Annotated in this window: 47 protein-coding genes and 1 tRNA gene (1 of these 48 running past the window's edge); 21 read left to right on the top strand and 27 right to left on the bottom strand. The window is 40.0% G+C overall.

Going from position 1 to position 57671, the window contains the following annotated elements; genetic code table 11:
- Positions 1-471: 471 nt before the first annotated feature.
- From BM107_RS08815 to BM107_RS08825, 3 genes are read right to left on the bottom strand one after another with little or no spacing between them, the layout of a single operon-like run.
- Complete coding sequence (locus tag BM107_RS08815) at positions 472-1761, bottom strand: gluconate:H+ symporter (protein WP_090982388.1); 1290 nt, start codon at positions 1759-1761, stop codon at positions 472-474.
- 51 nt (positions 1762-1812) lie between these two features.
- The gene (locus tag BM107_RS08820) at positions 1813-1995 is read right to left on the bottom strand and encodes a hypothetical protein (protein ID WP_090982390.1); all 183 of its coding nucleotides are present in this window, start codon (positions 1993-1995) and stop codon (positions 1813-1815) included.
- Positions 1996-2037: 42 nt separating this feature from the next.
- Entirely contained in the window at positions 2038-2901 is an 864-nt protein-coding gene (locus tag BM107_RS08825) for a helix-turn-helix domain-containing protein (protein ID WP_090982392.1), read from the bottom strand.
- 202 nt (positions 2902-3103) lie between these two features.
- Between BM107_RS08825 and hxlB the strand changes: the two genes are divergently transcribed.
- Both hxlB and hxlA read left to right on the top strand, forming a co-directional pair.
- Positions 3104-3733: a 6-phospho-3-hexuloisomerase gene (gene hxlB / locus BM107_RS08830; protein ID WP_208864364.1), complete on the top strand. Its 630-nt coding sequence runs from the start codon at positions 3104-3106 to the stop codon at positions 3731-3733.
- Between the two features lie 33 nt (positions 3734-3766).
- Complete coding sequence (gene hxlA / locus BM107_RS08835) at positions 3767-4399, top strand: 3-hexulose-6-phosphate synthase (protein ID WP_090499369.1); 633 nt, start codon at positions 3767-3769, stop codon at positions 4397-4399.
- Positions 4400-4629: 230 nt separating this feature from the next.
- Here hxlA and BM107_RS08840 read toward each other — a convergent pair whose 3' ends face one another.
- Positions 4630-7149, bottom strand: coding sequence for an ABC transporter permease (locus BM107_RS08840; RefSeq protein WP_090982394.1), 2520 nt, complete (start codon positions 7147-7149; stop codon positions 4630-4632).
- Positions 7139-7873, bottom strand: coding sequence for an ABC transporter ATP-binding protein (locus tag BM107_RS08845; protein WP_244278773.1), 735 nt, complete (start codon positions 7871-7873; stop codon positions 7139-7141). Before BM107_RS08845 ends, BM107_RS08840 begins: the two co-directional genes overlap by 11 nt.
- Before the next feature lie 46 nt (positions 7874-7919).
- Here BM107_RS08845 and BM107_RS08850 point away from each other — a divergent pair, with 46 nt between their 5' ends.
- Both BM107_RS08850 and BM107_RS08855 read left to right on the top strand, forming a co-directional pair.
- Positions 7920-8603, top strand: a complete 684-nt coding sequence (locus BM107_RS08850; protein WP_090982396.1) for an arylesterase — start codon at positions 7920-7922, stop codon at positions 8601-8603.
- Positions 8604-8956: 353 nt separating this feature from the next.
- Positions 8957-10390, top strand: a complete 1434-nt coding sequence (locus BM107_RS08855) for an AAA family ATPase (protein WP_090982398.1) — start codon at positions 8957-8959, stop codon at positions 10388-10390.
- Between the two features lie 10 nt (positions 10391-10400).
- Here BM107_RS08855 and BM107_RS08860 read toward each other — a convergent pair whose 3' ends face one another.
- From BM107_RS08860 to BM107_RS08880, 5 genes are all read right to left on the bottom strand, one after another.
- The gene (locus BM107_RS08860; protein WP_090982400.1) at positions 10401-11288 is read right to left on the bottom strand and encodes a hypothetical protein; all 888 of its coding nucleotides are present in this window, start codon (positions 11286-11288) and stop codon (positions 10401-10403) included.
- Complete coding sequence (locus BM107_RS08865) at positions 11288-12277, bottom strand: hypothetical protein (protein ID WP_090982402.1); 990 nt, start codon at positions 12275-12277, stop codon at positions 11288-11290. The genes BM107_RS08860 and BM107_RS08865 overlap by 1 nt, the downstream gene beginning before the upstream one ends.
- Before the next feature lie 66 nt (positions 12278-12343).
- The gene (locus BM107_RS08870) at positions 12344-12835 is read right to left on the bottom strand and encodes a hypothetical protein (RefSeq protein WP_090982404.1); all 492 of its coding nucleotides are present in this window, start codon (positions 12833-12835) and stop codon (positions 12344-12346) included.
- A gap of 17 nt (positions 12836-12852) precedes the next feature.
- Positions 12853-13320, bottom strand: coding sequence for a hypothetical protein (locus tag BM107_RS08875; RefSeq protein ID WP_090982406.1), 468 nt, complete (start codon positions 13318-13320; stop codon positions 12853-12855).
- Positions 13321-13482: 162 nt separating this feature from the next.
- On the bottom strand, positions 13483-13812 hold the full coding sequence (locus tag BM107_RS08880; RefSeq protein ID WP_090499355.1) for a magnetosome magnetite crystal formation protein family: 330 nt from the start codon (positions 13810-13812) through the stop codon (positions 13483-13485).
- Between the two features lie 227 nt (positions 13813-14039).
- On the opposite strand from BM107_RS08880, the gene BM107_RS08885 reads away from it, so the two are divergent.
- The gene (locus BM107_RS08885) at positions 14040-15884 is read left to right on the top strand and encodes a helix-turn-helix transcriptional regulator (protein WP_090982408.1); all 1845 of its coding nucleotides are present in this window, start codon (positions 14040-14042) and stop codon (positions 15882-15884) included.
- Between the two features lie 13 nt (positions 15885-15897).
- Here BM107_RS08885 and BM107_RS08890 read toward each other — a convergent pair whose 3' ends face one another.
- The 3 genes from BM107_RS08890 to BM107_RS08900 all read right to left on the bottom strand — a co-directional run bounded on the left by BM107_RS08890 (position 15898) and on the right by BM107_RS08900 (position 17504).
- A complete protein-coding gene (locus tag BM107_RS08890) occupies positions 15898-16419 on the bottom strand; it encodes a hypothetical protein (protein ID WP_090982410.1) in 522 nt (173 codons plus the stop codon).
- A 7-nt stretch (positions 16420-16426) separates the two neighbouring features.
- Positions 16427-17083 (bottom strand): suppressor of fused domain protein, encoded by a 657-nt coding sequence (locus BM107_RS08895; protein WP_090982412.1) that lies wholly within the window; start codon positions 17081-17083, stop codon positions 16427-16429.
- A 94-nt stretch (positions 17084-17177) separates the two neighbouring features.
- Complete coding sequence (locus tag BM107_RS08900) at positions 17178-17504, bottom strand: magnetosome magnetite crystal formation protein family (protein ID WP_090982414.1); 327 nt, start codon at positions 17502-17504, stop codon at positions 17178-17180.
- A 196-nt stretch (positions 17505-17700) separates the two neighbouring features.
- Here BM107_RS08900 and BM107_RS08905 point away from each other — a divergent pair, with 196 nt between their 5' ends.
- The 3 genes from BM107_RS08905 to BM107_RS08915 all read left to right on the top strand — a co-directional run bounded on the left by BM107_RS08905 (position 17701) and on the right by BM107_RS08915 (position 25312).
- Positions 17701-19560, top strand: a complete 1860-nt coding sequence (locus BM107_RS08905) for a LuxR C-terminal-related transcriptional regulator (RefSeq protein ID WP_090982416.1) — start codon at positions 17701-17703, stop codon at positions 19558-19560.
- 413 nt (positions 19561-19973) lie between these two features.
- On the top strand, positions 19974-23915 hold the full coding sequence (locus tag BM107_RS08910) for a Dyp-type peroxidase (RefSeq protein ID WP_090982418.1): 3942 nt from the start codon (positions 19974-19976) through the stop codon (positions 23913-23915).
- Between the two features lie 173 nt (positions 23916-24088).
- Positions 24089-25312 (top strand): DUF4272 domain-containing protein, encoded by a 1224-nt coding sequence (locus BM107_RS08915; protein WP_090982420.1) that lies wholly within the window; start codon positions 24089-24091, stop codon positions 25310-25312.
- A 50-nt stretch (positions 25313-25362) separates the two neighbouring features.
- Here BM107_RS08915 and BM107_RS08920 read toward each other — a convergent pair whose 3' ends face one another.
- Positions 25363-25902, bottom strand: coding sequence for a P-loop NTPase family protein (locus BM107_RS08920; protein WP_090982422.1), 540 nt, complete (start codon positions 25900-25902; stop codon positions 25363-25365).
- Positions 25903-26273: 371 nt separating this feature from the next.
- Between BM107_RS08920 and BM107_RS08925 the strand changes: the two genes are divergently transcribed.
- The 3 genes from BM107_RS08925 to BM107_RS08935 are packed head-to-tail and all read left to right on the top strand — an operon-like array spanning position 26274 to position 28725.
- Positions 26274-27149: a universal stress protein gene (locus BM107_RS08925; RefSeq protein ID WP_090982424.1), complete on the top strand. Its 876-nt coding sequence runs from the start codon at positions 26274-26276 to the stop codon at positions 27147-27149.
- Between the two features lie 52 nt (positions 27150-27201).
- On the top strand, positions 27202-28239 hold the full coding sequence (gene adhP / locus BM107_RS08930; RefSeq protein ID WP_090982426.1) for an alcohol dehydrogenase AdhP: 1038 nt from the start codon (positions 27202-27204) through the stop codon (positions 28237-28239).
- A 30-nt stretch (positions 28240-28269) separates the two neighbouring features.
- Positions 28270-28725 (top strand): pyridoxamine 5'-phosphate oxidase family protein, encoded by a 456-nt coding sequence (locus BM107_RS08935; RefSeq protein WP_090982428.1) that lies wholly within the window; start codon positions 28270-28272, stop codon positions 28723-28725.
- Positions 28726-28767: 42 nt separating this feature from the next.
- Here the strand turns inward: BM107_RS08935 and BM107_RS08940 are convergent, their stop codons facing one another.
- From BM107_RS08940 to BM107_RS08960, 5 genes are all read right to left on the bottom strand, one after another.
- Complete coding sequence (locus tag BM107_RS08940) at positions 28768-29976, bottom strand: ATP-binding protein (protein WP_090982430.1); 1209 nt, start codon at positions 29974-29976, stop codon at positions 28768-28770.
- A gap of 227 nt (positions 29977-30203) precedes the next feature.
- Positions 30204-30288, bottom strand: a tRNA-Ser gene (locus BM107_RS08945).
- A gap of 173 nt (positions 30289-30461) precedes the next feature.
- Positions 30462-30902, bottom strand: a complete 441-nt coding sequence (locus BM107_RS08950; RefSeq protein ID WP_244278774.1) for a DoxX family protein — start codon at positions 30900-30902, stop codon at positions 30462-30464.
- 491 nt (positions 30903-31393) lie between these two features.
- The gene (locus tag BM107_RS08955) at positions 31394-32215 is read right to left on the bottom strand and encodes a response regulator transcription factor (RefSeq protein WP_090982434.1); all 822 of its coding nucleotides are present in this window, start codon (positions 32213-32215) and stop codon (positions 31394-31396) included.
- Complete coding sequence (locus tag BM107_RS08960; RefSeq protein ID WP_090982436.1) at positions 32200-35370, bottom strand: ligand-binding sensor domain-containing protein; 3171 nt, start codon at positions 35368-35370, stop codon at positions 32200-32202. The genes BM107_RS08955 and BM107_RS08960 overlap by 16 nt, the downstream gene beginning before the upstream one ends.
- 507 nt (positions 35371-35877) lie before the next feature.
- On the opposite strand from BM107_RS08960, the gene BM107_RS08965 reads away from it, so the two are divergent.
- From BM107_RS08965 to BM107_RS08995, 7 genes are all read left to right on the top strand, one after another.
- Positions 35878-39081, top strand: coding sequence for a SusC/RagA family TonB-linked outer membrane protein (locus tag BM107_RS08965; RefSeq protein WP_090982438.1), 3204 nt, complete (start codon positions 35878-35880; stop codon positions 39079-39081).
- Positions 39082-39100: 19 nt separating this feature from the next.
- Positions 39101-41005 (top strand): RagB/SusD family nutrient uptake outer membrane protein, encoded by a 1905-nt coding sequence (locus BM107_RS08970; RefSeq protein WP_090982860.1) that lies wholly within the window; start codon positions 39101-39103, stop codon positions 41003-41005.
- A gap of 12 nt (positions 41006-41017) precedes the next feature.
- On the top strand, positions 41018-41719 hold the full coding sequence (locus BM107_RS08975; protein ID WP_090982440.1) for a DUF3823 domain-containing protein: 702 nt from the start codon (positions 41018-41020) through the stop codon (positions 41717-41719).
- Between the two features lie 220 nt (positions 41720-41939).
- Positions 41940-42905 carry a glycoside hydrolase family 43 protein gene (locus tag BM107_RS08980; protein ID WP_090982442.1) on the top strand — a complete coding sequence of 322 codons (966 nt, stop codon included), beginning with the start codon at positions 41940-41942 and terminating at the stop codon, positions 42903-42905.
- Between the two features lie 85 nt (positions 42906-42990).
- Positions 42991-44016 carry a glycoside hydrolase family 43 protein gene (locus BM107_RS08985; RefSeq protein WP_090982444.1) on the top strand — a complete coding sequence of 342 codons (1026 nt, stop codon included), beginning with the start codon at positions 42991-42993 and terminating at the stop codon, positions 44014-44016.
- A gap of 27 nt (positions 44017-44043) precedes the next feature.
- A complete protein-coding gene (locus BM107_RS08990) occupies positions 44044-45123 on the top strand; it encodes a glycoside hydrolase 5 family protein (RefSeq protein WP_090982446.1) in 1080 nt (359 codons plus the stop codon).
- Positions 45124-45359: 236 nt separating this feature from the next.
- Positions 45360-47210 carry a glycoside hydrolase family 2 protein gene (locus BM107_RS08995; RefSeq protein WP_090982448.1) on the top strand — a complete coding sequence of 617 codons (1851 nt, stop codon included), beginning with the start codon at positions 45360-45362 and terminating at the stop codon, positions 47208-47210.
- Between the two features lie 227 nt (positions 47211-47437).
- Here the strand turns inward: BM107_RS08995 and BM107_RS09000 are convergent, their stop codons facing one another.
- The 3 genes from BM107_RS09000 to BM107_RS09010 form a co-directional block, all read right to left on the bottom strand.
- Positions 47438-47881, bottom strand: a complete 444-nt coding sequence (locus BM107_RS09000; protein ID WP_090982450.1) for a GNAT family N-acetyltransferase — start codon at positions 47879-47881, stop codon at positions 47438-47440.
- Positions 47882-48131: 250 nt separating this feature from the next.
- Positions 48132-48947 carry an MOSC domain-containing protein gene (locus tag BM107_RS09005; RefSeq protein ID WP_090982452.1) on the bottom strand — a complete coding sequence of 272 codons (816 nt, stop codon included), beginning with the start codon at positions 48945-48947 and terminating at the stop codon, positions 48132-48134.
- A 287-nt stretch (positions 48948-49234) separates the two neighbouring features.
- Complete coding sequence (locus BM107_RS09010) at positions 49235-49744, bottom strand: PRC-barrel domain-containing protein (RefSeq protein ID WP_090982455.1); 510 nt, start codon at positions 49742-49744, stop codon at positions 49235-49237.
- A 275-nt stretch (positions 49745-50019) separates the two neighbouring features.
- Between BM107_RS09010 and BM107_RS09015 the strand changes: the two genes are divergently transcribed.
- Complete coding sequence (locus BM107_RS09015; RefSeq protein WP_090982457.1) at positions 50020-50310, top strand: hypothetical protein; 291 nt, start codon at positions 50020-50022, stop codon at positions 50308-50310.
- A 92-nt stretch (positions 50311-50402) separates the two neighbouring features.
- Here the strand turns inward: BM107_RS09015 and BM107_RS09020 are convergent, their stop codons facing one another.
- The 4 genes from BM107_RS09020 to BM107_RS24930 all read right to left on the bottom strand — a co-directional run bounded on the left by BM107_RS09020 (position 50403) and on the right by BM107_RS24930 (position 54926).
- A complete protein-coding gene (locus BM107_RS09020; protein WP_090982459.1) occupies positions 50403-52676 on the bottom strand; it encodes a GH92 family glycosyl hydrolase in 2274 nt (757 codons plus the stop codon).
- Between the two features lie 295 nt (positions 52677-52971).
- Positions 52972-53568, bottom strand: a complete 597-nt coding sequence (locus BM107_RS09025; RefSeq protein WP_090982461.1) for a GIN domain-containing protein — start codon at positions 53566-53568, stop codon at positions 52972-52974.
- A 603-nt stretch (positions 53569-54171) separates the two neighbouring features.
- Complete coding sequence (locus BM107_RS24925) at positions 54172-54612, bottom strand: hypothetical protein (RefSeq protein ID WP_208864365.1); 441 nt, start codon at positions 54610-54612, stop codon at positions 54172-54174.
- 41 nt (positions 54613-54653) lie between these two features.
- Positions 54654-54926, bottom strand: a complete 273-nt coding sequence (locus tag BM107_RS24930; RefSeq protein ID WP_208864366.1) for a hypothetical protein — start codon at positions 54924-54926, stop codon at positions 54654-54656.
- A 452-nt stretch (positions 54927-55378) separates the two neighbouring features.
- Here BM107_RS24930 and BM107_RS09035 point away from each other — a divergent pair, with 452 nt between their 5' ends.
- Positions 55379-56650: an MFS transporter gene (locus tag BM107_RS09035; RefSeq protein WP_090982463.1), complete on the top strand. Its 1272-nt coding sequence runs from the start codon at positions 55379-55381 to the stop codon at positions 56648-56650.
- Positions 56651-56776: 126 nt separating this feature from the next.
- Here the strand turns inward: BM107_RS09035 and pepE are convergent, their stop codons facing one another.
- A complete protein-coding gene (gene pepE, locus BM107_RS09040) occupies positions 56777-57472 on the bottom strand; it encodes a dipeptidase PepE (protein WP_090982465.1) in 696 nt (231 codons plus the stop codon).
- A 179-nt stretch (positions 57473-57651) separates the two neighbouring features.
- Between pepE and gap the strand changes: the two genes are divergently transcribed.
- Positions 57652-57671: the start of a type I glyceraldehyde-3-phosphate dehydrogenase gene (gene gap / locus BM107_RS09045; protein WP_208864367.1), read on the top strand. It continues 976 nt past the right edge of the window; only the first 20 of its 996 coding nucleotides appear in the window; its start codon is at positions 57652-57654; the stop codon falls past the right edge of the window.

Raw genomic sequence — 57671 nt, forward strand, 5'->3', positions numbered from 1 at the left:
ATACGGTGCTATGGCCTAGCTATACGGAAATGCATGATGCCGCATTCTGCTCATTAATAGGTAATTACAAAATAACGTCAATGGTAGGTACGAAGAATCTTTAATTGAAAGATTTGCTTCGCAAAGCCTAAGGGTTCTTCACTGCGTTCAGAATGACAATGTAGGTTATCTAAAAATATTTGTGTTCATACGGTAGGATTTGAAATCGGGAGTAATAACGCTGTTGGTCGGGTTTATTTTACCAAGGGTAGAAGCACTATTTAGCCATTAAACCCGATCGGAGCGGGATGCCGATTTTTTCAATCGGCAGAAGCGGGAGCGGGGCTGTTTTAACCTAAAAGCTACTGTAACTGCTTTCCAAAAAAGATCAAACCCTTTGTTTGCGAACACCATATTTCGGATAAATCTATAGCTCTTGAAGAGTTGTCAACTTACTGGCGAAACGGCTATTAAAAGTTGACAACTCCGTTCCTATACAAACTGATTCAATACCAGCACGCCTAAAATCCCTAAAACAGAAACCAGACTTTCCATCATGGTCCAGGTACTGAAAGTTTCTTTAAGGCTAAGGTTAAAATATTCCTTAAACATCCAGAAACCGGTATCGTTTACATGAGAGAACATTAAACTACCGGCACCGACAGATAATACCATTAACTCTGGCGATGCGCCGGGGCCAATTAAGGGAAGTACCATACCCGATGCTGTTAAAGCAGCCACCGTTGCTGAACCCAGGGTTACCCGAAGTGATGCCGTAATTAACCAGGCGAGCAGTAATGGCGATAAATTTAAACCTCCGGTAAGCTGTTTCACCGTTTCGCCCATACCACTATCAATCAGGATCTGTTTAAAGGCACCGCCTGCGGCAATAATCAAGATGATCATGGCAATGCTTTTCACTCCTTCTGCACAAGATTCCATAGCTTTTGTAATAGAAGTTTTTTGGAGTGCCAGCGCAATAATAACCGAAATTAACAGGGCCGCGGTAGGGTCGGCCAAAAATGTAAACAGCGGCTTACCAATATAGTCTATCTTAATACTGCTCCCAATAGTTCCGGCAATGATTAAAAATACCGGCAGCAATGCGGTAATAAAACTTCTTGAGGCAGAGGGAAGATTTTCTTCTTCATTAACGCTAAAGTTGTGGACTGTTGCTGATTGATCCCGTTTAAGAATTAATCTCGGAAAGTAAATTCCGGCAATAACCGCAATGGGTACGCTTAAAGTTAATCCATAAATTAAAGTCTTACCAATATCGGCATGGAAAATTCCGGCTAAAGCGACAGGACCGGGGTGAGGAGGTAAAAAACCGTGGGTAACCGAAAGGGCCGTGGCCATCGGGATGCCAATATATAATTTTGATAGCCCCGTTGCTGCTGAAATGGCAAAAACCAAAGGGATTAACACCACGAAGCCAGCATTGTAAAATAATGGAATCCCAACCAATAAACCAGTTAACAGCACAGCCCACTGGATATTCTTTTTGCCAAACGCGCCGATTAAGATGAAAACGATCTTTTTTGCCGATCCGCTATCTTCAATCAATTTCCCCATCATCGCGCCAAGGGCCAAAACCATTACCATGCTGCCTAAGGTACTGCCAATTCCGTTGCTAATGGAGTTCATTACTTTCGTGGCGGGCATTCCTAATAAAAGACCTGTAATAATTGCCACAGCTAGTAAGGCAATCATAGGATTAATCTTTTTTAAGATCAATACAAAAAGCAATAGAATACCGAAAAGCAGGATCAATAATGACATTTGGCTAGAAGTATTTGGTAAATGTGATTAAATATAGGATTTTAACCCCAGCTATTTTTTAACCATAATGGTTCTTCCGGTAACAAGGTTAAATTCGTAAATGCGGTACAGGCCATCATCTTTTATTTCTATGCTTTCTACCAGGCCGGTTTTGCTGAAAGTATCGGTAACCATATCTCCGATTTTCACATCCTGAAGAATATCGTTGGGCGTATCGCTGTTTAATCTGATCATAAAAGTAAAAGTATCGATTATTCGCAAAACATGTCAGTTTTTTTAAACAAGTGTATTAAATTTTGATTCGATGTGGTTTCTGGCTTGTTTTTGAAACTCTTCTGGTGTTTGTTGCGTCTGTTTTTTAAAAAAACGGCTAAAGTATGGCCTGTCTGAAAATCCAAGTTCGTAGGCAATCTCTTTGATGGTTTGCTCACTGTGTATAATTTTTCGTTTAGCTTCCAGTATAATGCGGTCGTGAATGATCTGCATGCCGGTTTTGTTTAGTTTTTCTTTTAAAATCTGGTTCAGTCGTTTAGAACTGATACCGATTTTGCCCGCATAAAAATCAGTATTTCTAACCTGTTGGTAGTTGCTTTCGAGCAACATCAAAAATTCATAAACCCTTTTTTGCTGTACATCATGGCTGGTAAATTCATGTTCTTTAACTTGTATCAATTTTAATAAAAACACCTTTAACAATGCCTTCGTAATAATGAAATTGTTGCCTGCTTTCTGGTATTCATCTTCAATTAATCTGTAAATGCTGCTCAGCTCTGCTGCTGTTTCTGTATTGAGCCTCAGGCACGAAAATTCGCCCTGAACATTAAAGATTTTGAACAGATCAAGCAAAAATTCTTTTTCTTCCCCTTCCAATACAGATCTTTTAAATGAGATTAATACCCCATTTTTGCCTGCCTTATTAAGCTGATGTACACGGTAAGGCGGAATCAGATAAATCCAATCACCTTTGCTGTCAAATTCGGATTGTTGCAGGGCGTGTAAAGGATCTTCATTTTTAAGCCAAACAATTTCAAAGAATTCTTTTCTGCCCGGATCGTTGAGGTAGCTGGGCGGGCAATTGCTTAAATCGCGGATGTAAATAATAGCCCTTACCAGATGCGTGCTTTCTGTTGATAAACTCATGATGGTTAAAGTTAAAAACTTAAATTCTTAGCGATTGGATTAAATGATAATTGTGGTGGACTATTCGGAAAAGGTGCATTGATTATGGCTAATGTATGACTTTTTTTTGTTAGGATTTCCAAATTGTCCCATATAAATGGCGGAATGTATAATCCTCGTTTTAGCTGGCTACCATACCTTTGAGCCATTAATGTAAAGCAGAATGGAATCAAAAGAATCAGTAGAAATGATCAATAATGAAGTTTTGACAGATGAGCTGGATAATCAGCAATTGGCTTGGGATCTGCAAATGAACCTAGATAAGATTATAGAAGAAAATACACAATTGGCCAAAAAAGTACAGTTAGATCAGCTTATTCCTTTTATATACCATATCCAGCATGCGAAACGGATTTTTATTACAGCTGCAGGCCGTTCGGGTTTTGCAATGCAATCGGCCGCTATGCGTTTGATGCACCTTGGGCTAATCGTATATTATGTTGGCGATACCACCAGTCCGGCCATTGGCACCAGCGATTTATTGATTGCCGCATCGGGTTCCGGAACAACCGGATCGATTGTAAAGGCTGTAGAAAAATCGATTGAAGCAGGTGCAAATGTAGTGGGCATTACCACCAATGCAGAATCAGCTTTGGCAAAATTATGCAATCACCTTGTTTTGGTTCCGGCCGCAGAGAAAGAAGATCAAAGTAAAAAGGTATCTACCCAGTATGCCGGAAGCCTTTTTGAACAATTTCTGCTTCTGCTTAATGATGCCGTTTTTCAGTCGCTTTGGAAATTAAGCGATCAACCTGCAGAAGAACTCTGGAAAAGACACGCCAATCTCGAATAACAATTTAGTTAATTATTATATATCAATACCATCATGGCAAAATTACAAGTAGCAATAGATTTATTAACAACGGAAGAAGCACTGGCATTAGCAGCAAAAGTTGCGCCTTATGTAGATATTATTGAATTGGGAACTCCTTTGATCAAAAATATGGGTTCGACGGTGATTACCGCAATGAAAGCAGCACATCCTGACAAACTGGTATTTGCAGATTTAAAAACTGCTGATGCGGGTGAACTGGAAGCTGATATCGCATTTAAAGCCGGTGCTGATTTAGTAACCGTAATGGGTGCTGCAGGAAATGCAACCATTATTGGAGCCGTTAAAGCCGCAAAAGCGCATGGCAAAGGCGTGGTTGTAGATACAATTGGTTATCCTGACCGGGTTAAAAGAGCACAGGAAGTGACCGCATTAGGTGTAGAATTTGTAGAACTGCACGCTGGTTTAGATGAACAGTGGACGGCTGGTTATTCTATCCAGGTTTTAATTGATGAGGCTGCAAGAGCTGGTGTTCCGGTTTCAATCGCAGGTGGGGTAAATATCGAAAATGTTGCTGCTGTTATAAAAGCAGGAGCAATGGTAGCCGTTGCAGGTGCTGCCATTTATGGCGCTGAAGATCCGGCTGCAGCCGCCAAAGCACTTCGTGAGGCAATTGATGCTGCATAGGCCAGGTTCATGAAGTAAAGGTTTTTAACCACAGATGCGCCTAGATCAATACGGATTTTTATAACAGTATTTATCTAGGTGCATTTTTTTTATCTCGCTAAAATCTGGTAAGTTTTGGTTAATTGATATTTAAAATTTGTGTTAATCTTGTTTGGTACAAACCAATAGCAGTATCATCTCACGGAAAAAAGTTACTATGATATAGTTTAGGTTGAATTAACTTTCCGTTCTTAAAATCTTAATGGTGGCTGGTTCAAAATACTTCTTGTACTTAACACACCTGTAACCACTACGAGCAATACAATTGAACCGAACAACAATAGGGTTGGCACAAGAGGAGGTATAAAGGCCGCATCGAAAGTATAATTAGCCAATGTCCAGCTCCCGCCTATGGCCAGAATTAAACCAGCACCTGCCGCAAAAGCACCTAAAAAGAAATATTCAATTGCATTTATTGCTAAAATCTGCTTTCTACTGGCGCCCATGGTCCGTAATAAAATACTTTCCTTTATCCGCTGGTTTTTACTGGTTAATACCGAGGATATTAAAACAATCCATCCAGTTACCATGCTAAAGCCAGCCATAAACTGGATTACGAAACCAATTTTATTCAGCAATTCATCCACTAATTTTAACACGAGGTCTAAATCAATCACAGAAACATTGGGGAATTTTTGAACCACTTCTCCCTGAAAACGGGCTGAAACTTCGCCTGATGGTACCCTGGTCATCAATACATGGAACTGCGGTGCCTCTTCCAATACCCCGGCAGGAAAAACAACCCTGAAATTGGTCTGCATCCTGCTCCAGTTTACTTCCCTTAAACTTCCAACAATGGTCGGGATCATCATGCCCTGAACGTTAAAAAGGATTTTATCATTCAGCCCAACATGAATTGATTGGGCATAACGCTGATCCAGTGAAATATAAACCGTTTGATTGGGTTTTATTCTTCCGGTCCATTTGCCTGCTGTAATTTTCTCTGCTGCCGTTAAAGTATCCTGGTAAGTAGCCCTGATCTCGTTTCGGTAAGCTCTTCTGTTATTGGTATCTGCACTGGCTTTCTTACCATTAATCTCCTCAATGCGCATGGTAATTACAGGCACCTGGTTCATTAACGGTAGTTCGAAAGCTTTGGTTAAACTGTCTAATCCTTCCTTCTGCGTGTTCTGGATATCGAACATCACCATATTTGGCTGATTGTTGCCGGATGAAAGTGTAACACGACTCATTAATATGCCCTGAACAAAAAATAGGGTGCAGATAAATGCAGTTGATAAACCAATAGAAACCGTGAGCATTAAGGTTTGGTTATTCGGGCGATAGAGGTTGGCAAATCCCTGCCGCCATAAATAACCGGATGAGTTGGGCAAAAGCTTTCGCACCAGAAACATCAAAATTTTAGACAGTACAATCAACAGTAAAAAAGCAACGGCAATACTGGCGGTAAATACCAGCGTTTGCAGCCATGTTTTCATCTGCAAATGGGTAAAAGCCATAATAAAGGCTGCCATCAGCAAATACACTACCCAGGTTAGCGGATCTCTTTTCCCTCCTGCTTTTTCAAAAGATATCCGGATGGCATTTAATGGCGAAATTTTCCTAACGGATAAGAGCGAGGGGAGGGCGAAAAGGACTGAAATGATCAACCCCAACAAAATACCCTGGCCTACAGCCGGCCACGAAACCTGTATGGTAATTTCGATCGGTAGAAAATCTTTTAACACCAACGGAAGTAAAAACTGTATGCCCGTGCCCAAAGCAGACCCTAATACTGCAGCAATTAAGCCGATAAAAAATACCTGTATCAGGTAGATTAAAAAGGCATGACGGGATTTTAATCCTAAACACCTTAGCGTGGCAATGGCACTTAATTTTTCCTGGATATATACATGGATGGCACTACCCACACCAACACAACCCAGTAGCAAAGCAATAAAACCAGATAAGGCCAGAAAGCGGTTTACATCTTTAAACGATCTTCCGGTCTGCTCTTTTCTCGATTCTACGGTATCGGCATCAAAGCCTTCCTGTTCTAATTTACTGTCGTTCTTTTTTACCCACTCATCTATTCCCGACGGATCGTTGTACCTGAAATAAAATTTGTTATTGATCCGGCTTCCGGTTTTGATCAGGTTGGTTTTGTCGAGTATTTGTAGGGGAATATACACCGTAGGGGCTATACTGGCACCAATGCCCGTTTGTCCGGGTGCTTTGGTTAAAGTGCCCAAAATGTTAAAATTAAGGTCTCCTATTTTTACAGAATCGCCAACTTTTGCGTTAAACTGCAGCATCAGGGTTTGATCTACCAAGGCATTTCTTCCGGTTTGAAAGTGCCTGGCTGCAGCCAGCGGAATGGTTTCTATGGTGCCATAATAAGGGTAATTTCCCTCCAGAGCCTTCATTTGTACCAAACGGCTGCCTCCACCTTTCTGAAAATAAATCATGGAGGCAAAAGTTTTCTCCTGCGATCGCTCATCGCCAAGCGTATCGAGCATTTTTTGCATGGCTTTGCTTACACCTTTACGGCTATCTAAAACCAGATCGGCCCCGGTAAGTTCTTTTGCCTGTGCATCAATATCTTTTTGCAGGTTATCTTTAAACGAATAAACGGCAACAAGAGCGGCAATGCCCAAAATGATTGATGAGATGAAAAGCAATAAACGCGCACGGTTTTTCCGGCTATCACGCCAGGCCATTTTAAACAGCCAGGAAAACGGAACAGATTGTTTTGGAAGGCTATTGGACATAAGCAGGGTTTTCGTCTGAGATGATGATGCCACCTTTAATTTTAATGTTTCTTTCCGTTCTGGCAGCCAACTCAAGGTCGTGTGTTACGATGATCAAAGTGGTTCCGGCATCTTTGTTTAAATCAAATAGCAATTTGATTACTTTTTCACTGGTTTCGGCATCGAGGTTTCCGGTAGGTTCATCTGCAAAGAGCACGGCAGGTTGGTTCGAAAATGCCCTTGCTAACGAAATGCGCTGTTGTTCTCCACCTGATAATTGAATGGGGTAGTGATGCGAACGGTCGGCCAGTCCAACTTTATCCAGTAGTTCTAAGGCATGTGAACGGATGTTTTTTGCACCTCTTAATTCTAAAGGAACCATTACATTTTCTAAAGCGGTTAATGTAGGCAGCAACTGAAAATTCTGAAAAATAAACCCTACGTATTGATTTCTAACGGCAGCGCGCTGATCTTCGTTTAATTTTTCGAGTGCAATTCCGTTCAGTTCAACCGTTCCATTGCTGGCCCTGTCTAGTCCGGCACATAAACCTAGCAAGGTGGTTTTTCCGCTTCCCGATGGACCTGTAATGGCTACCGTTGAGCCGGCAGTTATCGAGAAATTAATATTATCCAGAACGGTGAGTTCCCGTCCGGCACTCTGGTAAATTTTGCTTACATTTCGGATGTTCAATATGCTTTCCAATAGCTGAATTTTTAGGGTTTGCGTATAGGTTTTGCCAAACATAACGGGGCACTGCCTGTTAAGATAATTAGATACAGATTAATTAGATATGTTACGAAAACGATTAATGGGGCTATTTGTTTTGAGCCTTGTGGTGATAAGCTGCGGAAACCCGCAAAGTAAAAACAATGCGGATAAAACTTTAGATTCAACTGACCAAAAGCAGGCTGCTGTGGCAACCAAACAAAAGAATATCCTTTTTTTCGGTACCAGTTTAACTGCAGGTTATGGGCTCGACCCGACAGAAGCTTATCCGGCATTGATCCAAAATCGGATTGATTCTTTAAAAATGCCTTATAACGTAATTAACGGTGGTTTAAGTGGCGAAACTTCTGCTGGCGGAAAAGCGCGGATTGACTGGTTGCTTAAACAGCGGGTAGATATTTTTGTACTTGAACTGGGCGCTAATGATGGGCTTAGGGGATTGCCCGTTGCGCAAACCACTAAAAATCTTCAGGCCATTATCGATCGGGTAAAAGCTAAATACCCGAATGTTAAGATGGTATTGGCGGGTATGCAGGTTCCACCCAATATGGGAGCAAAATACGCTGCAGACTTTAAAAACATGTTTCCTGAACTGGCAAAGAAAAATAAAATGGCCCTCATCCCTTTTTTATTAGATAAAGTTGGCGGTGTTCCTAAATTAAACCAGGCTGATGGTATTCACCCTACGGCAGAAGGCGATAAGATTTTGGCAGAAAATGTTTGGGTAGTGTTGAAGGATTTATTGTAATTTTTAACCGCAAAGGAAGCAAAGAGTAAACGCAAAGTGCGCTAAGTTGGGGGTATGTTTAAGTAATGTTCAATGTTCAATGTTCCATGATTTCAGTGTGCTCGTCGCAAAAAAAAAGCTGCAAATTTATTTAACTACAGAGAATATGAAGAGAAAGCACGGGGAAACGAGTTAAGTGTTGGCGACTGATTTTAAGCGTTTTATTTAAGCGATTTTCTTTATCTGCAGCCAAAACTATATATTTGCTATATATTTTGGCTGCGGATAATTTTTTATCTACAGCCAAAATTATATTTTTATCGTATGTTTTGGCCGCGGATAAATTAATGCATTTGCTGATTAATTAAAAGAAAATGGAATTGCTCATTGGAAGAATTGCTGAAAGAAAAATACTCGAAGAGGTACTCGAATCACCTTCATCAGAACTTTTAGCCATCTTTGGCAGGCGAAGGGTTGGAAAGACCTTTCTAATCCGTTCGTTCTTTAAAAAACAACTTATCTTCGAACTTTCGGGCGTTCATAATGCAAATGCTACGGAGCAGTTACTTAATTTTAGCAGGGCGATGGCAGAGGCTTTAGGTTCCCGATTGGCACCTGCAACACCAAAAAACTGGACGGAAGCCTTCTGGCAACTCAGAGAATTTGCAACGCCAATACTCAAAAAAAGAAAAGCGGTAATTTTCTTTGATGAATTCCCTTGGCTAAGCTCGCATAAATCAGGTTTTCTTTCTGCATTTGAATATTTCTGGAATCAATGGGCATCACAACAGCCAAATTTAATTGTGGCCATCTGTGGATCTGCTGCCACATGGATGATCAAAAAAGTTGTGAACAGTAAAGGAGGTTTACATAACCGGCTGACGCGAAAAATACGTCTTTTACCTTTTACATTGCATGAAACGGAACTGTACCTTAAAAAAAATAATATCTATCTCGACCGTTACCAGATCTTGAATGTTTTTATGGTAATGGGCGGTGTGCCCCATTATTTAAAGGAACTTAAAAAAGGTGAAAGTGCAATTCAGGCTATCGACAGGCTTTGCTTTACTAAAGATGGCTTGTTGTCAACAGAATTTGTAAACCTTTACCGCTATCTTTTCGAAGCCGCAGACAGGCATATTGCCGTAGTTAAAGCACTTGCTGATAAACCATCGGGATTGACAAGAAACGAAATTATTGCCGCTTGTAACCTAAAAAGCGGGGGAACTACGAGTATCTTACTTGAAGAATTGGTAGAGTCTGGTTTTATTACGCCATATCTGCCGCTCCATAAAAATGCCAATAAAAGCATTTATAAACTTAGTGACGAATACAGCCTTTTTTACCTCAAATTTATCGAACATTCCAGATCTACCGGCGCAGGTACATGGCTAAAAAAATCATCTACATCTTCCTGGAAAAGTTGGAGTGGCTATGCTTTTGAGGGTATCTGCATGAAACATCTAAGTAATATTAAACAAGCATTAGGTATTGCTGGTGTGTTTACGGAAACTTCAGCCTGGCGAGATGCACCAAAAACGGGAAACGGTACACAGATCGATCTATTGCTCGATCGTCAGGATAATGTGATCAGTGTATGTGAAATGAAATTCTCCAATACCGAGTTCGCAATAGACAAAACCTATGCTGCCGAGCTACAGTACAAACTTGATGCTTTCCGCCGGGAGAGTAAGACTAAAAAAACACTGTTTTTAGCAATGGTTACAACACATGGTATTAAGAGTAATATGTATGCAACTGGCTTGGTACAAAATGAGGTTACTATGGATGATTTATTCGATATTTAAGGGAAGGATATCAGAACTCCTGCCTAAAACTTTTAAGTGTGCCATCATCATTAAACTGTATATCGAAACGATCACGGGTACCGTTGATACTTCTGGGAAACCAGCGCATATCGTTATCCCAGATAGAAATGTAGACTGAATTAGTTGGCACAGCCCCCTCAATCTGAGCTGCTTTTTCATTATAGATTTTGATTACCTTCCATGCGTCTTCAAAATGCATTCTGCTTAAAGGGAAGGTTCTGCCTTCAATATCTCTGGCCAATACGGGTTTCGGTAAAGACCATTCCCCATCCCGATATTCATAAGCATCGGCATATTGGAGGTTTACAGGGTGCCGCAACATTATATTTATAGCGCCATTATCGTAAAAATGAACAGATTGATATACGATAATTTCTTTGTTACGGTATTGAGGGATTTTCTTTAACCGTTCTTGTGCTAATGCCAGTTCAGCAGGACTTAATAATCCTTTTTTAGTTTTTACTGTAGATTTTTCTGTATCAATGGTTTTAAGCCCGCCTTCTTCCAGTTTCATCTCTTTTAAAAACCGGTTTATCCTTCTCTTTATTTCTTTAGCTGTCGCCGGGCTTTGTTTTAGTTTTAACAATTCAATGTCTTTGAACATCTCTTTTGTTTTGAGCTCCATTTCAGATATATCGACGGTATCATCGTTTTTAACAGTAATTCTTTCTTGCTGGCGCTCTATAGAGGTGTTAGAAGATGATTTTGTAATGCCTTTAGCTACGCCATTTTGTTTAAAACTGTTTTCTTTATTATATCTTACTAATGAATCGTTTGGTTGAAAGGTTTCATTTATACTTTTGGTAATTTGTTTGCAACTCAAACTGAATAAGCCGAGCAGCAAAACCAGGCCATAAATTTTTCTGAAATTTTTCATTAAAATTCTCCTTTAAGTTTGTTAAGATCACTTTCAAAGGCAATTTTTTGTGGATTCTCGTTCAGGTAAAAAATAGAAAAACTCGGCTGTTTAACACTATCCAGGTCTAGCAGATCTACAATTTTTTTGATGTTTGCCCGGTGCTTCCGGTTAAACTGATCGGTAAATTCGAGTTCAAAATCAACCATCGGCTGCTCGTTGATATACGTTCCGGTCTGGCTGACTTTGAGCAGCCTGGCAGTAGTCTGCGTACCTTTAAATTTAATCAGGAACAATTGATCTGGTTTACCGATAAATTTTTTAGCTATAAAAGCACCGAAAGCACGATAAAGTAGCAGCATAAAGGCGCAGGTTAATAAAGGATGGCCGATTCCCATGAAACGCCAGCCCATACCCATGCTTTCTAAATTGTAGGAATAAATATAATACCAAACAACAAGGGAGGCAAAAGTAAGCCAGGTCAGGCTGGTCAAAAATATGGTCATTTTTTTAATGCTTACCACTGTAGAGGCAACAATAAAATAAGGAACGTTTTTTACTTCCTTATCTAGGAGGATGCCAATGGTTTTGCCCGCTTCGTATCGGCGTTCATAAGGTCTTGCATCATTTACGATGGTTTTTTGCATAATCAGGCTGCCCGACAGATTTTTAAACTGCAACGTAAGTTCATAGGTGTCATAGGCAGCGTCAGTTTTATGGATTTTTGTGGATTCTAATATCCTGGCCTCCCTCGGTTCTCCGGTGGTTTTAAGTTTTTCTATATTACGTTTAATCGAAAAATTGCGGATTACCCATTTCTTGAAATAACCAATTAACAATATTGCCCAAAATAGTACAGATATGGCCAGTATCGAAAGTGAATACCATGGATTGTCGGTTATTACGTTGGGTAAGCTATCGTCCCTGGTGCTGTAATAGATGAACATGGGGAACGGAATAGCGAAAAACAGCATGTAAATTATCCAGAATATCGAAAGTCCTTTGTTCATGTTTTTTTATGTTGGCCAGATTAAGATTTTATCATATTTAATTAGGACGTTTGAAGCGCTTGTTTATCATTTGCTTCGATGGATGATTTTTTCAATTTCCGCTAAAACTTCTGTTTCAAAAGCTGCCTGCCTGATCTGACTTTTGCGGCTGCTGCCAAAGGCTTGGCTAATGGCAAAGCTTTTGCCAAATTTATTCTGTTTATGTGATAAGGCATAGTGTAACAGCCCATCTTCCTGTACATGGAGGATATATACATCCTCGAAAGCCATAATCTTGCGGGTAAGTAAACCGGGGATTTTTTTATAGACTTGCCCAGTGTACTGGTCGAAAATATAGGTGACATTAAAATGGAAGATAAAATCGTAAAGTGCTGTTAGTGTCGTTACAAACCCAATGGCCATTACGCCCCAGAACGTATCCCGATAGAGGTTTAGCATAGGCGTTATAACAAATATTACTACCGAAAGGAACGAAAAAAATAAAATTTTGCCTTTATAATCCCGTTCAGGCTGAAAACTTAGACGTCCACTTTCAGTTTTTAGATTATATCCTGTCATAGTTAGGTATTGGGATTTTAATTTTGCGGCAAGCCCATGATCGTACTTACTTCTTCACTAAGTTTTTGCAGGGGTTTTGCGGTAAATAAGGTTTGTGCCAGTAGGATATGTCTGGTTTTATTATCTTTTCTCATAACCATAATGGCCTGAACCATGATGGTGATAAAATAGCTTTTTTGCTTTGAGATGAGGAAATGGTCAAAATCATCAAAACTATAGTTTACCGGAGCACTGAAGAAAAATCGTTTACGCTGTATTTCGCGGGTTTGATTATTGAATATAATGGCGCCCGTTGTACGCAGGATGCACATTATGCCTATAAAAGCAAATAAAGCAACATAGAAAAATGTCGCCTTGCTGGTGCTATATATCAATATGGCAACTATAGCTGCAACACAGCCCATAGCAAGGGTAAATAAAAGTCCCTTTTGTACTTTAAGGTTATAATTGTTTCCTTCTTGTTCGAAGTATTTAAATGCTTCCATTGTTATGATTATCTACAGTATAAAATATGCTTCAATTCCTATACCATCCGTTTAAGGTTTAACTTTAAGTTTAATCTTTGGCTAATGTTAAAAACATGCGGTGATGGCAAATACCATCACCAATTGCATGATCTTTTAAATTTTGAGGCGCATAACTTTATCTTAGTATTTACCAACAAATGAAGACTTGTCTTCGAACCATTTACCAATAAATGGAACAGGTTTTAACGCACCATTGGCCGCATTGATGATTCCAATGATCCAAAGGATGATAAATGCATAACCCACAAATCCTAAAAAGGATAAACTGGGTACTATGCCGGCAATGATGGTAAAGGCTATATTGAAAATAATACTTACAATGGCAAGGCCTAACGACTGTCTTAAGTGATATTTAAGCAAAGTATCAGCTTTATCTTTTCCGACAAAATAAGCGACTAACCAACCAATAAGGGTGATGTAAGAAACGATTGAAAGGGTTTTGTTGTCCATGATTTCTGTTTTTAGGTTGAAAAATTATTTAGGTCAAATTTGGGGTAAACCATCATCATCTAAAAGAATCTGCCGCCTACAGAGCATCTACAACATTTTGAAAAACGTCTACAATACATCTACAGCTTAATTTAATTGTCTGTATTTCAGTTTTTTATGTTGTTTTCGGTTTTTCGGATTTTGTCTACAATTACCATCAAGGCCAATCTTTATGTTAATTTTACCCAATGAAACATCAACATTTTAAAAAGATATTTCTCTTAATCATCATTTGTGCCAGCTGTTTGATGACGAGTGGGCAAACTTTGTTAGATAGTACTGCACTCAATCAGTTAAGCGATAAAGATAAACCGGCATTGCTAACGCAGCTTGCGGAGCAAAGTAGAATTAATGGCGATTATAAAGCAGCGATACGAAAAGCTCAACAGAGCGCAGCTTTAGCTTTAAGATTTAAAAATTTAGCAGAGGTTACGAAAGCCTATACCATACAGGCTAGTATATATGCCACAACCAAAAATTTTGTTTCATCAAAAAAAGCTGGCGATAGTGCATTGTTTATCGCGCAGCAATCGCGGCAGCCCATCGCAATGGCCTACGCTTATTATGCACAGGCTTTGTTCTATAATGCGATAGATAATTCGGAGCAGATTACCAAATATTGTGGACTTGCACTAAAGTTGTTGGAGAAAACAGCTGACCCTTACCTTAGCGCCAAAATATATTACCTGCTTTATATGATCAATACCCATTGGGATGATGTTAAAAATGTAAATAAATATGCGAGGGCTGCTACCGAAAATGCCCTGAAAACTACCGATTATAATCTGTTGGGCAATTGTTATACTGCGTTATCTGTTGCTGCAGATTATAATTACGCCAGCACTAAAAATCCAGTGTTTCGAGACAGTGTTATTTACTATTTAAATAAAGCCCAAAACCTTTATCAGCAATATCCTAAATATGTTGCCCGCAAAACTTATGGTATTGCCTGTATCAATAGCGCAGATTATTACCTGCGTTATTTTTCTGATACGGATGAGGCTGCAAAAGCCAATGCCATCCGCTATGCTGGATTGGCTAACGAAGTTATGAAAGGTGCCATCAACGGTGAAGAAATCAGGGCAAGCAGTTTGGGGATTTTAAGTGAATATGCCAAGAGGAACAAAAATTTTGTGATGACTGAAGCCTATCTGCAAGAAGCCTATAGCATATTAAAAACTCAAAAAGTACCTTCTTATTACACTTTAATCAATATTGTAACCGCTCTGGCTAAGTTTTATGAGCAACAGGGAAACTATGAAAAGGCCTTGGCATTTCAGAAACGGGTAACCGAATACAATAGCAGATATTTTGATGAAAAACGGACTTTAAATGCTCAAAAATTAGAGGTACAGTATGAGGCTGAAAAAAGAAACAATGAGGTAAAGCTATTAAAGCAACGCGCACAATATGCGCGGCAACAAAAGTACCTGTACATCGGTATTGCCATTGCCTCCATTTTGGGCCTTATATTTATGTTCCGTTCTTACCACTTCAGGTTAAAGTACTCTTTACAGCGCGAAAGGCAATTGCATTTAGAAAAACAGGATGCCGAACTGCTGATGAAATTCGAAAAAGAAGAGCAGGCCAGATTAAAAGCGGAGCAGCTCTTGCTGGAAAGTCAGCAGCAGCAATTGCAGAAAGAAGTAATGGCCAGTCAGTTACAGCTGGAGCACAAAAAGGAAGTGCTGTTTCAGCTTAAGGAAAAACTGAGTGATAACCAAAAGCTCAACATCAATAAAATCTGGAATGAAGAATTGATGTTGGATAATGATTTTGAAGAAGCAAAATTCCAGATTCAGCAGGTGCATCCTGATTTCTTTTCTACGTTAAACCAGAAGGCCCAGCAAAAACTTACCCCGCTCGATTTAAAACTCTGTGCCTACCTTCATTTAAAGATGGATACCAAAAAAATTGCGCAGCTAATGCATATTGAAGCCAAAAGCGTGCGTATGAGCCGTTACCGGATAAAGCAAAAATTGGGTTTGGGTAAGGATGAGGACCTGAAACTGTTTTTACAGGAAATGGTATAATATGCTTCTCCCATCAATCAAGGTGGTTAACTGAGTTAAACTGTTTTTGTATTTCGGCCAATTGGCTTTCCTTTTTATCAATAAGCTGACGCATTTCCTGTTTTTTGTTCAGTAATTGCAGCTGTTTTGCCATCGCGCTATCGCGCACCTGTGCTGTATTTGTTTTATCGTGGCTTAGCTGTTGTAGGGCAATCTCCTGTCTGTCGGAAATTTCGAATTGCTTAAGTGCGTTATAATAGCTGATCGCTGCTTTCTTTAAGTCATTTCCATATTTTATATCGTTTGTTTCCACGGCGTTTATCTTATTGATTACCGTATTAAAAGCCCTTTCTTTATCGTCAACCGCCTGCAGCGCACATTTAAAATCGCCATCAATAATACAGTGATGTTTTCTTTCGTTCGGTCCGTTTTTACCCACCATGATATTAAATACAGCCCTTTCTGAGTTTGAAAGGACTGTATGTAGCTGAACTGCCCTTTTGGATTGACAAGATGCTAAACAAAAGATCAGCAGTGTAAAAAGGATATTTCGCATAGCTTTTTTATTTTCTGTTCAGGTCTGTTATCAATAAAAGGTTATCCTTTTTTAGATTTTCAACCAGTTCCTCAACAGCTCCTATGGAAGGATTTTTTTTCAGTTCTTCTACCTCGGCATCGGTAATCCCCACCAGCTGAAGAAAGCTAAGTTCGCCATGAGGGGTTTCAATTTTTCCAAGTTCCGGATCCAATGCAAATACAAAACCCGTTATCTGGGTATCGGTATTCAGTCTTATTGGTCCATTAGCCGGTATGAAGTGGTTTTCCTCAAACCATTTACCACTTGTAAATACATACCTCGCTAAATTATTCATTACCTGGATCGCCCAGATAGGATCTTTTTCATCATCTTTAAATGGTGCTAACCTAAAGGTAAATTCAAAGCCCCACTTGGTAAATTCTCCGCCAGCTTTTTCTTCATCGTAATAAAGTTCGCTCATACCGTAGCTGATGATGTGGCGGTGAGGGCTTTGGTGATTACTATCATAAATACTCGCACCATCTATAGGGTCGGTTCCCCCAGCTACATAATGGATTCCGCATAATGGCGGATAATGCCGGGCTTCGGTAGTACCATAAATTTTTTCCAGTTGATCATCTATCGCCTGCCATCCAGGGCTATCATCTGGGTTAAACAGTTGTTTATATTGTTCAGTATTCATGATCAGGTTAATTAAGTTTAAAATGCTTTCAAAGATGCTGCCATTTTGTAATGCGAGCCATTACATTTTCACTGGGCAGCCATAACGAGCTCAGTTAGAAATGGAATTTACCTTCAAATATGCGTCCGATTAAAGGAACTGGTTTTTCTAAACCATTATTGGCAGTAACCATACCCAATAACATCAATATAAATGGAAGTAATAAAATGATATAAAATACAAAGCCCAGTGAAGGGATAATGGCCAGGATAATACTGCTTAAGATACTTAAGAGAATAGTAATAATGATAATGCCAAGCGACTGCCCCAAATGGTAATTGGCCAATGCACTTTTATCTTTCGATTTTTTAAATTCAAGATAAGAAATAATCCATCCGATGAGTGTAATGTAGGCAACTACCGCAATTGTTTTCTGTTTCATAATTTAAATTTCTAGTAAATTGAACAATACAAAATTACCTGTGCCTTTATGTTTCATCAAGAAAGGAGAACCTACACTGCGACTACCAATTTTTAAAAAGCCGTCTACAAGGAGACTACAAAAGCCGTAGAAATGGCTGATTTTCGATTAATTGTCGTAATTCTGTTGTTGTAAATGTTTCTTTATATTTTTGATTATGCAGCTACCACTGAAAAAATTACCGGTTATTTTACTCTGTCTTTTATTTTTTTTAAAAAGCGCAGAAGCGCAAAAGATCTATTTAGATTCGTTAAACCATTTGCTGGCGCAAAGCACTTCAAAAGAAGAAAAGGCTAATATCTACTGCAAACTGGCCAAGGCTAATTTTGAAAAAAACCTTCCACTATCCTTTCAACAGGCCAACGGGGCTATTAAAGTTGCAGAGGGGTTAAAAGACGGAAAAAGTAAAGCCATGGCCTATGCTACACTTGTACATTTATATGTATGGAAAAAAGATCTCAAAAGTGCTTATGCAAGTTTAGATAGTGCCCAAGTTTATGCTCAAAGAACAAAAGACCGTATTGCATTGGGCTTTGTTTGGTTTAGAAGTGGTTGGTTAGACCTCGTGAACGATGAGAATGATAAGTCGGTACCCAAGCTGCTTAAAGCCCTCGATTTTTTTAAAGGCCAGCATGTAGATGATTACGAAAGTACCATTTATCACTATTTAGCCAGTTTTTATGGCTATGGCAATGACCCTTTAAAACAGCAAAAATACGCCAGGTTGTGTTACTCGAGCGCGATAAAAAGTAAACAGATTGATTTGTTAAACAATGCTTATTTTACCATTGGACAAAGTTATTATGACCGTTTTAAGCAGGATACACTAAAACGTAATCTGCTCGACTCTGCTTTGTTGACCTATAAAAAGTCGCTTCGACTTTCGAAAGAGCAGGCTGGCCGCATGGTCACCTACAGTAATACGGCTGCAGCAGCTTTAAATACCGCCAACGCCTATTTCCAATATTATCCTGCTTCCTATCGTGATAGTGCCGAAAAATATGTTGATATCGCCATTGGAATTGCTGAAAAGACAAATTTACTTGAGGTTTTACTAAACTGCTATGGGTTAAGAAGCGAATATGCATTACGAGACGGAAACTATGATGAAGCGGAAAAACTACTCCTCACCGGATTGGATAAAATTTCGGGAGTAGTGGTGAAAATGCCGCTAACCCAGGCCAGGATATACCAGGGGCTTGCCAATATTGCTGAAAAAAAAGGTAATCAGCAGGCAGCGTTAAATTATTTAAAGCAGTATTTTAATTATTATAAAAAGGCTTTTGATGAAGAAAAAATAAACAGTACCGTTAGGATAGAGGCACAGTATCAATCTCAAAAAAATGAGCGGGAGATTGCTTATTTACAACAGCAAGCCAGGTATACCAAAAAATTGAATATATTTTATATTATTTCGGGATTAACGGGGATTGCTGCATTGCTTTTATTGCTGATGTCTTACAATTATAAACTCAAAGCATCGATCAGGAAGCAGGAACTGATTGACCAGGAAAAAAAAGCCGTAGAATTGAAGGCGCAGCTAAAAGAGGCAGAAGCGATGCAGCTTCAAACTGAGCAGGTTTTGCTAAAAGAGCGCCAGGAGCGGCTGGAGAAGGAAGTATTGGCAGGAAATTTACAAATCGAAGAAAAAAACGAACTGCTGGAGCTTATACCGGAAAAGGTAAATCCTGAAAGCCATCTTTCGCTTGATGAGCAGATTAAACGGATTGTGAACCAACAGAAAAAGATGGATAAGGTATTTGAAGAACACAAGACAGATTTTATCGAAAACAATCCCGCTTTTTTTGAACGCCTGCAGGAAAAAGCCAACCATGCACTTACCCGTCTTGATCTAAAATACTGCTCTTATATGTTGATGGGCTTGACTAACAAAGAGGTTTCTGTTCGTTTAGGTATCGAACCTAAAAGTGTACGCATGAGCCGTTACCGCATTAAACAAAAGTTGGGTTTAGGTAAGGAAGAAGATCTGAATTTGTTTTTACAACAATTGAGGTAATTATAGTTATATCCCACAAATAATGTTCTGTGTTCTGCCGCAAAACTTAGTGCGCTTATGATATTTATAAGTAGCTATCTTTTAGCCTGTTTAAAAAGACTACATTCTTACCACAAATTATTTTTTAACTGAAAGATAGAATTTATAGTTCTGATTCCTTTAAACAATTATTATCCTAAAAAAACGCAAGATTTATCAGGTTAAGTTTTTTTGTAAATGACTATTCTGGTTTCTGAACCGCGGTGCGGATGAAGACGTCCTGATCTCCCCTGGCTTAATGGGTTTATCTGATTATACAAATAAGGGTGATTATACGGTATTTTAATCCACAAAAATTTAGTTACTTCCAGTTATAAATGTCCAATCCTTTAATGGACATAATTAACCATCTACAAATATAAATTGCTCGAAAAATGATTACACTAAAACTGGAAGAAAGATTAGATGAAGTATGGAAACACTGTCAGCGGGGATTAGTTTATCCTTCGCCATTCGCCATCTTTACCACCTTTTGGGCCAAAACACAGGTCAGCCGCCAACAATTGGCTGATCTGATGGCTTCTCTAAGGAAAGAAATCAATACCCACCCCGAACTTAAAGACCGTAATACCTCTGTAATACTAGGTGTTTCTTTTAAAAACTGGGCCGCCATCTGCAATAACGATAAGTTGCCTTTGCCTAAGGGCATGCGCCTCAATTTTCCAACCGCAGCCGACCCTTATACTTCTGATGTTTTTGATGCATCAAAAGGTGTATTTGATGATACTGCGGGCGACCTTTGGTTTCACATCAAGAGCGATAGCAAAAACGCCTGCGAACTGGTGTTAGATCTGGTCATAAATTCACTTAAAGAAGTAACCAAACATTATTTTGCTCAGGACGCGGCTTCAAAATCAAATAGTAAGGATGGCAATAAAGGCAAAGTGCTGGGCTGTCGTTTCTCTGAGAACCTCAACAATCCTTCCGATCCAATTACCATTGCCAAACATACCTTAATCGGTGGCGAAGACATGGATCATTTTGGTGGTTCATTTGTATTGGCACAACGTTTTTTGATTAACTGGAACCAGATCAATATGATGACTGAAGATCAGATCGAAGACCTGATCGGACGTAAAACAGACGATACCATTATCCCTGACCGCGATTCGCGAAGTCACATCAAATCCGCAAGATTACAGGATGAACATGGTAATACTACACCAATATTGCGTTTAGGTTTACCGTTTGGCCGTGCCAAACAATCATCTGCAGGTTTCAGGGCGCCGAAATCGGTTACTGTTTCTGATGAAGAAGGCATTTATTTTGCCGGTTTTGCCAAAGAGGCTTCTATTCTTGAGAATATTATGAACAACCAGATCGGTGGCGATAAGGGATTTATGAACGACCGTTTGTTTAATCACCTTAAATCCGATCTCGGTGGTTTTTTCTACATCCCGAGTATTGAAGATCTTGAGCTGGAGAAACATCCGGATTACAGTAACAATTTTACTTATGTTGATAAAGGTGATTGGTCGAGATTTCCGGGCGTAGATTGGTCGCGTTTAGACCGCCATTACCAGGACGCGTCTGAAAATGGATTGATGTATTACAATCATCAAAATTACCTTTTTACCATGGCCACCGGTATCAACAGGCATAACCAGTATTTTAAGGTACCCAGCAACCGGATATTGAGCTTAATGGAAAATATTTTCTCATTATGGCAGGATAACTGGTACTTTAATCGTAAACAGGAAGAGATTAAAGAAGATCTCCAATATTATATCAATGCTTACCATGGCAGCGATAAACCCGCTGATATCATGAAAGAATCGATCATGATCAGGAAGGGCTGGGCGGTACGCATGAGTCTGCAATTGTTCAGCTCTCCTGAATATGGTTTCCGTGGACGTAAAATCCGCTTTCCTGATGGAAGTTTGCACGCCTATTCGGCCTTTATCGAGTCGAAGGGCGAATGTGTATACGGATCTGACACTTACCGGATTTCTCCGGAGGAAATTATTGTTGGTGCCATGCCAAACCTATCGCTGGGTGAAGGCCGTTATGTAATGAAATATCTTTCTGAAACCGAACGTATGGATGGCTTTTTAAGCAATTTAAGCGAAGCCTCAGGCGTTGGCCACGTGATACCACATTATGAAAAAGCCATACAAAAGGGTTTAAAGCAGATGATGGATGAGGTATTGGCCTACGAGCAAAAGGCAACTACAAAAGAACTTCAGGATTTTTACCGTTCTTCTTATCTTTCTTTGTTAGGTATTACCGAATACATCCTCAATTACGAAAAATTGGCGCGGAAGACTGCCGATAAAATGGCCGAAGGACAGGCCTGGGAAAAAGCCAATCTGCTGGCCATTGCAGCGCGTATGAAAAAACTCGCTACCGATAAACCCGAAACTTTTGTGGAAGCAGTTCAGTTTATATTCACTTTGCATTCCTGCCTGCACTTAAATGGTGAACCTACCGCCATTGGACGAATGGATCAGCTACTGGATCCTTTCTACAAAAAAGGCGATGTTACAGAAGATGAAGCCCAGGAAATTATTGATGCTTTTTACATTAAACTCGATGAAAAAGTACAACAGAACAGGATTTTTATGGAAGATCATCAGCCTTTTGGTAACCTGGCCATGGGTGGCGCTTCTGGGCCTTACCCACAGGGGGCATCGTTAGGGCAATGGATTCAGCAGATTACCGTAGGTGGAACTGTAGCAGATGGAACGGAAGATTTTGAGCAATCAAAACCGGCTTATAACCATGTTACAAAACTTTTTATCCGCGCATCTGGCAGGCTGCCATTAAATGCACCATGTTTATCTTTGCGTACCCGTAAAGATATTCCTAAAGATATTTTAGAAGAAGCAGCGCATGCAATCCTTTCGGGTGGAGCACATCCAATATTGCTTAATGATGAAAAAATTATAGAGGGATTGTACCACAGTGGCGATGGTGTAGGTGGAAGCCTTGCGCAGGATAATAAAAAATGGTATTCTAACGTAAGCATGCAATCGGCACAAAATTATGCCTGCGATGGCTGTTATGAACCCCAATTTCCGGGCGAGAACTGGTTCTCATTAGGTGGTTTTTCTACTCTGCAGCCTTTAGAGTGTGCTTTAAACCAAGGCAGAACTTATTCTTCAGCTGGGCAATCATATCTTTTCGGTCAAAATGTTTCTCTTAATTCGAAACCTGCTGATCAGATCAAAAATTTTGATGAACTGGTTAAAATCTATTTCCAGCATTTTGAACTGTTAAACCGAAAAGCGTTTAATGGTCAGCTAATGGGCTTTGGCGCCAATACCAAATTTTGTCCTTCACCCATACTAAACGTATTGATGGATGATTGTTTAAGTCGTGGCCTCGATTTTTACAGCGGTGGTACCAAATATAATATTTACGGTCCGTGTTATATTTCCCTGAGTTCGGCCATCAACTCTTTATATGCCATTAAAACCATGGTTTTTGATGATAAAAATGCCGTAACCACATTGCCGGAACTGTTAGAATGTTTATGCTGCGATTGGGGTTATAAAATGACCGAACCTTTTATCAGTACTTTGGCGGGCGAATCGCGTATTACCAGTCGTTCTGATCGCTTTAAACGTTTAAGGGATATTGCCTTAAGTTTGCCCCGTTATGGCCGCGGTCACCACGAAATTGATACTTTTGGTAACAACATTGTAGAAGGCATTGCCAGGATTTCGGTAGAAACCTTTACCAAACCGCTACCACAGATGTACAGTGCTTTACAAAATCTCGCCGTACGTTACGGTACCGAAGAATATCCTTTCGGGATCCAGATTCAACCAGGGGTGGGTACTTTTGAAAATCATGTAGAAATGGGTGCATGGAACGGTGCCAGTGCCGATGGACGCCGATTGGGCACTGCCGTAGCTTCAGATTTGAGTTCGGCACCAAGTCCGATGGATTTACCAATTGACCACCAATATGCAGGTTTCGAAACCTCGCTTGCGGGCTTTGAAGGAAAGGGTACCGACATGATGACTGATGGAGCGCCAACAGATTATAATATTGATGAAAATTACCCTGCCGACAAGATTGTAGCGGTTATGCAACAATTTGCACAAGGTCATTCATCGAATATCTTAACCATTACGGTAGCCAATCCGGATACTTATGGCCAGGCCGTAGGTTCGCCAGAGCAATTCGATCTGTTGCGTGTTCGTACAGGCGGTTGGTCTAACTTCTTTACTTCGGTGTTCCCACTTACACAGGATCAGCACCGCAGAAGACCTGTTTCTACGCCTGCCGTTGCTGCGCCTGCTATGGCCGATAAGAGTGGGGGAGATATCAGTAAATGCCCATTCCATCAGCAAATGGCTGTTAATTAATACTGTTTTTACCGACTAAAGTTAGTCTGGAAGATGCAACGTAGAGAGATCAATTAAAGTAGATCTCTCTACTAAATTATCTTTTTAAATTACCTTCTGCGCATCTAAACTAATTTTTGAGATTTTTTGAAAAGTCTATTTGCATTAATGTGTAAGAATAATTAGCTTTCGGCATGATCGCTACTTTTTACTCACATCATATTGGTTTCAATAAAATTACCAACATCTTAAAAGAAGTTTATCCAAAAGGAATTTTATCCGTAAGTCAGGATGGTGAAAATCACTATGCTGAACTGATTATTAAAGGTGGTTTGTTTCGTGCCGACCAGAAAATCAACATTTCATATCGCGAAAAAGCAAAAGTTTCTTACCGTTTTTCTAACGAAGATACCAGTGCATTAGCGGTTAATTTAAATGGACTCTATAATTATGTATCATCTTTACCGGCCGAGAAACCAGAGGTGAAGAATCTGTTGCTCCGTAAAATCGAGACCATTAACTGTGAATATTCATTGTGGCAGGAGGAGGGAGATACCAAAAAACTTAAACCATTGATTGAACGGTTAGCACTATCCTTCGATGCCATAATTTTTACTCAACCGGGTACTTTAATCAGCAGGTCTGATAGCCAGCATTTTGTTGATAAATATTTAAATCTGATTTTGGACGCAGATGGCCGTTCTGAGGTTGAAAAACTAGATGTTCAGATTGAAAGCAAATATTATGATGTTGATCAAAGTGGTGTGTCATCTGAACAGCTTGAACGGAAAGCAGCGAGCGAAGCCTTTCTTGTAGAGAAGAAAATAAAAGTTAACAATTATTTGCCCTGTATTGAATCTGAGGCCGAAATCACCGTCAGAACACCCCAAGAGATTGCTACCCGTGTTTGCATCCTTGCTGTTACCAATTTTGTGGCTTTTGAGGTTATTTCCCCAGAAAGTGCCATTGATTATTTGAAAGAATATAAACTTTGGGATGATACCACCCCAAATGAAAAAGATTTTCTGTTAAACCCAACTCCCGAAAAGCGAATTGCCGAAACATGGAAAAGTGAATGCATCTGGACACTCTTGTGGGCTTTGGATAAGGTAGATGAACTTGGCTTCCCTCAGGAGCTGTGTAATCTTAACGATATTACTCTTGATGAATACCCGGTAGGTGGAGATAACGATCCTAATCTTTTTATCCTTGGAGCCAATAAGAGCAAAACAGTAAAAGAACTACTTGATGCCAATGATTTATATTACCGGTTGGATTGGGCTTGCGTAGATGCACGGCTGAATGGTCAGGTTATGGCTACTGTTCAGCCCGGTGTGGTTTATGAGCGGCATTATGCATTAAATTGGCTCATCCGGTATGCAGACGCCGAATGGGATGATGTAACCTGCGATACATAGCTATTCGTTAGGGTTACACGAATTTTGAAGACTTACATTTCTGCTTTCAATTACCTACGGTTAACAGCTTCAAGAATACGCCTTAACCGTTCTGCTACAGTGGTATCACCCACAATTTTGATTACATGGCAGTTCAGGCTTTCCAGCCAACTTTCGTGGATCCCGATATTTCTACCTGTAAAAGAACGGTTTTCATATTGCGATGCCCATTCTATAAAATCAAGAAATAACTGTTGCCGTTGCGGGTCGTCATAAATGGCATTTCCATAACGTTCTATTTCTCTTTGCACGAGGCGTTCCATCCTGATTTCCTTTGGCAGGTAAAGGAAAACAGCAAGGTCGAATTGTTGTTTCCATTCCTCGCCCCAGCTTACCAGCGAGCCGCCAACGATATAGCTATCTAATAGACTTAATTCAGCTTTAAGTAACTCATTGCGTAATAAAGGGTCTCTTTTTACGGTGTACGGAACAGCAGATTTTTCCCAGAAAAAGCTATCGGTATCAAAATAAGGGATGTTGAGCTTCACAGATAAAGCGTTGCCCAGAGTGGTAGAGCCTGCACAGGATGCACCAAGGATATGGATTTTCATAGCATAAAGATATTGCAAATTGTTTTATTGAATTTAACATTCATGGCCTATAAATTGTTATCTATAGTCTACATGTCTCTACCTATCTGGCGCAAGGTATATACTTAGTTGGTACAAAGCCTGGCTTGTGCTTTTGTTAAGCTTATTGATTGTTCAATATTGGACGAAAAGTAAAATTCCTAAAGATCTTTTGATTACGGGGAATAACCATGCCATTATATCTTCTATTATAAATCCATCTTTATTGAAGCCAAGCAATAGGAAGCCTGGTCTTTACTGCATTTCGTTGAAAATCATTTAAATAGCTGATGTTGCTCACATTTTTAACATGGATTTTTTTCAAAATTTATGCTTAATAAACAGCGCACGATATGAAAAAAATCCTGGTACCCGTTGATTTCTCTCCAACAGCAGAGAATGCAGCAAATTATGCAACTGACCTGGCCTACAATATTGGGGCAAGGTTAGAACTAATCCATGTTTTTCAGCTTCCTATCGTACCACCCTTAGCAGCGTCGATGGTTTGGCCATCTGAAGAATACAGCCATATGGAAGACGATGCTAAAAAAGCCCTGGAGAAATTGCTTCATAAGATCGAAAAGAGGTACGAAGCTGCCTACAAGGATTACAGCCTTAAACCAGAAGTGTCTTCGAAACTGGTTTATGGCGAAGTGGATGATGAGGTTGGTAAGCATTTTACTGAATGTAAAATGAATCTCATTGTAATCGGCTTGAATAGTGCAAGTAAGCTCTCCAAAATTCTGGTCGGTAGTAATGCCAGAAAAATGATTGAGCGCGAAATACCGATTTTGCTCATACCTGGTGGTTATCAGTTTAAAAAACTAAAAAAAATTGCCTTCGCTACCGATTTCAGTCATACCGATATCCCCGTTTTATGTTCACTTGCCGAATTTGCAAAACCTTTTAATGCTGATATACTCATTATGCATACCGGTCATCCAGCATCGGAACCGGCAGGTTACAAACAGAAAACCGAAGATTTTTTAAATCGGGTAGCCGATAGGGTCAACTACAAAAATATCTATCACAGGCATGTAAACAGCGAGCGGGTTAAAGATGGCCTGGACTGGATCGTGGAAAATGGTCAGATCGATATGCTCGTGATGGTACATCGGAAACAAGGATTTTTTTATCGCTTGTTCAATGGTAGCTATACATTAACCATGTCTGATCATATTCAGATCCCGCTCCTGGTTTTACCACCCGAACACCGCATTCCGATGTAAAGCCTGTTGATTTCTGAAACTTAATTGTGAAATCTATTCTAAACAAAAAAATATGTATCCTAAAACAATGAAAGCCGCGGTTGTCCACCAGTATGGGGGACCGCTGGCCATAGAAGAACTGCCAGTCAGACCGCTCAATCAATACGAGGTTCTGGTAAAAGTAATTTCATGCGGTGTATGCCATACCGACCTGCACGCCTGTAACGGGGACTGGCCGGTAAAATCGAAAATGCCGTTGGTACCTGGTCACGAAGCCATCGGTTTGGTAGCCGCAATGGGGCATGATGTTAAAACTGTTAAAGAAGGAGATGTAGTTGGCGTTCCCTGGTTGTACAGTGCCTGTGGTTGTTGCGAATTTTGCCTAACATGTTGGGAAACATTATGCTACGAACAACAAAATGGCGGTTATAGTGTTGATGGCGGGTTCGCAGAATATGTAATCGCCGATTCCAGGTACGTTGCCCATTTTCCTTCGCACGTAAATTTTGCAGAAATGGCGCCGATTATCTGTGCAGGGGTTACCGTTTACAAAGGTTTGAAAGAAACTGAGGTGAAAGCAGGTGAATGGGTTGCTATATCAGGCATTGGCGGATTAGGCCATTTAGGGGTTCAATATGCAAAAGCCATGGGTTTACAGGTTGCTGCGATTGATGTTGCTAACGATAAATTGGATATGGCCAGAAAATTAGGTGCCGACATTGTGGTTAATGCACTTGAACAGGACCCAGGGGAATTCCTTAAAAAACAAACAGGGGGAATGCACGGCGTATTGGTTACTGCAGTATCGCCAATCGCTTTTAGTCAGGGGCTCTCTGCATTGCGGAGAAAAGGTACTTTGTCGCTAAACGGATTACCCCCGGGCAGTTTCGATCTTCCCATATTTGATACCGTATTAAACAGGATCACGATCAGGGGTTCTATTGTAGGTACGAGAAAAGATATGCAGGAAGCTATCGAATTCGCTGTGGATGGCAAGGTAAGGGCGCAGATTAATCATGCAAAACTGGAAGACATCAACGATGTGTTTGAACAGATGAAAATGGGAGAAATAGAGGGCAGGGTTGTTTTAGATATTTCAGGAGGCCAGTAGCAATAATTATTCAACATTAATTTTTCGAAAATGTTAGGGACATTAAAAGAAGAGGATATTGAAAAACTCCTTAAAGAACAATGTATCGGTCGTTTAGGTTGCCATGTACAGGGGATGACTTATATCGTACCCATTAATTATGTGTATAGCAATGGTAAAGTTTATGCCCATTCTGCTCCCGGACAAAAAATCAGGATGATGAGAAGCAATCCACAGGTATGCTTCCAGGCTGATCAGATTCGTGATACCTTTAACTGGAAAAGTGTGGTTTGCTGGGGTAAATTTGAAGAAATCACTGATACTTCAGAAAAACAAAATGTTTTACAGGGGATTATCCATCGGATGATGCCTTTAACCAATACACCATCTGAGCTGCCATCGCATGGCACAGGCAAAACAGATGCGCATGATGATGAAATCATCGTGTTTAAAATTGTACTGGACTTAAAAACGGGCAGGTTTGAGGTTAATGACAGGAGTAATTAATAAGTTTAATGGGGCAGGATAGCCATTAATTACGAGTTGTTGCTAGTTAAGCAGATATTCGTGAGCAGGAATAACGCGAATCACCTTACCATTTTTTTCGAATAAATCCTTTTGGGAAATGGTAACCAAAATTCCTTCTTCGATATTAAAGAATTCCAAGGCTTCAATCATACCATTAACTTCTCTTTCAAGATTGTCTGGATTTAGTTCATAACATACCTGAATCGCTTGATAAAAAGCCCCGTTTTTAAATGCAATAAAGTCACATTCTCCTTTTTCTGAAAAATAATAGATTTCTTTATAAATTCGGCGAAGATGCAAAAAGATGAGGTTTTCGAATTTACGTCCGTTGTCCTCGGTAAAAGATCCTGAATTTACATTGATAAGACCTGTATCAATTGCATATACTTTTCTTGGATTTGCAATTTGTTTTTTTAGAGAGTAACTAAATTTCGGTACAAAATGTAATAAATAGGAGTATTCCATATGTGATAAATACTCCAGCACAGTACTGGTTGCACCTACTTCAAAAATGTTTTTAAGCTTATTGCCCGATACAGGCTTCCCAACATTTGAGATTAGGTACTGGGCCAGGCGCTGGAGTGTTCTTATATCTTTTATACTGTAACGCACTGCGATGTCACGGATCAGTATGTCTTCAAAAAGGTGATTTAGGATATCATCGGTTCTTTCTTTAATATATTCGGGAAAGCCTCCGGTTGTCAAATAGTTAATTAGCGATTCAGTTGAAGGCTTTAGTTTTTGATGAGAGATAAACTCATGATATGAAAAAGGAAATAACTCTTTAGTAATGTGCCTCCCCGTAAGCTTTGTTCCTAATTCTCTGCTCAACAGTGAGGCATTTGAACCAGTAACAACAACCTTAAAACCTTCCTCTAATTTCTGTCGTACATATCTTTCCCATTCAGGTATAATTTGAATTTCATCAAACATTAGAACAGAACGTTTTTGCTCTCTGATCAACTCATCTAACCTTAGGAAATCCTTGCTTTCAAATTCATATAGTCTGGGATCTTCAAAATTGAGGTATAACGCTCCAGGATATTTACTGTTTAATAATTGAAATAGTAAAGTGCTTTTTCCGCACCTTCTTATTCCTGATACAATAAGAGCATGGGAAGCTAAATTTGGCAGTAGTGGCAGCGCATCTCTTTTTAGCCCTGTATCTTTATTTGCTATATTTAGACTTTGCGCCTGGACAATCTGATTAAGGATATTTTGAGGTATCATAAAAAAAAAGTGTTTGATACAAAACTACAATAGTTTTGTTTAGTAAACAAAACTATTGTAGTTTACGACCAAAAGGTATTATGTTGAAATAATCGATCCTAAACATTGCGTACCAAAATTTTTCTATTTGTTTAAAACTATTTTGGGTATAAGTTAAAAGAGATTGTAAAGACGAGACAAAACGAAAAAAGCCTGAAATCTTTCGATTTCAGGCTTTTTTTATGATGCGGAGAGCGAGGGATTCGAACCCCCGGACCTGTTACAGTCAACAGTTTTCAAGACTGCCGCATTCGACCACTCTGCCAGCTCTCCGCTGCAAAAGTAGGAATTTGGCGTTAATCTCCAAACCTTTTCCGATCAAATATTTTAATTAATATTTTAAGCCTTGCTAATCATTTAGTTAGAATGCATACAAAAATAAAAAAGCATACCTAAACGGCCGTTTCATGCCGTTAATCGTCACAATTGGTTACCGTTAACTTTAACTAAACTGCTTCTTTAGGATTAATTTTCTGTCGTTCAACAGATAAATATCCATTTCCTTCAATGGCGAAACAGATTAATCCGGCCAGTACAGAAATGGAAATCCAGAATTCAGAATAGGGTTTAAAAATTCCACCAGATATATTGATAAAGAATACGGCACCGATTAATATCGGTAGGTTTATCAGGCAGAATGTGCGGGTGTACGTACCCAGTGTGATGGCCAAACCACCGATAATATGTAAAACAATAATAAGGTGCGCCAGCAGGCTGATGCTGATTGCCGTACCAAGAAAAGCACCTCTCATTAAATTACTAAAAGCTTGCATATTGATATAAAAATCAATGCCTTTCCACATTAACACGAGGCCCAATAAGATTCTGAAAAAATCAAGCCATTTTGGGTGGTGGTGATCGCCCCAGTTTTCGATTTTCTTAAGCATATTCATGACTTATATATTTTGGTTAATACAATTTACGCACAATAAAAGAGAATAACAATAGCTGCCTAAATGTTTGATTTTGAGATGGGAATAGAAGGAATTGATGTATGAAAAGAAAGATCGTCATTGGGGAGTAACCATCAATTCAGTGTCCTAAAAAAAAAAGGAATGAGGTCCTATATGCACTTTCTGATTTATTAGGTTTAAGATTTTGCATCCTGTAAAACTCATTGAGCTAAGGTGTCTAATTCATTCAATAATCCTTTAGGCTTTCTCACCATATAAGAAATATAAGAACACGTAAGCTTATACGGTCCTTAAATGTCTTATATGGTTAAAAAAATAACACTGAACATCAGTTTTTACATAAACGTCATTATAAGGTACGAAGCAATCTCACAACGATCGCTGCTAGCGTGTGTATTAAAATTGCTTCGTCGGCTGAAAAAGCCCTCTCACTTAAGATTCTTCGCGCTTGGTAACCCTTTAAATTACCCTTTTTTCTTTTCTGCAACCCTGCTGTTCAAATAATCAGTAGGCGACAGGCCAAACTGTTTTGCAAAATTTCTTCCAAAATGTGATTGTGAACTATAACCCACCAACTCCGAGATTTCGTAAATTTTCAATAATCCCTCATTTAAAAGTTCCGCAGCTTTTTTCAACCTCGCTAAATTGATCAGTTCATTCGGACTTAAATTGGAAATGGATTTAATTTTCCGGTAAAGTGTTGGCCGGCTCATGTTCATCTTTTCTGCCAGATGCTCCACGTCAAGATCCTGATTGCTGATGTTCTGGTTAATGGTATCTTGTAATTTTTCCAAAAATAGCTCATCTGCCTTAGAATAGGCCATGCTTTTCAGGTGGAGGAGGGGAGAATTGGAGAAATATTCTTTGATCTTGTTTCTGTTTTTAAGCAGACTGGAAATCTGTACCTGTAAAAACTCGGGTGAAAAAGGCTTTTCTACATAGGCATCGGCACCCAGTTCTAACCCCTCGATTTTAGATTGCAACGAATTTTTTGCAGTCAGCAAGATTACAGGGATATGGCTGAACTCCATAGTCGATTTTACTTTGGCACAAAATTCAAAACCGTCCATTTCGGGCATCATCACATCGCTGACAATGAGTTGGACAATTTCACTTTGTAATATAGCAAAGGCCTCTTTACCGTTTCTGGCTTGTAATACACGATATTTTTCTTCCAGATCATCCGAAATGAAATCAAGGATATCTTCGTTATCGTCAACCAATAACACCACAGCCCTGTCTTCATCAGTATCTTTAATGGTAAACCCAGTTACAATTTCTTCCATTTTCCGTTCAGGTTAAATTCTATCCGTTGATGGATCGGCAGCGCTAATACAAAGATATTAAATCCATCCTCATTAAAATCCAAATAAAGTTCCCCTCTGTGCAGCTGCGCAAGCGATTTTGATATCGATAGGCCTATTCCTGTCCCTGCCTTTACCGCTGTTTCTTTGCCCCTGAAAAAAGGTTCAAATATCTTGTCCTTAATTTCTATAGGAATCCTGTTCCCATCATTTTTAACCTTCACCATAAACTGACCGCTTTCCGGCAACGATAAGTTGATCTCCACAGTACTTCTTCCATATTTAAGCGCATTGCTGACCAGATTGCTGATTATTTTATAAAAAGCTTCAATATCGATATAGGCATGGAGGTTTCGCTCCGGTAAATGAAGGTTATAAACAATGTTTTGCTGTTCTGCAGCTGGCTGGAACTGTAGAAATATATCTTTTAGAATTTCAGAAATGTCGGCTTTTACGAAGTTTAATGAAAATTCGCTGGTTTCCGTCTTTCTGAAATTCAATAATTGATTCGTTAACTTGAGCAATCGATCAGTATTCCGGGCCATAATCCGCAAATTCTTTTCTATCGCAGGTATAGCATTTGCCTGTTTAATCAGTTTCTCCATCGGCCCGATGATCAACGTAAGCGGCGTTCTGATTTCATGAGCAACGTTGGTAAAAAATTCGATCTTGGCCTGGTAAATTTCCTTCTGTTTTTCATGCTCAAAAACTTCCATCCGCCTGCTGTTTTTTACTGCAATTTTCCGATGGTAACTTCGTACCAGGAAGAAAATAATTCCGCCTGTGGCCATCAGGTAAATTAAATAGGCAAGGGGACTGAAGTAAAAAGGAGGATATATTTTAATCAGCAGTTTAGTGTTTTTGGTACTCCAACTGTTGCTTCCTTCAACGAGTGCTTTTACCTCAAAAATGTAATTGCCAGGCGCAAGTTTGGTAAAATAAACTTTCCTGTTGGTTTTTAGATATTCCCAGTTTTTATAAAGCCCCGTCATTTTATAAGCATACTCGGTCATTTCGGGCGATAGGTAGCTTAAAGCCGCAAAATCGATGCTGAAAGAGGATTGATTATGATTAAGTTCGACAGTATCGGCATAAACGATGGATTTATTGTAGAGCGGATCTTTCACGTTGGGACCCATTTCTGAACCGTTGATCTGAAATCCGGTCAAAAATACGGGTGGCGCGTACGTTGAAGTCTTTAAATTGGCTGGATTAAAACTGACCAATCCTTTTACACCACCGAAATAGATTTGACCACTTTCATCCTGATAGGCAGAACTGTAATTAAACTGATCGGAAAGTAATCCGTTAGCTTTTGAATAGGTTTTACTTAAGCCCGTAGCCGGATCGAAATGGATAAGCCCCCTGGTACTGCTGATCCAGAACTTGTTTAAGGCATCTTCCTCAATGCGGAACAGGTAATTGCTGGGAAAACCATTTTTTACTCCATAGCGCTTAAACTGATGTTTCTGCCGGTCGAATCTGCAGAGCCCTCCGCCATCTGTAGTTACCCAAATATGCTTTTGGCTATCTTCAAAAATACTATTTACGGAGTTATGGCTTAAACTTTTTGCATCATTTGGGGTATGCCGGTAGTTTACATAACCTGGTTTGGATAAATTAAATTGAAATATACCATCGTTAAAACTGCCCGCCCAAATATTACCCTGGCTATCTTCTATAACCGAATAATAAAAAATAAAAGGAAGCCCTGCAATAGGGTCAAAATCATCTCTTTTACGGTTGTATCGGTAAATGCCATTAATGGTCCCGACCAATATTTCGCCCGATCGTGTTTTACAAAAAGTAACGATAAAATTGGTACGCAAAGCGTTTCCTACACCGGCCTGGTAGTGTTTAATTACCTTTTCTGTTTTCAGGTCTAAAACATCCAATCCATGTTCAAAAGTACCGATCCAGAGTTTGTCGCCATCAACCAGTAAGCCATGGATATTGGAATAAGCAATGCTTCCTGGTTTTCCATCTGGCAAAAAATGTTTAAAGATGCCTGTTTTTACATGGAGCTTATTCAGGCCGGCATCTTCCGTCCCGATCCATAAATTACCTGATCCATCTTTTGTAATTTCCCTTACATCACTTCCGCTGATTGAATTGGCGCCATTTTGCGGAAAGTATTTGGTAAACAATGAAGTATGGCTTGAGTAATAATTTACTCCTCCAAAGTAGGTGCCGGCCCAAACACCACCTTCACGGTCGATACAAATGGTATAAACCGCATTATCGCTTAAAGAATAATCGTTATTGTACTGCTTTTTGAGGTGGATAATAGCTCCACTCTCGTCATTATAAATGTAAATACCAGATTCTGTGGCAATCCAAAACTCGTGTGGACCTGTCTTTTTTATGTCTCGGACGAAAATTGGCGTTTTGTCGTCGTTCAACTTCAATATATTTTTTGATGTTAGGGTAACAGGGTTGAAAAGTTTAACTCCTTGATTGGTAGTGCCGACCAATAAATTTCCGTTTTCAGTTTCTGCAATCCTGGATACCCACCCGTATTCAGCTTTGGCATTTTTTCCATTGATGTTGAACTGCTGAAAATTATTTTTTTCGGGAATGTACTTTTCCAGCGTTCCCTTTCCGGTACTGATCCATACACTGCCATCTTTTAGAACGGTAACCAGCGAGGCATCAAATGGTGCATTATGCGCAAATGCCCGTATTTTCCTGGTATGCTTTTGATATAGATAGATTTTGAATGAAGAAAGGATCCACAGATTTCCCTGCTGATCGCTAGCCAGATCGATAATCCGCATCCCTTTAGTCGCCTTAATCATGGCGAAACTTTCCTTTGCAGGATTATATTGGTATACACCATTGTTTGTACCTACCCAAAGGGTCTGTTGCTGATCGTGGTGGAGCGCATAAATCAGATCGTTGCCCAAACTTCCAGGCTGGTCAGGATCGTGGCGGTAGGTTTTAAAAGCATAACCATCAAACCGGTTCAGACCATCTTTTGTGCCAAACCACATAAAACCGTTTCCATCCTGCACGCTGCAAAAGGCCGTATTATTGGAAAGCCCGTTTTCTACCTGGTAATGCCTGAAATAGTAGGGCTGCGCCAAAAGCAGCCTGGCCGAAAATAACAGATACAATAGAATGATGAGTTTTTTCAAGAGATCTTGGTCAGTAGCTTCAAATATATTAAAGAAATGGTTTGCTTTCAGGCTTATTTGAATTTGAGCCGATATGTAGAAAAATTGAGACAGATTTTATTTATGAAAGCTTTAAAGATAGAAGCTCATTTTTTTATGGATATGAAACCTGCAAACTGATAACTGCCAACCGATGAAGGATCTGTACTGAAACCTTACAATCCAAACGCAAACCCCACGGCTTTATAAACCTCTAACTAAACTTGATAAAACGTAAAACCTGTGTGCATCTTTTCTATCTGTAGCTAAGTTATTGCAAAACGTTGCCCTAAGTAAATTGTCTGTGTGCATCCTTCTTATCTGTGGTTAATTATATTTCTGTAATCCCTCCAATACAAATCGAGACAAAATGAAGAAAGATTGATACAAATGCGTATCCCTGCGCAAAGCTAAAAACCGAATCTTTGAAAAGAATTAATTGGAACTAAAACCATTTACTTCCAGTAAAAACCAAATCTCTAACCAAATATGAAAAGAAGTTTATTCTCCCGTGACGGCTTTTTAAGCCCGGATTGGTACTTGCTTCAAAAGCTATTTTTGAAAAGCAAAATCCGTTCTGCTATTTTAACCTCGATTACCTTACTCTTATTTTCATTTCAGCTTATTGCGCAGGAACAAAGTACCGTTACCGGTACCGTGACCGACGAAAAGGGCGAAACAGTTGTAGGTGCCAGTATTAAAATTAAGGGCACAAGTACGGGGGCAACAACAGATGCTAACGGAAAATTTAAAATTCAGGTGGCAGACAAAAATGCGACCCTGATTTTTATTTATGTAGGTTATGTCAATCAGGAAATCGCCCTTGCAGGGCGTTCGCAGGTTAATGTTAAACTTAAACCCTCCAATAACGATCTTTCAGAAGTGGTGGTAGTGGGCTATAACACACAGAAAAAGGAAGCCATAACGGGGGCCATTTCTTCCATTAGCAGTAAAGACCTGGAAAAAGTACATGGTGGCTCTACCGTGAGTACGGGCCTTGCCGGTAAACTGCCTGGTGTATCGTTCAGGATGCCTGATGGCAGACCGGGGTCAAGTGCCAACATCCAGATCCGTAACATGGGCAACCCCTTATATGTTATAGATGGGATTCAGCAGGATGCGGGTCAGTTTAATAACATTTCTCCCAACGATATTGAAACCATTAGTGTGCTAAAAGATGCTTCGGCCGCTATTTATGGTAGCCGGGCTGCTAACGGGGTAATTTTAGTAACGACCAAGAGGGGTAAAAACAGTACACGTAATACCTTTAGTGTTGATGCATATACCGGATGGCAGAACTGGGTACGTTTCCCTGAAACAACCGATGCTTACCAATGGATGTTAGGAAAGGCTACCGCAGAATTGAATCAGAATGGCAAAACTGATATTACCCAGGCCGAACTGGATAAATGGAAAGCCGGAACAGAATATGGTTACCAGAGCCAGAACTGGAAAGATATCATCATTGCGCCCAATGCCCCACAATCATCCATTAATTTAAGTGCTTCCGGTGGCAGCGACAAAGTAAATTATTATTTTTCGGGCACACACTTAGATCAAAAGGGGGTATATGGAAAGGCAAGGGAGTTCGATTTTAACCGAACCAATATCCAAAGCAATATTGAAGCTAAAATAACCGACCGTTTTAAAGTGGGGATGCTTATTAATGGCCGTATTGAGAGCCGCGACCAGCCGGGTGTACCGGGTGGAGATGATTATTGGGCCGCCCGTTTTGCTTTATTGAGAAACAGGCCAACAGAGCAGGCTTATGCCAATGGTAATCCTGATTATCCGAACGATATCGGGCATAATACCGAACAGTTCGCCGTGCAAAGTAAAGCCTTAAGTGGATACTGGAAATCAGACTGGAGGGTTTTACAGACCAATTTATCAGCCAGTTATGATACGCCTATCAAAGGATTGGAAATTAAAGGTTTGTATTCTTATTATATCGCCGATAATGTGATCAATGGTCATGAGTATACCTACAATGTATATAGTTACCACCCTGAAACCGGTGTTTATGAAGAAAAAGTAGGAAGCTCTAATCCTTACCGGGAACGCAGGAACGAAAAGATATACACCAATACTTATCAGTTGCAGGCCAACTATAACCGCACTTTTGGCAAACATACTGTTGGTGGTGTTTTAGTAGCAGAGCGTTTAGATCGTTTCAGGACTTATACTTTCCAGCATGCGGTACCACAAACGAATATTTTGCCTGTTTTGCAGTTTGCAGATATGGACGGGCAGGACTTCGCCGATATTCAGGAAGAAGAAGCCCGTATCGGATATGTAGCCAGGTTAAACTATAACTATGACAATAAATATTACCTGGAACTTTCTGGCCGTAGAGATGCCTCGTGGAAGTTTGCTCCCGACAGGCGTGTAGGTTATTTCCCTTCCGCATCCATTGGCTGGAGAATTACCCAGGAGAAATTTATGAAGTCGCTTTTAGGTGAAAGCACCATTTTAAATGATCTGAAACTTCGGGCTTCGTATGGCGTACTGGGAGATGATGATCTGGGTATCGATCCTTTTGCCTACATTCCGGGATACCGCTATAACCAGGGTACTGTAATTTTAGATGGAAAGAATATCACCACTTCAAGGGATAAAGGCCCAGTGATCAACAACCTTACCTGGTTCGAGAGCAAGATCACTGATATCGGTCTGGACTTTGTGATGTTCAATAGCAAGCTTTCAGGAACTGCTGACTATTTTTATAGAAAACGTACCGGATTGCCGGCCATTAAAAATGATGTAGTGGTTCCGATTGAACTGGGCTACGGTTTAAGCCCTGAAAACCTGGAAAGCGATGCACAGTTCGGAGCCGAGTTTGCGTTAAATTACAGGGATAAGATCGGAGAATTCAACTACAACGTGGGTGGAAATATCTCCATCAGCCGGAGAAAATTTTTAGATCAGTATAAGCCACGTTATGGCAATTCATGGGATCAATACAGAAATATCAGGAACCAACGATACACTGATATTTTTTGGGGATATGAAGTAACCGGACAATTTCAGAACATTGACGAGATCAATAATTATAAAGTAAACATCGATGGACAGGGAAACCGCTCTTTATTACCTGGCGATTTAATTTATAAGGATCAAAACGGTGACGGTGTAATTAATGACCTGGATCAAAGACCGATCGGATATACCACAACAGGCCAGCCAAATGTCGGTTTTGGTTTCACCATTGGCGGTTCTTATAAAAACTTTGATTTTACAGCAGATTTTTCAGGCGGTGCTATGTACTCCTGGAACCAGAACTGGGAACAGCGCTGGGCATTTCAGAACACAGGTGCTTTATTGCAGAACTTTGCTGATGACAGCTGGCATCGTACCAATCCATACGATCTGAACAGCGCATGGATCCCCGGGAAATACCCTGCATTGCGCTTTAATGACGGCGGACACAGCAACTACAACAAAAATTCTACTTTCTGGCTGCATAATGTAAGGTATTTACGTGCCCGTACGCTTGAGATAGGCTATACCATACCAAAAAGATGGGCCGAAAAAATCAAGATTCAAAATGCCAGGGTTTATGTAAATGGTTACAACCTGTTTTCTATCGATAACCTGAGCGATTATGGTGTTGACCCCGAAATCGCAGATGATAACGGTTTACAGTATCCTCAGAACAAGTTTTTTAACATCGGACTTAAATTAACGCTGTAACATGAAAAAGACTAATCAGATGAAAAAAATTATATATGCATTTGCTGCCATTGCCTTTTTAAGTTTTGCGCAGTCGTGTAAAAAAGATTCAGCATTTTTAGATAAACAACCTACCAGTACGCTACCTATTGATGCGGTATGGAAAGACCCAAACCTGGTGCTAACTGTTGTTGGCGATCTTTACGATCGGTATCCGGATTACCAGACCATTGAAGCCTGGTGGACTTTCACCGATTTTGACGAGGGTTTTGCTTCGGCTAGTGGCGATTATTTTCGCCATCAGAATTTAGAGTACGGTTATGATGCCTGGAGGTATTGGGATATGGGCACTTATGGTTATATCCGCGACTTGAATATGTTTATTAAACGTGGACAGGAATCTACCGCATTAAAAGCAGAAGACCGTGACCGTTTCCTGGCCGAAGCACGTTTTATCAGGGCTGGAGTATATTTCGAAATGGTAAAAAGAATGGGAGGTGTGCCGTTAATCACAACTGTTCTGGATTATGATTATAGTGGCGACCCAAGCTATCTTCAGTTTCCAAGGGCAAAAGAAACCGAAATTTATGATTTTGTGATTGCCGAATTGGAAGCCGTTAAAAATATACTGCCTGATGATGCGACCGTGCAGAGCAGGGCTACAAAAGCCGCTGCATTAGCCATGGAGTCTAGAGCAGCATTATATGCGGGTTCAATTGCCAAATACAGCAACTCGCAGTTAACTTTACCTGGCGGAGAGGTGGGCATATCATCAAGCCTGGCCAACAATTATTTTACCAAAGCTTTAGCTGCGGCCAAAGAGATTATAGATGGTGGTAAATATTCATTGTACAAAAAGAACCCTAATTTGTCTGAAAATTTTGCCGCGCTATTTACGGATAAAGGCAGCAATCCTGAAGTAATTTTTGCGAAAGATTTTAAGTTAAAAACCAATAAGGTTCATGGTTTTACCATTGATAATCAACCACGTTCTTCAGCTGAAGAAGCGCAGGGCGGGCGTTTAAACCCATCCTTAAATCTGGTACAGTCATTCGAAAAACTGGATAATACCTATGCATCCATGGCTTCGGTTGATGGAAATGGTAATCCGGTATACTATAGCAGTATTACCGATATTTTTGCAGGCCGTGATGCACGTTTGGCTGGAACGGTAATTCTTCCGGGAACACAATTTAAAGGCAAAACGGTTGATATCTGGGCGGGTTATCAATTGGCTAATGGAACAATCATTACCGGAGATAATTTCGGGCAGAGCAAAAGTGAGGTATTGCCAGATAATCCGGCATCTGTACAGGTAGTAGGAAGAGATGGCCCTGTTGATGGATTGGAATTCAGTGCACAATCTGGTTTTTATGTCCGCAAGTATCTGGATCCGGCAACAGGGTCAGGACAGATTGGTACCCGTAGTGATGTTTGGTGGATCCGCTACCGTTATGCGGAGGTATTGTTAAATGCAGCCGAAGCCTCTTTTGAACTAGGCGATCCGACTACAGCTGCAAACTACATGAAACAGGTAAGAGACCGTGCTGGTTTAACTACAGCTTTAACACCGGCACAAATCACTTTCGACCGTATTGTACACGAGCGTAAAGTAGAGCTTGCTTTTGAAGGACATGAACTTTGGGACATGAAACGCTGGAGACTGGCTGATAAAGTTTGGAATGGCAGTAACATGTCGGCAACCGATTTTATTAATGCTACAAATATAGGTAGCGCGACACGCACCAGTACGCAGGTATTTGGCTTGTGGCCCTACAAGTATTATAATCCTGGCAATGCCAACCATTTAAAATATATTTTTAAAGTAATCAAACCAAGCCGCGTAACCGCTGCACACCGGTTCCGTATCGGTAATTATTACTCTTCTATCGGGCAGGATGTGCTTAACGGAAACCCGAAAATTGTAAGAAACCCTAACCAATAAGCAGATATAGATATGAAAATTAGATTTTATTTCATGATGGGGGCACTTATTGCCGTACTTTTTGCTTCGTGTAAAAAAGATAATTATGATGCACCTGAAGCCGATTTTACCGGACGGATCGTGTATAAAGGTGAACCGATTAGTGTTCAGTATGGTCAGGTGAATTTCGAACTCTGGCAGTCGGGTTTTGGAAATTATTCGGCGCTGAATGTTAATGTGAGCCAGGAGGGAACCTATTCTGCCAAATTATTTAACGGAGATTATAAACTTGTTTTTTCACCTAATCAGGGGCCTTTTTTATGGAAAAAAAATGCTGCTGGTAAACAGGATACCATTGCGGTAAACATTAACGGCAATAAAACCATGGATATTGAGGTAATGCCTTACTACATGATCCGCGGGGCTACCCTCACCGCTGCGGCAGGCAAAGTAAATGCTTTTTGTAAGCTCGAAAAAATCATTACCAATGCCGATGCTAAGGACATTGAAAATGTTTCGCTTTACATTAACAAAACACAGTTTGTAGATGGTAGCAATAACATTGCTGCCCAGCAGATTAGTGGTGCAGCCATTGCCGATCTTAATAACCTGAACATGAGTGTAACGATTCCAGGCATTACGCCAACTCAAAATTATGTCTTTGCGAGGATAGGCGTTAAAATTTCTGGGGTTGACGATTTGATTTTTACCCCGGTAAGCAAAATAAGTTTTTAAAGGCAGGATAGAACCTTCATATTCTGTTGCTATTAACAGATTCTAATAGAGTGGTCGTCATTGCGAGGAGGAACGACGAAGCAATCTTTCATGCTGGTAATCCTTGCTATAAAGATTGCTTCGTCGGCTGAAAAAGCCTTCTCGCAATGACGATACCTTAGAATGATATGATTTTTTAATTAATTATTGTCATTAACTATCTTTTTTAAAATCATTGCCAATGAAATACATTTACGCCCTTTTTTTCTGTTTTTCACTATGTTTCATTAGCGAAAAAATAGTTGCAAAAACGCTAAATGATACCCTATACCTTGCTGATCCAACCATTTTCGTAGATAAAGGCAACTATTATTTGTATGGTACCAGCAGTGACCAGGGATTTTTGGTTTATGTTTCAAAAGATCTCAAAACCTGGAAAAGAAAGGCAGGAAATGATGGTTTTGCTTTAAAAAAGGGCGATGTCTTTGGCAACAAAGGTTTTTGGGCCCCGCAGGTTTTTAAAAGGAAAAATACTTATTACATGGCTTATACTGCTGATGAGCAGATTGCTGTTGCTTTGAGCAAAAGCCCATTAGGCCCGTTCAAACAGGAAACATTAAAAGCCATCTCAGGCACAGGGAAGCAGATCGACCCATTTGTATTTACCGATACAGATGGGAAAAATTACCTCTATCACGTTAAACTTGATCGTGGCAACCGGATTTTCGTAACCGAACTGAAGGCTGACTTTTCGGATATCATCCCGGAAACAACACAGCCCTGTTTGACAGGAACTGAACCCTGGGAAAATACGGCTAAAACAGATTGGCCGGTAACCGAAGGACCAACAGTTCTTAAAAAGAACAACGTTTATTATCTCTTTTATTCGGTAAACGATTTCCGGAATCCTGATTATGCTGTGGGTTATGCCACTTCGAACTCACCCAAAGGACCATGGGTAAAATATGCAGGCAATCCGGTCATCAGTAAAAAATTACTGAAAATAAATGGTACCGGGCATGGCGATTTCTTTACCGATAAAAATGGAGTCTTACAGTATGTATTCCATACGCACCATAACAATCAAAAAGTATCGCCAAGGGCTACAGCTATTATCAAAGCTGTTTTTGTAAGCGATAAAAATGGTGGTTACCATCTGCAGATCGATCACGGAAGTTTTCGATTTTTAATAGAAGGGATCAATTGATTTAGTATAAATATTAGAAAAAAAATAATTTTAAAAGATTACGAAAATGCAGCAGCCTGAAAAAGACAGGCTTTAAGTTTTGAAAATGAATAAATTAAAAATAAAATTATGGTTTGCATTATGCCTTTTAGTGATTGGCGGATTAAATGCACAAACATTTACCAATCCATTGCTTCCATCTGGCGCTGATCCTTATAGTTATTATAAAGATGGTTATTACTATTACACCCATACCACTGGTAACAGGATAGATCTTTGGAAAACCAAAACCTTAGCCGGTTTAAAGGACGCAGAGCGTAAAACCATTTGGAAAGCACCGGCCGAAACCATGTACAGTAAAGAAATCTGGGCGCCTGAAGTGATGTTTTTAAGAGGAAAATGGTATGCCTATTTTGCTGCGGATGATGGAAGAAACGAAAACCACCGCATGTACGTGTTAGAGAATGCTTCGGCCGATCCGATGAAAGGAGAATGGATATTCAAAGGAAAAATTAGCGACCCCACCGATAAATGGGCCATTGACGGCGATGTGATTGATTTTAAAGGCCAGTTGTATATGATTTGGTCGGGATGGGAGGGAGATAAAAATGGTAAACAGGAGATTTTCATTGCCAGGCTTAAAAACCCCTGGACGGTAGACGGGCAACGCGTAAAAATTTCTACTCCAAAATTCGACTGGGAAAAAAACGGTGATTTAGGTGGAGGAGAACATGTTGATGTTAACGAAGGTCCGCAGTTTTTGGTACATGGAGGCAAAGTTTTTATCATTTATTCGGCCAGTGGTTGCTGGACCGATTTTTATGCACTAGGCATGTTATCTGCTTCTGCAAAAAGTAACCTGCTTGATCCTGCTTCGTGGACAAAATTTACTAAACCTGTTTTTCAGCAGTCGCCAAAAGATGGCGTTTATGCACCAGGACATAATTCATTTTTTAAATCGCCTGATGGCAAAGAAGATTGGATCCTATATCACGCCAATGATAAACCGGGCCAGGGTTGCGGAGGTTTCCGTTCACCCCGGGCCCAAAAGTTCTACTGGAATAGCGACGGAACACCAAATTTTGGCACGCCGGTAAAAGCAGGAGCGCGCTTAGCATCGCCATCAAACTAAAACAAAAACTAATCAGATAATACCGATATGAATTTAAAAAACTATGCGCTATTTGCCGTATTAAGCCTGATCATCAGCACTGGCTTTGCACAAAAAACAAAAAAAAGCACCGAAGCTGCAAAAGTCTGGCCTGTAGAAAAGGCCAATGCCTGGTACAAAGAACATCAGTGGTTAACAGGTGCAAACTATATTCCTTCCAATGCCATTAACCAGTTAGAAATGTGGCAGGCTGATACCTTTTCGCCCGAACTGATTGATAAGGAACTGGGATGGGCTGAAGGCATCGGCTTTAATACCTTACGTGTTTTCTTGTTCAGCAAAGCCTGGAGCCAGGATCCGGCGGGTTTTAAAAAGAGAATGGATCAGTTTTTAACCATCACTCAGAAACATGGTATTAAACCGATGTTTGTTTTTTTTGATGATTGCTGGAATAAAACTTCGGCTATTGGCAAACAGCCTGCACCAAAAACAGGCATCCATAATTCAGGTTGGTTACAGGATCCCGGCGATCCGGCTTTTAAAGAAGAGGCCAATTTTCCTGAACTTGAAAAATATGTTAAGGATGTGCTAAGCCATTTTGCCCACGATAAAAGGATTTTGCTCTGGGATTTATATAATGAACCTGGTAATAGTGGAAAGCTGGAGGCTTCCATCCCTTTGCTAACTAAAACCATCGGCTGGGCAAGAGCTGTCAATCCTGATCAGCCCATTTCCATCGGATTGTGGAGCTGGGGTTTTGAAAAGCTTAACGAGATACAGCTGGCAAATTCAGATATTGTAACTTACCATAACTACGAGGCACCGGAATGGCACCAAAGAACCATTGATCTGTTAAAAGCCAGCGGTAGGCCATTAATTTGTACCGAATATATGGCAAGGACGCGAAACAGCCGTTTCGCTAACATTTTGCCGATGTTAAAAGAAGAAAATGTTGGTGCAATAAACTGGGGTTTTGCTGCGGGTAAAACCAATACCAAATATGCCTGGGATACACCGCTTGCTGATGGATCTGAACCGATTGAATGGTTTCATGAAATCTTTCAGCCTGATGGTACCCCTTACCGCCAGGATGAAGTTAACCTGATTAAAAAACTGAATAACAAATAAATGCGTGTCAGTCTGAGCGGAGTCGAAGACCTTAGTTAAAATAAAGATATCTATTTTTCTACAGGTTATCATTTGTCGACTTCAATTGAATAGTCGTCCTCTACTGAAGCGCAGTCAGGAGAGATTTATCTAAAAAGATTTCTCGACTGCGTTGCACTTCGCTCGAAATGACGGTAACTCCGGGGATCTTTCACAAGTATTGCCAAACTAGATTTAAATACACAAATTGTAAACAAATGAATAAAAAAGTATCGCTTATTTTATCGCTGCTGGGGCTGTCGCTATCCCTTTCTGCACAGCAGCAAGACAAGTCATGGTCGATGGTAAAAGGAAAAATCTCATCGCCATGGGCACAGGAAGTTAACCCAAAAAATGTATTGCCAGAATATCCACGCCCTCAGCTGGAGCGTATGGGTAACTGGAAAAACCTAAATGGCCTCTGGGATTATGCCATTTCCGAAAAATCGCAGCGCCCGGCCATTAACCAGGGGAAAATTTTAGTTCCGTTTGCGGTAGAATCTGCACTTTCCGGTGTGGGCAAAACGGTTGGTAAAGACAGCCTCTTATGGTATAAAACGGTATTCACGCTTCCGGCGAATATGAAAGGAAAAGAAATTCTACTTCATTTTGGAGCGGTTGACTGGAGAAGCACTGTAAGCATCAATGGCAAAGAAGTAGGTAAACATGAAGGTGGTTTTGATCCTTTCAGCTTTAATATTACACCATTTTTGAATAAAAGCGGTAAACAGACCTTAACTGTAGAAGTTTGGGATCCAACTGACGATGGTCCTCAGCCAAGGGGAAAACAGGTGAAAAAACCGGAGGGAATCTGGTATACACCGGTAACCGGCATCTGGCAAACGGTGTGGATCGAAGCAGTTAATAAATCACATATCGGTCACCTTAAAATCACACCCGATATCGACCAGCAAACGGTTTCAGTTACTCCAGCTATAAATGGTTCAGGGGCAGATCAGATTAAGGTTTCGGCCTGGGATGGTGCAACCAAAGTAGCTGAGGAGGTTGCCGACGGTACGGGCGCAATCATTTTAAAAATAGCCAATCCAAAGTTATGGAGTCCAAAAAGTCCCTTCTTATACGATTTAAAGGTAGAGCTGATGGCCAAAAATAAAAAGGTAGATGAGGTGAAAAGTTATTTTGCCATGCGTAAAAGTTCAATGGGCAAAGATCAGAACGGTATTCAGCGCATGTTGTTAAACAATGAATTTGTTTTTCAGTATGGTCCGCTTGATCAGGGTTGGTGGCCTGATGGATTGTATACCGCGCCAACCGATGCTGCCTTGAAATTCGATATAGATAAAACCAAAGAAATGGGTTTTAATATGATCAGAAAGCACATTAAGGTAGAACCGGCCCGTTGGTATTACTATTGCGATAAAGCGGGTATGTTGGTTTGGCAGGATATGCCAAGCGGCGATTTGGGTAACGGCTGGGAAAACCGTCCAGGTGTTTTAGATCATGGCTCGGATCAAAACAGAACTGCCGAATCAGAAGCTTATTACAGAAAAGAATGGAATGCCATTATTGAAGCCCTTTACAATGTGCCGTCAATTGTGGTATGGACACCTTTTAATGAGGCATGGGGCCAGTTTAAAACCGTAGAAATTGCCAGATGGACCAAAGAAAAGGATCCTTCAAGGTTGGTAAATACGGCCAGCGGCGGTAACTTTCATCCGGTAGGCGATATTATCGATCTGCACAATTATCCGCATCCGGCTATGCCGAGTCCTGATTACTTTGGAAAAGATTATGCCTTGGTATTGGGTGAGTTTGGTGGACTAGGCCTGCCTGTTGATGGCCACGTATGGCAACAAAAGAATAACTGGGGTTATCAGAGTTTTAAAAATAAAACAGATTTGTTTAACAAATACGGCCAGTTCATGAAACGTTTGCAAGAATTAATTCCGCTGGGGCTTTCTGCGGGTGTGTATACCCAAACTACAGATGTTGAAGTAGAAACCAATGGATTGATGACCTATGATAGAAAAGATATTAAATTTTCAGAAGCACAGATGAAAGCTTTGCACGATAAACTATACCAAATTAACGTAACGGTGCAGAAATAAATTTATAAAATTATCATCTCGACTGACCTGCCTTTCGTTACATTGGCAGCGTCCACTAATTCGGTCGTCATTGCGCGGAGGAACGACAAAGCAATCTCTCATGCTAGTGATTCTAGCCGTAAGATTGCTTCGTCAGCTAAAAAAGCCTTCTCGCAATGACGATTTTTGAGTTATGCTGACTCATCGGCTAATCACTAGGTTTCCCCTGATTATGGATATGTTGCTTTTTACGCCTTTAAAGCCATAGAAAGTATGGGGAAAGGTTTTCCAGCTCCGTCCACCTCACTCCGCTCAAAGGTTTTGAAACCAAGTTTTTTATAAAAACCTACTGCTTGTTCATTCTGCTCATTTACATCTACCATATAAACATGATGTGCTTTTATCGCAAAATCAATCAGTCTTTTGCCAAATCCTTTTCCTCTTACATCAGGGTGGATAAAAAGCATTTGGATCGATTCACCATTAATGCCTATAAAACCCATCAACTTTTCCTCAACCTCGATAGCATATAACTGTACCTGATCAAAATATTCATTTAAAATCAACGAACGGTAGGTGATAATGTCTTTTTCAGAAAGAAAATGGTGTGTGGCCCTTACCGAGCTTTCCCAAACCGCAATCAGTTTTGCATAATCTTTTCCACTGGCAGCTAAAATTTTTGCTTCTTTCATTCCATGTGAATCATTTAATCTCCAATACTTTGGAAAGTAGTTTCTAAACGTAAAATTTACTGAAAAGTTTGCTTTCGATGATAAGGTCGTTTGGTTTTTATCAGAACCTTAGCAGATTGATGTGATTAAGTCGATCGAAAAATATGGCATAGTAAAAGCCTTAAGTTTTTTACGGTTAAGTTAGTCAGGAATTTTTGTCATGGCATCAACTCCATTATCCATTTTACATCTTCCATTTTAATCTTCCGTTTTACTTATTCCAGCTCACCACCTTAATTTCATCACCCACACAGATGGTCCCCGTTTGCTGATGCAGTAAATTTTGTCCGAACATGATTTTGTTCCCTATCTTGCGGTAGCTGGCCAGTGTTTTTAAAGGTTCCTGGCCCTTAAAACCCGTTTGTTGGTCGATTGTAATGAGTATGCACCTTGAGCATGGTTTTACAGCCGAAAATAAAACCTCACCAATAAAAAAGTCCTTAAAACTATCCTCAACATGAGCCTCACCTCCGGTGAAAACAAAATTTGGCCGAAAACGGTCCATCAGAACGGGTTCTGGTAGTTTTCCATTCAGTTCATTAAGCGAAGATTGACCGATGAGGAGGCAAGGATAACCATCAGCAAAACTCACCACTTCATTATTTTGGGCATAATCCCGATCAACCAGTCGCTTTTCAGTTAATGGCATCTTTACCAATCTAACCTTAAACTTTAGGAAATCAGAAAACCAATCACTTACTATTTTATTTACTTCAATCGCATTAACCATATCGTTCCAAATCTCAACTGAAATCTGCTCTCCGGTATCTTCATCCATGGAAAAGGATGTACTTAAACCAGGCAATGTCTTATGGGAAACGATTAATTTACCATTACAGATGTTCACTTGTAAAAGGGCCAGTTCTGCATGTTTCCTTTGGGTAATAAACATCCCTTTCTCATCAACCAACATCCATCTTCTGTCGTATTGTAAGCCTTTTTCTTCAAGCTTGGCTTCCTGTAAACTTAGGCCTCCCAGCGATTTTATAGGATAAATGTTAATTTCGGAAAGGAAAAATTGATTCATGCCTTAAAGATAAAAAACACAATCCGGATTTAGCTGTTTGCCAGAATTGAATTACCTCATGAACGAGACAACGGATATGAACCAACATATTTATTACAAATGCCCAAACTATTAAACTTAAAAATCTTGTAATCACTTTTTGTCTATACAATAGATTTCGGATTTTGTATCTGATTAGGCGGGCCAGCTCCAGCTAAATAAAACGGAGCTTCCTGATCGAAAGCTCCGTTTGTTCTGCTATTAAGTCTATTGGAAATGCTTTTACCGTAATTCCAATCTATTGTTCATTAAATTAATGGGTCAGCATCCTGATTACGGGTATTTTGATCGGGAAAACTATTACGGTCAAAATGGTGGTGACGATAAAAGTTTGCCCGGTCTATCTCCACAATTTCATCTTCCAGTCGCAGTGCCGCGGGACTGCCTATCACACTGCGGATCTCATTCTCCATTTGAGGGGTAACCTCACCTATGATATATCTTGGCATTGCCCTAAACTGATCATGGTGGATATCAGGTAAAATAACCTCTTTTTTATCTTCACCTAAATTTGCAAGGCCAATAGGGATCAATATCGCTTTTTCCTCCAAATCTTCGCCCATGTCAACAAGTTCCACAATGATATATCGAATTGCATTTTGTGCGGGGTCAAACAGGAGATCCCGGACCTTCCCAACCGAATCACCGGCTTCATTTCTTACCGGCCATCCTTTAATGTCGGCCTCGCCATCGCTTAATTGATAATTACTTTTTGAAAGTTCCTCTAAATTACTGTATACAATAGTTCCTGAATCCATAATTGATTTTGTTTAAGGGGGCTATTCATAAAGTGCCCATTTTTACAACAGGTTTAACCAGCAGATGGTTTTTTAAAACTTATCAGGTAGTTTGTAAAAAAGGGAAACGAACCAGGTATCACAAAGTCGAACTTGTTTATAAGTGTTTGTTGCCTAGTTTTTTATGTTAGTATGGCCAGATGTGGAAATCCGTTAGATATTAATTGGAAAAAACAGTCAGCTATTGTAAGGTTTTACGTTTATTTTGTATAATATTAAAATAGAATCAGAAGCTAATGAATATAACTGAATTTAAAAAGTTATTAGAAAAAGACAGTCCGGATGCCCACCTGTCAGTCCAGCTGCGGGCACTTTGGTACGATGCAAAGGGAGATTGGCATAAGGCCCATGATCAGGTTGATCAGTTAGGCGATTTGGCCTCTGCGCGTATCCATGCATACCTGCATCGCAAAGAAGGGGATACCTGGAATGCGAATTACTGGTATGCTAAAGCTGGAGAGAAATTGCCTGTACTATCACTGGATCAGGAGTGGGAAACGCTGGTTCAGCGTTTTTTAGCGGTATAACCTAGATGAGCTAACCTAATGGCAACGGACATTGGGTTAGCTTTAGAGGTGTACTTAAAATGATATTATTTGCCTGAAGCCGCCCGGTCTTTTTATTTCGCAGGCATTTTAAATGAAGGTGGAAGTGAACTTTCATCCGCTGCCCAAAGCTTATTTGGGTGTTTGCCCATTACCAGCTCTAATTTGCCCCCTTTCATTAAATCATCATGGGTAAACCACGATTTATTCCATACCATACCATTCAGTTTAGCAGATTGAATGTATTTATTTTCTGGGGAATAGTTGATACAGTTCAGCTCAAATTTTTTGTTGTTTCCAAGGTCCAGTTTAACATTGGCAAAAGTTGGGCTGCCAATCACGTACATAGGCAAGCCTGGGGTTATCGGGTAAAAGCCCATCTGCGAAAATACGACAAAAGATGTAAGGCCACCACCATCCTCATCACCAGGAATCCCCATTAAATCATTGCGAAACCACTGGGTTAATAAACTCCTCACCCGTTTTTGTGTTCTCCAGGGCTGTCCGGCATAATTATACAGGTAAGGAATATGCATAGCGGGTTCATTACCCATAGAAAATTGACCAACATTGCCGGTATGGTCGGGTAACTGCGAATAAAAATCAAACCTGCTTTTTCCAAGCGGGGTATTATACATTTTTTCCAGTTCATCAACAAAAGTCTGTTTACCACCCATCATATTCACCAGATCGCCGATATTGTGCAGCACATCCCAACGGTAGAGCCAGCCATTATTTTCATCATAAGTTTCTCTGGCACCAAGTCCGCCTGAAAAACGGTAATCCAGCGGTTTAATAAATCTACCTTCTGCATCCTTAGGGTGAAAAAACCTGGTTTCAGGATTAAAAACGGTGTGGTAGCTGGTACTTTTATCTAAAAAATGTTTTGCCTCTTCGGTTTTACCTAACTGCTGTGCGATATTGCCCAGGCACCATTCATCATAAACGGTACCCAAGGTTACCGCAATAGGTTGGCGTTTTTCAAATCCATGAACTTCTGCTGCGGTTTCTTTCTCGCCCTCAGGTAAAGCGGGAAAATAGCCCTTATCTTTAAAAAACTGATCTAAAACACCTGCTTTTTTTGATGACCATGGGGCAAGGGTCTTTTCAGTAATTGCTGCTTTACAATACTGGTAGGCTTCTTCAAGATTAAAACTTCTCAAACCCTTGTTATAAGCATCAATTATAGTAGCCACGCCATGGTTGCTGTTCATTCTCCGGCTATCACCGGTTACTTCCGGAAAAGTCGGCATCCAGTGGTCGTTCATCTGTTGGGCCATTCGCAGATAAGAATTAATCATGTCGCCTTCCATTTTCGGCTCAATAATTACGCGAAGCGGATGTGTTGCGCGGTAGGTATCCCAAATCCAGTCGTCAGTAAAAAATGGCACACCATTATCGTTGTGCACTTTTCCATCGAAGGCGCTAAAATATTTTCCATCTTCAGATAAGCTGATCATCCTTTCGTAGGTGCGGTAAAGGGAGGTATAAAAGATCGTTTTGGCGGTTTCATCTGTACCCGTTACCTGGATTTTTCCAAGCGTGGCATTCCAGATATTTCTGCCCGTCTGCGCCACCTGGTCCAGGTTGTAATCCTTAATTTCGCGACGTAGATTTTGCTTTGCCTGTTCTACGCTAATAAATGATATACCATAACGTGCCTTAATCTGCCGGGTTTGCGCAGGAAATTTTAAAATAAGATAAGCATCCCGGCCGGAAGTTGACTGTTGGCTTGAATTTAGGTTATCTCCACTGTGCGTACCCGATTCAACAGGTTTTAAATCAGTTTCAAAATAGAGGTAAACCCTGGTATTATTGTCCAGTTTCTGAAACCCACTTACCACATTTTGGTTTACTTTTAATTCGCCGTTTTTGGTGTTTAAAATCAGGTAAGGCGGAACATTTGTTTGCGAAAAATGGAGTGCATATATCCCTGATTGATGAGATGGGGCAAATTGTACATTAATCCCATGATCATCAAGATCTACCTGATAGTAATAGGGCTTAATCACCTCATTGTCGTAGCCATAAGAAATAACATGACCCGCCTTTTTGAGGTCGCCCTGAAAAGGACTTAAATTAAAAGCCGAGCTGCCCCGGTGACTGGTAACCACAACTGGCAGACCTTGTATCGTATTACTGGTGAAATTATCACGCTCCGGATAAACCCTTAACAAACTGTTGGGTAAATGAACGGTAGGGTATGTGGGCACAAGTAAATGGCTGATGTTGCCAATATATGGGTTAACATAGTCTACCGGTTGCTTTTTAGTTTGTGCATGCACGAAACTGATGCAGGCGATCAGGGTGAATATTGCACTTAATACCGGATGTGTATATTTTTTCATGTCAGGACTTTAATTAGATGGAACAAAAAGAAACTTTTCAAAAAGCGATATCAGCATTGATGTGGAACCATCCGTATCATTAATCATGTATATCTTTTTAAGATGCCAAATTAGTAAAACGATTTATCAAATCTAATGTAAAGGGCTAGTTTATCAAAAAAAATACAGAAGGGAATCCTTTTATTTTAGCGGGTATATCTTTCCGTCAGCTAAATGGTTAGGCTTGGCCGGCGCTGTATAAACAAAAAGAGCGATGAATAAATTCACCGCTCCCGTTTTATTTAAATTTTATTATTTATTTGGCTAATGATGCAGTTTGAGTTGCACCTACTGGTGAGCTCATTTGTGTTTTCAATGCAGCAAATCTGTCTAAATTAAGTTTTGGTGTGCTGCCCATTACCAGGATATGCTCCTGAGTAGCACCACTTAATTTTAGATCCGCACGATCCTCAATTACTGTATATAGACCTTCGGTATTAGAGTCGATCGCTGCAACAGCATCTCCGTTTAAGAATAATTGAAGATATTTTGAATTTAATTTACCTGAAGTTTTTACCACCGCGTTATCAGATGCCTGTACTCTGAAAATGTTTTTTACAGAAACGGTAATTTTAGCCACATTTCCATCGGCTGAACTGATTTTTAAGGCATGTCCATCCTGGATCACTTTTACTTTACCGGTGTTATCTTCGTTATAGCTTACGCTTTCTTTTTCACCTTGAACCAGCGTAATTTCTACATTTCCGCTTACAATAACTTGTTGGATATCTTTAGGCGTTGAAATTTTGATTGGCTGTTTTTCGTGTGCCATTACACTTGTTGAGAAAATTGCAGAAGTTAAAGCGATAGCTGTTAATACTGATTTTGTTAGGGTTTTGATAGAGGTTTTCATAATGCTGTTGTTTATATTTTTATTAATATTTGTTGTTGTTTTGTAGATAAGACGTCGTGGCGTACAAAACGTTGCAGCAGAAAATCCTCAATTATACCAACGTACCTTAATTCTCGACGAACGGGTTTAAAAATCGGGCAAAAAAGTGTTTGTATTTTAATTATTCAATCGTTCAGTTGACAAGGCTGTATTGACGTACATTTCCAGCTTGATGCTAACACGTTAACCTTGAACTCGAATTTTATGGGAACTATTTTCAATGGTCTTCCAACCATAACAATTCGGCATGCCTGATCCCATTGCTGTTGGATTTATTTTACAGATAGGAATAGCGTTTTTAGATTTCCGTTAGTTAATCGTTGTCAGCACCTTTTATTAATAAAGGACTCTTTATACGTCAAAATAAGGAGCCGACCGGCGGCGAGCTGTGGCAAGGCCGTGCCATGTGCTATAGGCAATAAGTCGCGAAACTGATATGGATATACAAAAAATGATTGTTCAAAATAGCAATCTATATTTATGATGCAGTGATAAATTCATCTGATTATGATAATCTTCCTGTTGAATGCAATAAATTTTACAGGCCACCTCTTGATGTAACTATTAAAATTTAATCGATAATTTTTCCGAAACAAGAACATTGTTTTTGTAGTATTCAAAAAACCAATTTCCATTCTTTTTGATAACGATGCCGTTTGCATTGCCGTTATTTGAAATATAACAATCCTCCACAGAGGTTTTTAGTAAGGTCATTACAATTTTGGGTGTCGCATCGATAAGTTGGTAGCCGTTGCTAATGGCTTGAGCATATAATAGCGCTTCTTTTTGTTCCGGCTTGGTGGCCGTAGGCTGATCAATATGTACAGGTGCGGTTTTTGTCTCTATGTTTGTGTTTGCTGTTACTGGCAAGTTGCTGGTTAGCATTGTTGGTTGATCGGCCGAGTAACTAAAATCGTTAAAGGTTGTAAAAGCATCTCGCAACGCTAAATTATAAGAAGTGTTATATTCTTTCTCTCTGCTTTTGCCTTCCTTGCTTTTTATCACTACGGCACCTTTACAATCTTTAAGTAGGAGGGTAAGGTTGGTTACAAACATGCTGTTTTTTCCTGCAGGTCAACAGTAAGGGCTTTGCACCTGTCGGCCGCTATTTCCTGTGATATTTCGGTATTATCAAAATATACTGTAAAACCTTTTTCCTCAAAAAGTGCTTTGGTGAGGGTGTTTAATCCATATTGATTAACTTGCTTTAAAAAACTGAATTTCTCTGGAACAATGATATATTTATAATTTGCTGTATTAGATTGTGCCTGAACAGCAAAAGAAATGGCTAAAAGAGTAATAAAAAGATAGCTTTTCATAGGTTATTGTAGTGTGGATAAGATTCTGCCTCAATTTATAGATTAACAGGGAGAAAATCAAATTTATCAATCTGTAATACTTCATACTCATTGACCATAGGTTACCTGCAAACGAATAAAGTTTATCATCAGCCGTTGCATTAATCGATTCAATTGTTTATTATTATGGCGTTTAACGATCATCATCTATCTATAACACTGCTTTTTGCGTGTTATAAAACCAAATATTCCAATGAAAATGGAGGAGCGCCAACTCATTAAATTAGCAGGCTGGTTTAAAACCCGGCATATTTCCTACCCTAGGGTTTTAGCTGGAGGTTTAGCGTATTTACCTGACCGGATTCCTATTGAATGTACAATATATCTTCCTCTAAGCAGAGAAGACTTTCGTCATTCCTAAAATCTTTCTTTCTTCTGAAATTAAAAACCAATTATAAACTAAATCTGAGCTTATGCTTAACATTAAAACCACAAAATTATTCTGGGCAAGTTGCCTGGCATTACTCGTCACCTCGCTTTCCTTTGGTATCCGCGCCGGGATCATGAACCAGCTGGGGATAGATTTTCAATTAAGTACCGCCGAATTGGGTACGATTACGGCTGCTGCCTTCTGGGGGTTTCCACTGGCTATTGTAGTTGGAGGATTTGTAGTGGATATAATCGGGATGAAACGTTTACTGGTTATGGCCTTTGTTTTTCACCTGGCCGGTATTATCCTGACTATTTTTGCTCAGGGCTATTGGAGCCTCTTTTTATCTACCTTGCTCATCGGCATTGCCAATGGTACTGTTGAGGCTGCTTGTAACCCATTGGTTGCCGCTTTATATCCGGAAAATAAAACAACTAAATTAAATCACTTTCACTTATGGTTTCCTGGTGGGATTGTAATCGGCACATTGTTGGTTACGCTATTTGTTCAGCTTGGATTAGGTTGGAAAGTGCAGGTAGCCATGATGATTATCCCTACCTTAATTTATGGGTACCTCTTTTCGAAGCTGGATTTTCCGGTTACCGAAAGGGTATCGTCTGGTTATTCCAGTTCAGATATGTATAAAGCAGTACTTTCTCCACTGTTTATCTTCATGTTCATCTGCATGTTTGGTACTGCCATTACAGAGTTATTTACTGGTCAATGGATAGGTTTACTGTTGAAGAACGTAACCGACAATGCCATTTTGTTGCTGACGCTAACAACCGGAATCATGGTAATTGGGCGGGGTTTTGCGGAGCCTGTGGTGCACCGTCTTGCGCCTCAGGGCGTACTGCTTCTATCTGCCATATTTGCGGCAGCAGGGCTTTACATGTTAAGTACCTTTACCGGAAATTCAGTTTTCTTCGCGGCAATCGTTTTTGGAATAGGTGTTTGTTATTTCTGGCCAACCATGATCGGTTTTGTTGCTGAAAATGTTCCTAAATCAGGCGCACTCGGCTTAAACTTGATGGGAGGGGCCGGGATGTTTGCCGTTTCTATTTACACCATGTTCATGGGGAGTTTTTACGATAGCCTGATTGTTAAACATCTGCCTGCAGGTGCTTCATTTGATGCTTACCTAAAAGCACCGGAAAATTCTGAATATGCACTGGCGCTGGCCAATGCCAAAAATCTTGCAGGTCCCGAAATTTTACGAGCCACCTTGATTATACCCATTATATTAATTGTTGCTTTTGGCGGATTGGTGATCTATCTTCGCTCACGGAAAAAAACAAGTACTGTGGTAGCATAACCAATTACCGCCTTACAGATTATCTTTCGTAGATAATACCGGCTACAAGTTTATGATGTTTGGTAGATCATAAACTTGTAGCTATTTGAATTTTAATTTTCAATAGCTGTATCGCTATCTGATAAATTACAATAACGAACTACCTGGCTGGTATTCATACGGCGCTTTTCCTCCTTCAAAAATCCTGGTGTTTTCACTGCCTTCAGTAGTGATTTTATCGCCTGATATCCTGATCCAACTGCCCTCGCGTAGGCCTATTACCCGAATGTTGTTTTGCGTTAAAAATTCCATAATCCTCGTTTCCCTGGTTTCTCCGTTATGCTTTAATTCCGGAATAGGGTCAAGGTAATGGGGGTTGATATTAAAAGGTACCAGGCCCATACATTCAAAAGAAGAAGGATATACAATAGGCATATCGTTGGTTGTTTTCATATTAAGGCCGCCAATGTTACTGCCGGCACTACAACCTAAATAAGGTTTGCCCGATTTGATGTTTTCGCTTAAATGAGCCATTAGTCCCAGGTCATGCAATGTTTTTACCAGCAGAAAGGTATTTCCCCCACCTGTAAAAAAACCTTTCGCTGTGTGGATTGCACTAACAGGATCATCAAATTCATGCAGCCCCTTAACGCTGATATTTAACCTGGAGAAAAAACCGCGCGCGGTGTTTGTATATTCTTCATGCGAAATGCCTCCCGGCCTTGCAAAAGGAATAAATATAATTTCATCTAATCCGGCAAAGAGGCTAATCAGCTCATCTTTCAGGTATTCCAGGTAATTACCGCCATATAGGGTAGAGGTAGAAGCGAGGATAACGTTCATGTTGTTTTGCTTTATAAAGCAATTATAGGTTTTTTGGTTGAAATAATATCTTTTGATCTGATGGCTAAATTGCCCTTGTAGCATCTCATTGCATTTTTATCATCGCATCTACATCTTCTGGCATCGCTACTTTCATAATGGCAAATTAATACTAATTTTGCGCTCTAATTTTTATAATCATGAGGCTGGCAATAAATGG

This window comes from Pedobacter suwonensis (assembly GCF_900111825.1).
Lineage (GTDB): Bacteria > Bacteroidota > Bacteroidia > Sphingobacteriales > Sphingobacteriaceae > Pedobacter > Pedobacter suwonensis.

Bases quoted from the DNA above. Each gene is read 5' to 3' on its own strand.
- BM107_RS08815 (WP_090982388.1), bottom strand. From the start codon at position 1,761: ATGTCATTATTGATCCTGCTTTTCGGTATTCTATTGCTTTTTGTATTG.
- BM107_RS08820 (WP_090982390.1), bottom strand. From the start codon at position 1,995: ATGATCAGATTAAACAGCGATACGCCCAACGATATTCTTCAGGATGTG.
- BM107_RS08825 (WP_090982392.1), bottom strand. From the start codon at position 2,901: ATGAGTTTATCAACAGAAAGCACGCATCTGGTAAGGGCTATTATTTAC.
- hxlB (WP_208864364.1), top strand. From the start codon at position 3,104: ATGGAATCAAAAGAATCAGTAGAAATGATCAATAATGAAGTTTTGACA.
- hxlA (WP_090499369.1), top strand. From the start codon at position 3,767: ATGGCAAAATTACAAGTAGCAATAGATTTATTAACAACGGAAGAAGCA.
- BM107_RS08840 (WP_090982394.1), bottom strand. From the start codon at position 7,149: ATGTCCAATAGCCTTCCAAAACAATCTGTTCCGTTTTCCTGGCTGTTT.
- BM107_RS08845 (WP_244278773.1), bottom strand. From the start codon at position 7,873: ATGTTTGGCAAAACCTATACGCAAACCCTAAAAATTCAGCTATTGGAA.
- BM107_RS08850 (WP_090982396.1), top strand. From the start codon at position 7,920: ATGTTACGAAAACGATTAATGGGGCTATTTGTTTTGAGCCTTGTGGTG.
- BM107_RS08855 (WP_090982398.1), top strand. From the start codon at position 8,957: ATGGAATTGCTCATTGGAAGAATTGCTGAAAGAAAAATACTCGAAGAG.
- BM107_RS08860 (WP_090982400.1), bottom strand. From the start codon at position 11,288: ATGAAAAATTTCAGAAAAATTTATGGCCTGGTTTTGCTGCTCGGCTTA.
- BM107_RS08865 (WP_090982402.1), bottom strand. From the start codon at position 12,277: ATGAACAAAGGACTTTCGATATTCTGGATAATTTACATGCTGTTTTTC.
- BM107_RS08870 (WP_090982404.1), bottom strand. From the start codon at position 12,835: ATGACAGGATATAATCTAAAAACTGAAAGTGGACGTCTAAGTTTTCAG.
- BM107_RS08875 (WP_090982406.1), bottom strand. From the start codon at position 13,320: ATGGAAGCATTTAAATACTTCGAACAAGAAGGAAACAATTATAACCTT.
- BM107_RS08880 (WP_090499355.1), bottom strand. From the start codon at position 13,812: ATGGACAACAAAACCCTTTCAATCGTTTCTTACATCACCCTTATTGGT.
- BM107_RS08885 (WP_090982408.1), top strand. From the start codon at position 14,040: ATGAAACATCAACATTTTAAAAAGATATTTCTCTTAATCATCATTTGT.
- BM107_RS08890 (WP_090982410.1), bottom strand. From the start codon at position 16,419: ATGCGAAATATCCTTTTTACACTGCTGATCTTTTGTTTAGCATCTTGT.
- BM107_RS08895 (WP_090982412.1), bottom strand. From the start codon at position 17,083: ATGAATACTGAACAATATAAACAACTGTTTAACCCAGATGATAGCCCT.
- BM107_RS08900 (WP_090982414.1), bottom strand. From the start codon at position 17,504: ATGAAACAGAAAACAATTGCGGTAGTTGCCTACATTACACTCATCGGA.
- BM107_RS08905 (WP_090982416.1), top strand. From the start codon at position 17,701: ATGCAGCTACCACTGAAAAAATTACCGGTTATTTTACTCTGTCTTTTA.
- BM107_RS08910 (WP_090982418.1), top strand. From the start codon at position 19,974: ATGATTACACTAAAACTGGAAGAAAGATTAGATGAAGTATGGAAACAC.
- BM107_RS08915 (WP_090982420.1), top strand. From the start codon at position 24,089: ATGATCGCTACTTTTTACTCACATCATATTGGTTTCAATAAAATTACC.
- BM107_RS08920 (WP_090982422.1), bottom strand. From the start codon at position 25,902: ATGAAAATCCATATCCTTGGTGCATCCTGTGCAGGCTCTACCACTCTG.
- BM107_RS08925 (WP_090982424.1), top strand. From the start codon at position 26,274: ATGAAAAAAATCCTGGTACCCGTTGATTTCTCTCCAACAGCAGAGAAT.
- adhP (WP_090982426.1), top strand. From the start codon at position 27,202: ATGTATCCTAAAACAATGAAAGCCGCGGTTGTCCACCAGTATGGGGGA.
- BM107_RS08935 (WP_090982428.1), top strand. From the start codon at position 28,270: ATGTTAGGGACATTAAAAGAAGAGGATATTGAAAAACTCCTTAAAGAA.
- BM107_RS08940 (WP_090982430.1), bottom strand. From the start codon at position 29,976: ATGATACCTCAAAATATCCTTAATCAGATTGTCCAGGCGCAAAGTCTA.
- BM107_RS08950 (WP_244278774.1), bottom strand. From the start codon at position 30,902: ATGCTTAAGAAAATCGAAAACTGGGGCGATCACCACCACCCAAAATGG.
- BM107_RS08955 (WP_090982434.1), bottom strand. From the start codon at position 32,215: ATGGAAGAAATTGTAACTGGGTTTACCATTAAAGATACTGATGAAGAC.
- BM107_RS08965 (WP_090982438.1), top strand. From the start codon at position 35,878: ATGAAAAGAAGTTTATTCTCCCGTGACGGCTTTTTAAGCCCGGATTGG.
- BM107_RS08970 (WP_090982860.1), top strand. From the start codon at position 39,101: ATGAAAAAAATTATATATGCATTTGCTGCCATTGCCTTTTTAAGTTTT.
- BM107_RS08975 (WP_090982440.1), top strand. From the start codon at position 41,018: ATGAAAATTAGATTTTATTTCATGATGGGGGCACTTATTGCCGTACTT.
- BM107_RS08980 (WP_090982442.1), top strand. From the start codon at position 41,940: ATGAAATACATTTACGCCCTTTTTTTCTGTTTTTCACTATGTTTCATT.
- BM107_RS08985 (WP_090982444.1), top strand. From the start codon at position 42,991: ATGAATAAATTAAAAATAAAATTATGGTTTGCATTATGCCTTTTAGTG.
- BM107_RS08990 (WP_090982446.1), top strand. From the start codon at position 44,044: ATGAATTTAAAAAACTATGCGCTATTTGCCGTATTAAGCCTGATCATC.
- BM107_RS08995 (WP_090982448.1), top strand. From the start codon at position 45,360: ATGAATAAAAAAGTATCGCTTATTTTATCGCTGCTGGGGCTGTCGCTA.
- BM107_RS09000 (WP_090982450.1), bottom strand. From the start codon at position 47,881: ATGAAAGAAGCAAAAATTTTAGCTGCCAGTGGAAAAGATTATGCAAAA.
- BM107_RS09005 (WP_090982452.1), bottom strand. From the start codon at position 48,947: ATGAATCAATTTTTCCTTTCCGAAATTAACATTTATCCTATAAAATCG.
- BM107_RS09010 (WP_090982455.1), bottom strand. From the start codon at position 49,744: ATGGATTCAGGAACTATTGTATACAGTAATTTAGAGGAACTTTCAAAA.
- BM107_RS09015 (WP_090982457.1), top strand. From the start codon at position 50,020: ATGAATATAACTGAATTTAAAAAGTTATTAGAAAAAGACAGTCCGGAT.
- BM107_RS09020 (WP_090982459.1), bottom strand. From the start codon at position 52,676: ATGAAAAAATATACACATCCGGTATTAAGTGCAATATTCACCCTGATC.
- BM107_RS09025 (WP_090982461.1), bottom strand. From the start codon at position 53,568: ATGAAAACCTCTATCAAAACCCTAACAAAATCAGTATTAACAGCTATC.
- BM107_RS24930 (WP_208864366.1), bottom strand. From the start codon at position 54,926: ATGAAAAGCTATCTTTTTATTACTCTTTTAGCCATTTCTTTTGCTGTT.
- BM107_RS09035 (WP_090982463.1), top strand. From the start codon at position 55,379: ATGCTTAACATTAAAACCACAAAATTATTCTGGGCAAGTTGCCTGGCA.
- pepE (WP_090982465.1), bottom strand. From the start codon at position 57,472: ATGAACGTTATCCTCGCTTCTACCTCTACCCTATATGGCGGTAATTAC.